The 57,671-nt window shown below is 46.3% G+C and carries 45 protein-coding genes, 1 tRNA gene and 1 riboswitch (2 of these 47 running past the window's edge); of the genes, 37 read left to right on the top strand and 9 right to left on the bottom strand.

Features of this window, described 5'->3' with window-relative positions; all coding sequences use genetic code 11:
- The 25 genes from EKG39_RS07520 to EKG39_RS07640 form a co-directional block, all read left to right on the top strand.
- Nucleotides 1-1,210: the 3' end of a 2-oxoacid:acceptor oxidoreductase family protein gene (locus tag EKG39_RS07520; RefSeq protein WP_126505113.1), read on the top strand. The gene continues 3,716 nt to the left of window position 1, outside the view; the window shows 1,210 of its 4,926 coding nt (coding positions 3,717-4,926); its start codon lies beyond the left edge, outside the window; it ends in the stop codon at nt 1,208-1,210.
- A 14-nt stretch (nt 1,211-1,224) separates the two neighbouring features.
- On the top strand, nt 1,225-2,580 hold the full coding sequence (rsxC, locus tag EKG39_RS07525; protein ID WP_126505114.1) for an electron transport complex subunit RsxC: 1,356 nt from the start codon (nt 1,225-1,227) through the stop codon (nt 2,578-2,580).
- On the top strand, nt 2,577-3,632 hold the full coding sequence (locus EKG39_RS07530) for an RnfABCDGE type electron transport complex subunit D (protein ID WP_185817547.1): 1,056 nt from the start codon (nt 2,577-2,579) through the stop codon (nt 3,630-3,632). Before rsxC ends, EKG39_RS07530 begins: the two co-directional genes overlap by 4 nt.
- A complete protein-coding gene (locus EKG39_RS07535) occupies nt 3,629-4,411 on the top strand; it encodes an RnfABCDGE type electron transport complex subunit G (RefSeq protein ID WP_221767371.1) in 783 nt (260 codons plus the stop codon). Before EKG39_RS07530 ends, EKG39_RS07535 begins: the two co-directional genes overlap by 4 nt.
- Before the next feature lie 16 nt (nt 4,412-4,427).
- Nucleotides 4,428-5,090 (top strand): electron transport complex subunit RsxE, encoded by a 663-nt coding sequence (gene rsxE / locus EKG39_RS07540; protein ID WP_126505115.1) that lies wholly within the window; start codon nt 4,428-4,430, stop codon nt 5,088-5,090.
- Nucleotides 5,080-5,670 (top strand): electron transport complex protein RnfA, encoded by a 591-nt coding sequence (locus EKG39_RS07545; protein WP_126505116.1) that lies wholly within the window; start codon nt 5,080-5,082, stop codon nt 5,668-5,670. The genes rsxE and EKG39_RS07545 overlap by 11 nt, the downstream gene beginning before the upstream one ends.
- Nucleotides 5,663-5,845 carry a chemotaxis protein gene (locus EKG39_RS07550; RefSeq protein WP_126505117.1) on the top strand — a complete coding sequence of 61 codons (183 nt, stop codon included), beginning with the start codon at nt 5,663-5,665 and terminating at the stop codon, nt 5,843-5,845. Before EKG39_RS07545 ends, EKG39_RS07550 begins: the two co-directional genes overlap by 8 nt.
- Before the next feature lie 432 nt (nt 5,846-6,277).
- Nucleotides 6,278-6,448: riboswitch (cobalamin riboswitch) on the top strand.
- 167 nt (nt 6,449-6,615) lie between these two features.
- A complete protein-coding gene (locus tag EKG39_RS07555) occupies nt 6,616-8,466 on the top strand; it encodes a TonB-dependent receptor domain-containing protein (RefSeq protein WP_126505118.1) in 1,851 nt (616 codons plus the stop codon).
- Between the two features lie 57 nt (nt 8,467-8,523).
- Nucleotides 8,524-9,336 carry an ABC transporter ATP-binding protein gene (locus EKG39_RS07560; protein WP_126505119.1) on the top strand — a complete coding sequence of 271 codons (813 nt, stop codon included), beginning with the start codon at nt 8,524-8,526 and terminating at the stop codon, nt 9,334-9,336.
- Complete coding sequence (locus tag EKG39_RS07565; protein ID WP_126505120.1) at nt 9,323-10,333, top strand: FecCD family ABC transporter permease; 1,011 nt, start codon at nt 9,323-9,325, stop codon at nt 10,331-10,333. Before EKG39_RS07560 ends, EKG39_RS07565 begins: the two co-directional genes overlap by 14 nt.
- Nucleotides 10,334-10,864 carry a bifunctional adenosylcobinamide kinase/adenosylcobinamide-phosphate guanylyltransferase gene (cobU, locus tag EKG39_RS07570; protein ID WP_126505121.1) on the top strand — a complete coding sequence of 177 codons (531 nt, stop codon included), beginning with the start codon at nt 10,334-10,336 and terminating at the stop codon, nt 10,862-10,864.
- A gap of 1 nt (nt 10,865) precedes the next feature.
- Nucleotides 10,866-11,738, top strand: a complete 873-nt coding sequence (locus EKG39_RS07575; RefSeq protein ID WP_126505122.1) for a cobalamin-binding protein — start codon at nt 10,866-10,868, stop codon at nt 11,736-11,738.
- Nucleotides 11,735-12,346 carry a bifunctional adenosylcobinamide kinase/adenosylcobinamide-phosphate guanylyltransferase gene (locus tag EKG39_RS07580; RefSeq protein WP_126505123.1) on the top strand — a complete coding sequence of 204 codons (612 nt, stop codon included), beginning with the start codon at nt 11,735-11,737 and terminating at the stop codon, nt 12,344-12,346. The genes EKG39_RS07575 and EKG39_RS07580 overlap by 4 nt, the downstream gene beginning before the upstream one ends.
- Nucleotides 12,343-12,984 carry a histidine phosphatase family protein gene (locus tag EKG39_RS07585; protein ID WP_126505124.1) on the top strand — a complete coding sequence of 214 codons (642 nt, stop codon included), beginning with the start codon at nt 12,343-12,345 and terminating at the stop codon, nt 12,982-12,984. Before EKG39_RS07580 ends, EKG39_RS07585 begins: the two co-directional genes overlap by 4 nt.
- Nucleotides 12,984-14,078: a nicotinate-nucleotide--dimethylbenzimidazole phosphoribosyltransferase family protein gene (locus tag EKG39_RS07590; protein WP_126505125.1), complete on the top strand. Its 1,095-nt coding sequence runs from the start codon at nt 12,984-12,986 to the stop codon at nt 14,076-14,078. The genes EKG39_RS07585 and EKG39_RS07590 overlap by 1 nt, the downstream gene beginning before the upstream one ends.
- A complete protein-coding gene (locus EKG39_RS07595; RefSeq protein WP_126505126.1) occupies nt 14,075-15,544 on the top strand; it encodes a cobyric acid synthase in 1,470 nt (489 codons plus the stop codon). The genes EKG39_RS07590 and EKG39_RS07595 overlap by 4 nt, the downstream gene beginning before the upstream one ends.
- On the top strand, nt 15,544-16,920 hold the full coding sequence (locus EKG39_RS07600; protein WP_126505127.1) for a cobyrinic acid a,c-diamide synthase CobB: 1,377 nt from the start codon (nt 15,544-15,546) through the stop codon (nt 16,918-16,920). Before EKG39_RS07595 ends, EKG39_RS07600 begins: the two co-directional genes overlap by 1 nt.
- The gene (gene cobS, locus EKG39_RS07605) at nt 16,917-17,702 is read left to right on the top strand and encodes an adenosylcobinamide-GDP ribazoletransferase (protein ID WP_126505128.1); all 786 of its coding nucleotides are present in this window, start codon (nt 16,917-16,919) and stop codon (nt 17,700-17,702) included. The genes EKG39_RS07600 and cobS overlap by 4 nt, the downstream gene beginning before the upstream one ends.
- Complete coding sequence (gene cobO, locus EKG39_RS07610; protein ID WP_126505129.1) at nt 17,699-18,283, top strand: cob(I)yrinic acid a,c-diamide adenosyltransferase; 585 nt, start codon at nt 17,699-17,701, stop codon at nt 18,281-18,283. The genes cobS and cobO overlap by 4 nt, the downstream gene beginning before the upstream one ends.
- A gap of 26 nt (nt 18,284-18,309) precedes the next feature.
- Nucleotides 18,310-19,338: a TIM barrel protein gene (locus EKG39_RS07615; RefSeq protein WP_126505130.1), complete on the top strand. Its 1,029-nt coding sequence runs from the start codon at nt 18,310-18,312 to the stop codon at nt 19,336-19,338.
- 280 nt (nt 19,339-19,618) lie between these two features.
- Nucleotides 19,619-20,197 carry a helix-turn-helix transcriptional regulator gene (locus EKG39_RS07620; RefSeq protein WP_126505131.1) on the top strand — a complete coding sequence of 193 codons (579 nt, stop codon included), beginning with the start codon at nt 19,619-19,621 and terminating at the stop codon, nt 20,195-20,197.
- An 86-nt stretch (nt 20,198-20,283) separates the two neighbouring features.
- Nucleotides 20,284-20,982, top strand: a complete 699-nt coding sequence (locus EKG39_RS07625; RefSeq protein WP_126505132.1) for a TetR/AcrR family transcriptional regulator — start codon at nt 20,284-20,286, stop codon at nt 20,980-20,982.
- A gap of 304 nt (nt 20,983-21,286) precedes the next feature.
- Nucleotides 21,287-23,209, top strand: a complete 1,923-nt coding sequence (locus EKG39_RS07630; RefSeq protein ID WP_126505133.1) for an Ig-like domain-containing protein — start codon at nt 21,287-21,289, stop codon at nt 23,207-23,209.
- 572 nt (nt 23,210-23,781) lie between these two features.
- On the top strand, nt 23,782-25,821 hold the full coding sequence (locus EKG39_RS07635) for a hypothetical protein (protein ID WP_126505134.1): 2,040 nt from the start codon (nt 23,782-23,784) through the stop codon (nt 25,819-25,821).
- A gap of 533 nt (nt 25,822-26,354) precedes the next feature.
- Complete coding sequence (locus EKG39_RS07640) at nt 26,355-28,535, top strand: hypothetical protein (protein WP_126505135.1); 2,181 nt, start codon at nt 26,355-26,357, stop codon at nt 28,533-28,535.
- Nucleotides 28,536-29,322: 787 nt separating this feature from the next.
- Here EKG39_RS07640 and EKG39_RS07645 read toward each other — a convergent pair.
- The 3 genes from EKG39_RS07645 to EKG39_RS07655 all read right to left on the bottom strand — a co-directional run bounded on the left by EKG39_RS07645 (nt 29,323) and on the right by EKG39_RS07655 (nt 33,582).
- Nucleotides 29,323-31,284, bottom strand: coding sequence for a cytochrome c3 family protein (locus tag EKG39_RS07645; RefSeq protein WP_126505136.1), 1,962 nt, complete (start codon nt 31,282-31,284; stop codon nt 29,323-29,325).
- Nucleotides 31,285-31,901: 617 nt separating this feature from the next.
- Entirely contained in the window at nt 31,902-32,633 is a 732-nt protein-coding gene (locus EKG39_RS07650; protein ID WP_126505137.1) for a LytR/AlgR family response regulator transcription factor, read from the bottom strand.
- Complete coding sequence (locus EKG39_RS07655; RefSeq protein ID WP_126505138.1) at nt 32,626-33,582, bottom strand: sensor histidine kinase; 957 nt, start codon at nt 33,580-33,582, stop codon at nt 32,626-32,628. The genes EKG39_RS07650 and EKG39_RS07655 overlap by 8 nt, the downstream gene beginning before the upstream one ends.
- Nucleotides 33,583-34,123: 541 nt before the next feature.
- Between EKG39_RS07655 and EKG39_RS07660 the strand changes: the two genes are divergently transcribed.
- Nucleotides 34,124-34,708: a helix-turn-helix transcriptional regulator gene (locus EKG39_RS07660; protein ID WP_126505139.1), complete on the top strand. Its 585-nt coding sequence runs from the start codon at nt 34,124-34,126 to the stop codon at nt 34,706-34,708.
- Between the two features lie 622 nt (nt 34,709-35,330).
- Here the strand turns inward: EKG39_RS07660 and EKG39_RS07665 are convergent.
- The 4 genes from EKG39_RS07665 to EKG39_RS07680 form a co-directional block, all read right to left on the bottom strand.
- Complete coding sequence (locus tag EKG39_RS07665; protein ID WP_126505140.1) at nt 35,331-37,340, bottom strand: MtrB/PioB family decaheme-associated outer membrane protein; 2,010 nt, start codon at nt 37,338-37,340, stop codon at nt 35,331-35,333.
- An 11-nt stretch (nt 37,341-37,351) separates the two neighbouring features.
- Nucleotides 37,352-38,266: a DmsE family decaheme c-type cytochrome gene (locus tag EKG39_RS07670; RefSeq protein ID WP_126505141.1), complete on the bottom strand. Its 915-nt coding sequence runs from the start codon at nt 38,264-38,266 to the stop codon at nt 37,352-37,354.
- 293 nt (nt 38,267-38,559) lie between these two features.
- A complete protein-coding gene (locus EKG39_RS07675) occupies nt 38,560-39,543 on the bottom strand; it encodes an ABC transporter permease (RefSeq protein WP_126505142.1) in 984 nt (327 codons plus the stop codon).
- Entirely contained in the window at nt 39,540-40,424 is an 885-nt protein-coding gene (locus EKG39_RS07680) for an ABC transporter ATP-binding protein (RefSeq protein ID WP_126505143.1), read from the bottom strand. The genes EKG39_RS07675 and EKG39_RS07680 overlap by 4 nt, the downstream gene beginning before the upstream one ends.
- Nucleotides 40,425-40,612: 188 nt before the next feature.
- Between EKG39_RS07680 and EKG39_RS07685 the strand changes: the two genes are divergently transcribed.
- From EKG39_RS07685 to EKG39_RS07725, 9 genes are all read left to right on the top strand, one after another.
- Nucleotides 40,613-41,506: an ABC transporter substrate-binding protein gene (locus tag EKG39_RS07685; RefSeq protein WP_185817549.1), complete on the top strand. Its 894-nt coding sequence runs from the start codon at nt 40,613-40,615 to the stop codon at nt 41,504-41,506.
- 358 nt (nt 41,507-41,864) lie between these two features.
- A complete protein-coding gene (locus EKG39_RS07690) occupies nt 41,865-43,790 on the top strand; it encodes a hypothetical protein (protein ID WP_246028440.1) in 1,926 nt (641 codons plus the stop codon).
- Between the two features lie 156 nt (nt 43,791-43,946).
- Nucleotides 43,947-44,708 carry a helix-turn-helix transcriptional regulator gene (locus EKG39_RS07695; RefSeq protein ID WP_126505146.1) on the top strand — a complete coding sequence of 254 codons (762 nt, stop codon included), beginning with the start codon at nt 43,947-43,949 and terminating at the stop codon, nt 44,706-44,708.
- Nucleotides 44,709-44,928: 220 nt separating this feature from the next.
- Complete coding sequence (locus EKG39_RS07700) at nt 44,929-46,875, top strand: hypothetical protein (protein ID WP_246028441.1); 1,947 nt, start codon at nt 44,929-44,931, stop codon at nt 46,873-46,875.
- Nucleotides 46,876-47,032: 157 nt separating this feature from the next.
- A complete protein-coding gene (locus EKG39_RS07705) occupies nt 47,033-47,794 on the top strand; it encodes a helix-turn-helix transcriptional regulator (protein ID WP_126505147.1) in 762 nt (253 codons plus the stop codon).
- Between the two features lie 220 nt (nt 47,795-48,014).
- Nucleotides 48,015-49,964, top strand: a complete 1,950-nt coding sequence (locus EKG39_RS07710) for a hypothetical protein (protein ID WP_246028442.1) — start codon at nt 48,015-48,017, stop codon at nt 49,962-49,964.
- Nucleotides 49,965-50,120: 156 nt separating this feature from the next.
- On the top strand, nt 50,121-50,882 hold the full coding sequence (locus EKG39_RS07715; RefSeq protein WP_126505149.1) for a helix-turn-helix transcriptional regulator: 762 nt from the start codon (nt 50,121-50,123) through the stop codon (nt 50,880-50,882).
- Between the two features lie 242 nt (nt 50,883-51,124).
- Complete coding sequence (locus tag EKG39_RS07720) at nt 51,125-53,017, top strand: hypothetical protein (protein WP_246028443.1); 1,893 nt, start codon at nt 51,125-51,127, stop codon at nt 53,015-53,017.
- Between the two features lie 205 nt (nt 53,018-53,222).
- Entirely contained in the window at nt 53,223-53,984 is a 762-nt protein-coding gene (locus tag EKG39_RS07725; RefSeq protein WP_126505151.1) for a helix-turn-helix transcriptional regulator, read from the top strand.
- 846 nt (nt 53,985-54,830) lie between these two features.
- On the opposite strand, the gene EKG39_RS07730 is transcribed toward EKG39_RS07725, so the two are convergent.
- Nucleotides 54,831-54,921 (bottom strand) — tRNA-Ser (locus EKG39_RS07730).
- Between the two features lie 86 nt (nt 54,922-55,007).
- Nucleotides 55,008-56,267: a purine nucleoside transporter PunC gene (punC, locus tag EKG39_RS07735; RefSeq protein WP_126505152.1), complete on the bottom strand. Its 1,260-nt coding sequence runs from the start codon at nt 56,265-56,267 to the stop codon at nt 55,008-55,010.
- A 118-nt stretch (nt 56,268-56,385) separates the two neighbouring features.
- On the opposite strand from punC, the gene punR reads away from it, so the two are divergent.
- Together punR and EKG39_RS07745 are read left to right on the top strand one after the other, a co-directional pair.
- Nucleotides 56,386-57,288, top strand: a complete 903-nt coding sequence (punR, locus tag EKG39_RS07740) for a DNA-binding transcriptional activator PunR (protein WP_126505153.1) — start codon at nt 56,386-56,388, stop codon at nt 57,286-57,288.
- Between the two features lie 248 nt (nt 57,289-57,536).
- On the top strand, nt 57,537-57,671 hold the 5' portion of the coding sequence (locus EKG39_RS07745) for a Bax inhibitor-1/YccA family protein (protein WP_126505154.1). It continues 525 nt past the right edge of the window; 135 of the gene's 660 nt are visible here — the first part of the coding sequence; it begins with the start codon at nt 57,537-57,539; its stop codon lies off the right edge, out of view.

Genomic DNA, 57,671 nt, shown 5'->3' on the forward strand with positions numbered 1-57,671 from the left:
TCAAATGATGTCCGGTGTGCCGGTGAAAGTCATGGTGCTTGATACTCAGGTTTACTCCAATACCGGAGGTCAGGCCTGTACCTCGACTTTTGTGGGCCAGGTTGCGGATATGTCACCTTATGGCAAGGCTGCGAAAGGAAAAACAGAGACCCGTAAAGAGATGAGTCTGATTGCCGCCGCTCACCGTACCTCTTACGTTCTGCAAAGTTCAGCCGCTACGGAAACCCACATGATCGAAGGTTTTATTGAAGGCCTTAACAGTCGAAGACCGGCAATATTTAATATCTATACTACTTGTCAGCCGGAGCATGGTGTTGCCGATGATGCCTCTACATCTCAAGCCAAACTTGCGATGGACTCCCGAGCGTATCCTTTGTTCAAATTTGATCCCGATGCAGGAACGACTTTTGAAGAGTGTTGTAGCATTAAAGGCAACCCTGCAGTCAATGACGATTGGCTAACGTATCAAATTGACTATATAGATGATGAGGGTAAAGCGGGTCGGCTGGAAGTACCTCTGACCTTTGCTGATTTTGCCGTGACTGAGGGACGATTTCGCAAGCAATTTCGTCAAGCCCCTCCTGAAACATGGAATGACGACATGGTTCAGTTGCATCTATTTCTGGATTTGGATGAGGATGAACGACAAGGTAAATTTCCTTACATCTGGGGAGTAGATGCCAGGAATCATTTAACCCGTATCCTTGTTGCTCAGCCAATGGTTCTTTCCTGTGAAGAGCGACGTCAGTTCTGGCACCAATTGCGTTCAATTGCCGGTGAAGATGTTAAGTCTAAAGTCGATGCTAAAGCCGTCGCCGATCAAGCTCGAGCCGAAATGGCACAATCTCTGGCAGCCAATTTGTTAGCTATGTCCTGCGGTAATGTTACAGCGCCGGACTCATCGCTAACAGCCGGTGTTACAGCTGTAGTAGCCGAGACATCCACTGCAGCCCCTCTTGATTACGAACCGGTATGGATTGAGACTCCTGAGTGTACCGCTTGCGATGAATGTATCAATCTGGCACCGGGAATATTCCAGTATAACGATGACAAACTGGCAGTTGTGATGAATCGGCAGGGCGGTACATTTGAGGATATAGTCAAATCTGCAGAGAAGTGCACTGCACAAGCGATTCATCCCGGTACGCCATGGAATAGCGCAGAGCGAAATCTTGACAAGCTGATCAAACGATCAGAAAAGTTTCAGTAAAGCCGGAGATTATAATGACTCTATTGGAACGTTTTTCAACCAGGAAGACTTTTGGCCACGGGATCCACCCTATTGCTCATAAGGAAGCGACGGCTGAGCTAGCTATCCGCCGGCTCCCCTTTGCCAAGCAGATGATTGTGCCTTTAGCACAACACTTGGGTGCCCCCGCGAAAGCAATTGTCAGCGTTGGTCAGGAGGTGGTTCGCGGCGAACCCATCGCCGAACCAGGAGGATTTGTCTCGGTCCCCATGCATTCGCCAGTAACCGGCGTCGTAAAGTCTATCGACACCTTAGTCGCTACCGCATCGGGCCCTAAAACGCCGGCAATGATTATTGATACCTACACAGCTTCGGATCAAAAAGTACTGTTCGAGTGTACTGCCGATATCCGGCAATTGTCCCCCGCAGAATTAGTTCGGGCAGTACAGGCCTCTGGCATGGTTGGCCTTGGTGGCGCTGCATTTCCAAGTCATGTCAAGTTATTGCCCCCTGAGGGGGTGTCCATCGATACAGTAATAATCAATGGGTGTGAGTGTGAGCCCTATTTAACCTGTGATCACCGGATCATGCTGGAATATACGGATAAGTTAATTCTGGGAATACAGATGGTGATGGAGGCAGTTACAGCCAAACGAGCGATTATTGGCGTAGAAGATAATAAACCCGATGCGTTCGCGATGATACAAAGCAAACTCCCCAAAGACGGCAGCATAAGTTGTGAGTTAGTAGAAACAAAATATCCCCAGGGTGCAGAGAAGATGCTGATCAATAGTCTGCTAAATAAAGAAGTGCCATCGGGCGGGCTCCCCGCTGAAATAGGTGTCGCAGTCTACAACGTTGGCACCATGGCCCAATTAGGCGACTTACTGCCTCAGAGTCGAGGTTTAATAGAACGGGTAGTTACCGTTTCAGGATATGGCGTCAATAAGCCAGGAAATTATCTTGTCCCTATCGGCACGCCGTTGAGATTTGTGCTGGAACAAGTGGGTTTGAAAGATGATTTTTCGAAGATCATTATGGGTGGCCCTATGATGGGCATGACGACAGCTTCGCTTGATGTAGCCATCACCAAGGGGGTATCCGGAATTGTAGTGCTGGAGGCACCGGAAGCCAAAAGTGAAACGCCTCAGGTGTTCCCATGTATTAAATGCGGAGCCTGTCTCTCGGCCTGTCCACTCTATTTAAACCCTTCTATGTTGGGGCAACTGGCAATGGTTCGTGACTATCAGAAGATGGAAAGTGCTTACCACCTTAACGATTGTTTTGAATGTGGATGCTGCAGTTACGTTTGCCCGTCAAATATTCCATTAACGCAATATTTCAGGATCGCCAAAGCGATAAACCGAAAAATTAAAGTGAAACAATTATGAGCCTGTTAGCTAAGCCTGTAGAGCTACATACTTCTCCACATCTAAAGAAAATGATCACAGTCGATCAGATCATGCGCAATGTCGTGTATGCCCTGCTGCCTGTCTGTGCATGGTCTGTTTATCAATTCGGTATCAGTGCTCTTACATTAACCCTGGTGACTACCCTCACCTGTTTACTAACTGAAACGCTATTTTGCCACCTCTCAAACAAGCGAAATACTGTGACTGATTTCAGTGTCGTCATTACCGGACTGCTTATAGCCCTGACATTGCCACCCGGTTTTCCCCTCTGGATGGGAGCAGTCGCGGGCTTTATGGCAATCGCATTGGGAAAATCATTATTTGGTGGTCTGGGGTATAACGTTATGAATCCTGCGCTTGTCGGTCGAGCTTTTGTGCAGGCGGCATTCCCCGTAGCCATCACCACTTGGACACCGGCTCTTGCTCCGGGTCGTTTTATGGAATTTATTCCATCCAGCCTGGCGATGCCTTTTATGAGCCCCGTGGATATAACTGATTGGGTCAGGGAGCGTGCTATTGACGGATTTACCGGCGCTACGCCGCTGGCGCTTCATAAGTTTGAGCAAGTTCATACCGACAGTATAGATTTGCTACTGGGTTATGTTGCAGGCTCAGCGGGCGAAACATCGGCAGTGCTCATACTTTTATGTGGCCTCTATTTAGCCGTTCGCAAGATGATGGATTGGCGAATTTCTGCCGGCGTTTTCATTGCTGCCGCCCTGACGACCTTACCTTTTTATCTAATGGACCCGGAACATTATCCAAGCCCACAGTTTATGTTGCTTTCAGGCGGGTTAATGCTCGGCGCTGTTTTTATGGCTACGGATATGGTGGGGTCGCCGATGACCGCTAAAGGTGTCTGGCTTTATGGGGCGGTTATTGGTTTTTTAACCGTCATGATTCGTTTGTTTGGCGGTCTGACGGAAGGTGTTATGTATGCGATTTTAGTGGCCAACGCCATGTCACCGATGATCTCATCGGTCACCCAGCCCCGGCACTATGGTCAACGTAAAAAAAGGGAGGGATCATGAATCATTCAGATATGACCCTGGTACAGCCAGTAATGCCACAATCGAAACAGCTACAACCGCAGACACCCAGTTTTGCGATGATCCAAACTTTGGCGGGTATCGCTATGTTATCTGGATTTTTGGTAGTACTGGTTTACCAGGTAACCAAACCCATTATTGCTGAAAATAAGCGTCTTGCGATTGAAAAGGCTATATCCGTTGTTCTGTCTGATGTCAGCGCTAAGAGAGATTATTTTCTGGGAGATGAGGGGCTTGTTTTATTCGATGCGGGTCAACAATCTCCGTCGTTTTCAGGCGAAAAAATCTACGCAGCCTACGATGATAAAGATGAACTTCGAGGAGTAGCACTGGAAGCAGCAGCAACAGGCTATCAAGATGTTATCCGTATTCTCTATGGATATGACCCCTCCTGCCAATGTGTAACGGGCATTAAAGTCCTTAAGATGGCCGAGACTCCAGGATTGGGCGATAAGATAGCTTTTGATGCTGATTTTCTGGAAAACTTTATAGCCCTCGATGCCCAACTGAATGTCAATCTGGGGGGGCTTCAAAATGAGATAGTCACGGTAAAACACGGTGCCAAAACCGAACCGTGGCAAATTGATGCTATCTCGGGAGCAACAATATCATCGAATGCGATTGGTAAAATGATTAATCAGAGCGGTCAAAAGGTGATCCCATTGATCAATAAACATTTGAATGAGCTAAAACATCCTGAAAAAGAGCCTGGAAAAACTTCTGAAACAAATCCTGAAGCAACTCCTGAAACAAAAGAATAATTGAGTGAGTGAAAGTATGACGACACTAACCAATCAAGAAGAAACTATCACCTTAGATACCTTCACTCGAGGGCTTTGGAAAGAGAATCCCGTATTCGTAATGCTGCTCGGGCTTTGCCCGGTATTAGCTGTGACTAATACCACAATGAATGCTATTGCGATGGGGCTGGCGACATTATTTGTCCTCGTTGCCTCAAGCACGCTGGTTTCTCTGCTACGCAAGCTGATCCCGAAACAGGTACGAATCGCTTCATATATTATTATTATCGCAACCTTCGTTACCATGGTGGATTATTTGATCCAGTCCATCAGTCTGGATTTATATAATGCTCTGGGGGCCTTCATCCAGTTGATCGTTGTTAACTGTGTGATTTTGGGCAGAGCTGAAGCCTATGCCTCGAAGCAGAAGGTGAGTACCGCAATTATTAATGCCTTGGGAATGGGCGTAGGTTTTACCATAGCTTTACTCTGTCTTGGAGTGACCCGTGAACTATTAGGTGCAGGAACAATTCTCGGTTTTCAGGTATTTAGTACCAGTTTTGAGCCCTGGATTGTGATGATTTTGCCTCCGGGCGGATTTTTTGTGCTGGGTAGCTGGTTGTTATTATTTGAATATATCAAACAACGCAAACAACAAACTCATTTGAATGTAACGGGAGTAGTTGAACATGGATCCTGATTCCCTAACCTTTATTTTTATCAATGCTGCTCTGAGTAACAACTTTGTGCTGGCTTTATTCTTGGGTCTATGCCCTTTCCTGGGGGTCTCGGCAAAAAAAGAAACGGCCTGCAATATGGGACTAGCGACAATGTTCGTTATGTTGGTTAGTTCAATTTCTGCCTTCAGTATCAACTGGTTGCTCATTGAGTTTAATATCCAATTCTTGCGCCTGATTTGTTATATAGCGGTAATCGCCTCGGCGGTTCAGTTGGTAGAGATGGTGGTCAAGAAATTCAGCCCGACACTCTTCAGAGCTCTGGGCATATTTCTGCCATTGATCACAACTAATTGTGCAATTTTGGGTTTAGCATTATTCCAGACCTTCCGGGAATACAACTTTCTTCAGTGCCTTGCATTCAGCCTTGGAGCCGGTGTTGGTTTCACCCTCGCCCTGCTGCTGATGGCCGGTCTGCGTGAGAAACTTGAATTAGCCAGAGTTCCCACCGTGAGTCAAGGTGCAACCATGAGCTTGATGTTAGCAGGCTTATTATCCCTTGCCTTCATGGGCTTCGCCGGACTGGGAAGTGGTCATGGTTGATTTTCTGATAGCCAGTATCACTATTATGCTGGTCTTATTTGCCTGGGTAGCAGTGCAGCACATGGCACGTCAATTTGCTAAACGTCATCCGGAATTTGGACCTTATATTGAAAAGCGAGGCTGTGGTGGAAACTGCTCTTGCGCTGAAGAGGATAAATGCAAAAATAAGCAGTAAGGATGACTAATCCCGGTTCGTATCCATCTGGTGAGCTGTACCTGGAAAAGTTGCATGTTCCAGGATAAGAAGTGATCCAGACTCTCGGGCTCAGTACAAAAATGCCGCTCTACATCAGAGCGGCATTTTTTATGAAATCGACAAACACAGTTAATATACCCGGTCACAATATATTGTTTATTTTTTGGCCACATTCAGAGAAAGCAAAAATGCTAGGGCTTGCCCATATATATATTTAAACTCATTCTGAAGGTTAACATCGACAAAACAGGAAAATCACGCAAAGCGTAAGGTGTTGATAAATAGACTGAAAGAACCCTATTAAACACTATACGTCAAATCTGAATAAAAAAGACTGTAAGAAGTAACAGTCTTTTTCATTTTAAACTTTGTGTGTGATCTTTGGCATATTCAAGCTATGACATTATCGCTATATTCGCATCGACTAAAGGGCGTGATTTAACTTAATCGGGAACGTGGTGAGACTCCACGGCTGTACCTGCAACTGTAAACAGAGCGAAACATTATGACCACTGGTAAAACCGGGAAGGAATGTTTCTAGATGCTGTGAGCCAGGAAACCGACCCTGAAGAACTATTGACTCAAGCGGGTTTCTTGAGCAAGTAGATGATGCAGGTGTCAGGGTTTACCCATAACCGACTATTACGCACCTCTGTTTTCTATTCGTCATTAAGGACGAGTCGCTATAAACGACTCAACCACGACGCATTTTCCCGCAAATTTCAAACTCAAATAATTAAAGGCTAATCATGAGTTTTAAACTGCGACTTTCTGTATTAACAATCGCTATATGCCAAACATTTACCGCTGCAGCGGCCGTACCTGCCAATCCGGTGATTGAGACATTAACGGTCACCGGTGACCGATTCGACAGCACGCCCGATCAACAACTCACCGTTATCAACACCATCGAAAGAGAAGAGATAACCAGGCTCAGCCCTAAATCTGTGGTTGATCTATTGGAAACCTTGCCCGGCGTTAGTGTTATCCGTAATGGCGGCGCAGGTCAGTCGGCATCGATAAGCATGCGCGGCACTGATTCCAGCCATGTATTGGTGCTGGTCGATGGTGTACGCATTGGCTCGGCCACCTTAGGTGCAGTAAGTTTTAACGCCCTAACCCCGGAAAATATCGAGCGCATCGAGGTGGTAAAAGGCCCCCGAGCCGCAATATGGGGCAGCGATGCCATCGGTGGTGTGATTCAGATTTTCACCCGAAAATTAGAGGGCGGTGAATGGTTTGCCTCTGCAGAATATGGCAGTGATAACTATATGCGCGCCAGTGCTGGTGCGGGTGTAAGCCATGGTGACGGGCATACCAGCATTGCCGTTAACCATGAACAGAGTGATGGTTATGACATTAAAAATGATGCAGAAGATGACGAAGATGGTTACGACCGTCTCGGAATGAGCATTAACGGTCAGCAAAACCTGAATGAGCAATGGCAGCTCACCTGGGCCGGTCAACTGGAGAGTGGTAACTACGAATATGACAATATGGGTTATTACGGGCCCGGTGCTAATGAGGCCGACTATGATAACTATCTGGTGAACATCGCCGCTCAATATCAAACAGAAACGTTAACCAGCAAGTTGGCATTAGGTCAGTCACGGGATAAGAACGAAAACTTCCGCGCCGACACCCCAAGCCTGGGCACCTCTCTATATGAAACGACCCGCGATCAACTCAACTGGAGTAACCGTTACACGGCAACCGATGACCTGACCTTCATTGGCGGCGTCGACTGGTCAAAGGAATCGATCGAGGGAGACTATGCCGTCGACGAGCGCGATCTACTTGGTGTCTATGGGCTGGCCCGTTACCAATTGGGTAAGCTATTGATGGAAGGTGTCATTCGCTACGACGATGTCGAGAATATCGATAGCGAAACTTCCTACAACGCAAGCCTGGCCTATCAATTCAATGAGCAATGGCGTGTGACTGCCAGTTCAGGAACAGGCTTCAAAGCACCGAGTTTCAATGACCTCTACTGGCCAGGTTCCGGTAACCCGGATCTGGTGTCGGAAACATCTGAAAACCTGGACCTTACCATAAGCTATAGCGGCGATTACCTGCGTGGTTACTTGAGTATCTACCAAAACAAGATTGATAACCTGATCCAGTGGGCGCCTACCGGCGAGAAAGATGATTATGGTTACGATATCTGGAAGCCTGCCAATATCAAAGATGCCGAGATCACCGGAATCGAACTCTCCCTCAACTACAGCACCTGGGATATTGAACACCAACTGGGTTACAGCTACGTCGATGCTATTGACGGGGAAAGTGACGAGCAGTTAGTGGGACGCAGTGAACATGAATTTGATTATGCACTCAGCTACGCCTGGTCTCAGTTCGACGTGCTGGTCAACTATCACTATCAAGGCGAGCGTAACGCCGGTGATTATAACTATGACGGCGTTACCGACTTCCTCGATGCCTATCATCAGGTCGATCTGAGTGTCGGTTATAAGCTGACCGAGGCCTGGCAGCTTCGCGTTAAGGCAAATAACCTGCTCGATGAAGAGATCATCTCAGACCGAAACTACTTCAGCCCTGGCCGCCAAGTGTTCTTGAGCGTGAGCTATCAGGCTTTCTAACCATAAATAGAAGTAAATTGCGCCGGCACTGCCGGCGCAACATTGGAACTCTCAGTAATGCCAACAATAGTAGAATCAAACTCTCACATGGAAGTTAATCATTTAAGTTGGGCGACCTCATCTAAAAAGGTGCTCGACGACTTAAGCTTCACCATCGAAAGAGGCGATTTTGTCGGCATCTTGGGTCCCAATGGTGTCGGAAAGTCCTCCTTGTTGCGGTGCATGTATAAGTACATGAGCCCGGATAGCGGCAATGTTTTGCTTAACAACCGCAAAATATCCTCCATTTCACACCGCGAGTTCGCCTCGAAAGTCGCTGTCGTACTGCAACATACGCCAGTCGGGTTCTCCATGACTGCAAGGCAGTTACTGGCGACCGGTTTAATCAACCAGCAAAAATGGTGGCAGCGGATCGACCACTGCGCCGAAAAATTTGAAATTGATCGCGTCTTATCACTTGTGAGCCTGACCGATAAGGCCGAGCAGGTATTTGAGTCTCTTTCCGGCGGTGAACAACAAAGACTGCTGATCGCCAGAGCACTGCTGCAAAAACCTGAGATATTGTTGCTCGATGAGCCAACCAACCATCTCGATGTAGGTTATCAGGTAGACATTTTAAAGCTGATAAAAAGCCTGGATATCACAGTCGTAGCCAGCATCCATGATCTTAACCTTGCCAGTGCGTTTTGCGACAAACTCCTTCTGCTCAGAGAGGGAAAGCTTATCAAGAGCGGCTCGCCTGCACAGGTGTTAACCCCTGCCAGTATCGAAAATATTTACGGTATAAAAACCGAAGTGGACAGACACCCTAAAGGCACTCATCCCAGAGTCACCTACCACTTTGACGGGGTACGCCATGCGGCTGTTTAATCCTACCCTGTTACTGGCACTCTTGATCCCCCTGTCTGTGATATCGCCCTTGATTGCCATTGTGCTCGGAACCGCCGACATCAGCATGACCGAAGTGATTGGCGCCATAGGCCGCAGTATCACTGCCCTGCTCCAGGCTGAATCTACCACGTCACTGGCAGATCGCATCATCATCGAACTCAGAATGCCACGAGCCTTGATGGCTATGGTGTGTGGCGCAGGCCTGGCCGTGTCGGGCTCTGTACTTCAAAGCGTGACCAGAAACCCACTGGCCGATCCCTACCTGTTCGGGATATCAGCCGGAGCCTCACTTGGGGCGATTTTGGCACTTACGGGTGGGTTAACCATCCTTCCCCTCCCCGCCAGCGCATTTTTAGGATCCCTGATTGCCGTCGCGGTAGTGGTTGTGATGGCAAGAGACGGTCAGGTTGAAACCTTAGTGCTGTCGGGTGTCGCTATCTCCTTCCTGCTCTCCTCCATTGCCAACCTTATTTTGTACTTCGGTGATCCCCAGGCCATGCAGGCAGTGCTGTTTTGGTCTCTTGGCAGTTTCAGTCGTGCCACCTGGAGCACACTTATGGTCCCCGCCATCATAGTGATGACGGCGACCCTTATCATTTATCAATTTCAGCGCCCACTGCAGGCGCTGATGGCCGGCGATGAAAGCGCCCACACCCAGGGCGTGGCAGTTCTCCCCCTGCGTTTAGGCATGTTAATTCTCACCGCTCTGATGACCTCATCATTAGTCTCAGCGTGCGGTGGTATTGGATTTGTGGGGCTTATGGTGCCGCATATCGTGCGCATGCTGATCGGTTCGGCCAGTTCAAGCTCACTCATTGCCACGGCTCTGCTGGGTGGCGTACTCATGGTGTGGGTGGATCTGTTAGCCAGACTGTTGCTGCCATCGCAGGAACTGCCTGTCGGGGTGATGACCGCCATGTTAGGTAGTGTGTTTTTCATCGGATTATTGGTTAAGCGTAAACAGGGGCATAGATAGATGAAGCAATTAATCATTGGCGGTGCACGTTCGGGTAAGAGTCGTCTGGCACAGGAATACGCAGCGGCTTGGCAGGCGGGCACACAGGGTGAGGTCATCGTGGTTGCAACCGCTGAGATCACCGACGGGTCCATGGCTAAGCGTATAGCTCACCATAAGAGTCATCGACCTCAGGAATGGAACTTGGTTGAAACATCTTTGGATCTGACCCAAACCCTGATTGATGAGAGCCGCACCGACAACCTTATCTTGGTAGATTGCCTCACATTATGGCTGTCGAACATACAACTGAGCGACCGTAGTTGGAGACAGGAAAAGCAGGCCTTACTGCTGGCATTAAATACACTTCCCGGAGAGGTTATTTTTATCGGCAATGAGGTCGGTCAAGGCGTAGTGCCACTGGGTGAATTATCACGTGAATTTGTCGATGAATCCGGTTGGTTACATCAAAGCTTAGCGAAGCAGGTCGACAAGGTCACGATGGCGATAGCCGGTTTACCTCTGGTGATAAAGTCGGTAGAAGGAATTTAAAATGAAATTCCTGTCAATACTGCTCAGCCTATCCCTGTTAGTTAGCACGAGTCTGAGTGCAAATACAGAAAAGTCACCTCGCTTAGTCGTGTTATCGCCTCATGCCGTCGAGATGTTATTCGAAATTGGCGCCGGCGATACCATCATAGGCACGGTCGAATATGCAGATTACCCCAGTGCAGCAAACCAAATACGTCGTATCGGCCGTTATAATTTTATCGACTATGAAGCGGTCATGCTGCTGCAGCCCGATGCCGTCATCGTCAACGCCAGCACTACCGCTGCGCCTATGCTGGCAAGGCTCAAAGAGCTTGGCTTTACCCTGATAGACACCAGCGTCAGTGAACTCAAGCAAATTCCACAGCGGTTGTTAGAGCTCGGTGAGCTAACGGGTCACACATCTGAAGCTCAAACCAGCGCCGAAAAGTTTAACCGCACACTCAAGGCGCTGAAACAGACCTATCAGGATCAATCCAGGATCGACATTTTCTATCAGGTATGGCCGACACCACTCACGACCACGGCCAGCAGCTGGATGAATGAGATATTTAAGGGTTGCGGTGCGAATAACGTCTTTGCAGACAGTGTCAGTGAATATCCCCAGGTGAGTCTGGAGCAGGTACTCTCCTCCACACCCGAGGTGATCATCAAACCGATATACCACGGCAACAGTAATCAGGAGGCCATTAACTGGGTCGAATGGCCGGAGATCCCTGCCGTTGCCAATGAACAGATCATTACCATTGAAGGCGATCTGGTGCACAGAACCGGACCGCGGGTGTTAAAAGGCATGCTGCAGGTGTGTGAAAAAGTGGCACAGGCTCGGGCTCAGAAACAGTCATTACTAAATCAACTTAAGGCTGCTGTCCAATGATCAGTTTATATATTGGCGGCGCCAGAAGTGGTAAGTCAGGATTGGCCGAGCAGGAGGTGAGCGATATTGCCCTGCCGACAACCTATATCGCTACGGCCACCGCCAGCGTCTCAATGGCCGAGCGTATCGCCCTGCATCGAGAGCAGAGACCCGACGACTGGGTAACTGAAGAGATCCCATTAGAACTGGCCTCAGCCTTAACTCAAATAGACAGAAAACAGAGCGTGATCATCATCGATTGCCTGACACTTTGGCTCACCAATCAGTTGATGGCCAAACATTGTTTAATCGATGAGATTGAGCGTCTGTGTGACACATTCACCTCCATGCAATGTCATCTTGTATTGGTCAGCACAGAAGTCGGACAAGGTCTGATCCCCGATGATGAGATGAGTCAGCAATTTGTGACCGCCAGCGGACTCATGCACCAGAAAATTGCCGCCATTGCAGACAGAGTCAGTTTTTGCCAGAGCAAGTTAGCTATCCGCTTAAAAGAACCCGAACGCACAATATCTGACACCACTGCCTCCGATACCAATGCTTCCGAAACCTCTGCCTCCGAAACGACTGCAATAGAGGGCGCAGTAACGGCTGGAGGCAACACATGATGAACGACACTCAATTTACTCTGCTGCGACACGGGCTACCGGAGCAGTCAGGCTGCCTCCTCGGCCGTACTAACCCTCCGCTGACCGCAAAAGGCTGGCAGCAGATGGCGCATAGCAGCGCTTCGCTAAAATTCGACGTTATCATCAGCTCACCGCTTATAAGGTGTCAGGTATACGCGCAGCATCTGGCACACCTCAGTGATTGCGAGCTGATCATAGATGATGCCTGGCAAGAGCTGGATTTCGGGCACTGGGATGGCAATAGTATCGCTAATTTATGGGATGACCCGCTGCAAGGCTATGGGAAATATTGGCACGCCCCCTTCTTACATACACCGCCAAATGGTGAATCGACCTCAGATCTGCTCAGACGAATAACAATTAGCATAGAGTGCCTCAGCCATGATTATCGCGGCAAGCGACTCTTAATAGTCAGCCACTCCGGCGTCATGCGTATGGCTCTGGCCTGGCTACTCAATAGCAACCAAGATGGTAACCCTCATCTTAGCCGCGTCCAGCTGGAACATGCGGCACTCTTGCACTTCAACACCTATATCGACGATGAAGACACCCTGTGGCCTCAGCTCCAAGGCTTAATCAACCCTTCCGTTTGCCTTAACTCCCAGGTGGATAAATAATGAAAACTATCTGTTTTAATATCATAAACGGTGCGGCGACCCACCTGCCCGGCCTGCATCAATTGTCTGATGCCGGCGTGGGACAAAACTTGATGCACCTGACTCCCACCAGAGATAGCGAGCTTATCACCTGTGGCCAGAGCAAGACGCCGTTACCGGGAGTACAATCAAGCGGTGACGGACTCCTTTCTAATCGGGGCGTTAGCCCGGCGGTTCTGACCCGCGGCCTGCTTAGAATGTTCTACAAGGCAGGCTACCGGATAGAGTTTAATAGCTTTAACTTTAATGTGCCTCAGCCTCAGGTCGAAACGCAAGAATGGCTCAGTGTTAACCAGCACGTTGGCGGCATCGATAGTGACACCGACACATTGGTTAATGACCACCTTCTGCCAACTCTGACCTCACAGGCTGAGCGTAACTGCATCAGCATCCTGGCCGAATGCGGCGTCGGAGGAACAACCTTCTCCACACTCTGGCTGCGACTGTTAACCGGCCTGCGGTTATCGCCTGCAGGAAGTACTCAGGACAAGCAAAAATTAGCCAGCAAGTCCGCAATCCTCACTCAGTTAGAACAAGTTTATCTGCATGATAATGAAGGTTTTGAGCTGGATAAATTGCTTGCAGACACACAATTTCACGATGAAATTCAACAAGCCATCTGTGGTTTGGTTCGCCAGTGGCCAACCCACTTACCGCTGCCCCAATTTGCCGGTGGCATGATGTTCGTGGCGCCGCTGTTAGCAGCAAGACGAGCACAAGAGTTAACTCAGTCCATCACTATCTCAACCACACGTTGGGTACTCAAGGGTGATGGGCTTCATATCTTAAATCACCTCGACGGTGACGACGTCATTAATGCCAATACGACTAATTTTAATGCCTCAGTAATGGATTGCCTCAATGTCTACGAACAGGGCCAGGTCGTTGAAGGCTGTGGCTTAGGCGGTTGCTTAGTACTCGCCGAGGAGCTGGGGTGGAGTGAGCTTGAGATCATCGAGGCTCTGGAACAAGCAGTTCACTGTCATCTTAGCCATTTTTCAGATCAAAACCATTTTTCAGAGCAAAGCCATACATTAGAGGAAAGCGTTGCATGAGCGGATATAAGTTGATGGTGCAAGGCACCACGAGCGATGCAGGCAAGAGCGTCATGGTTGCCGGCCTTTGCCGGGTGCTTGCCCGTAAAGGCATTAGCGTCGCTCCCTTCAAACCCCAAAATATGGCGCTCAACAGCGCTGTGACTCCCGATGGCGGCGAGATTGGTCGTGCACAGGCGGTACAGGCTCAGGCATGTAACCTCCCCTTAAGCGTACACATGAATCCGGTACTGCTAAAGCCCAATACCGATACCGGGGCTCAGGTGATCATCCGCGGCAAGGCCATAGAAGACATGGATGCCGTCAGTTATCACACCTTTAAGCCACAACTGCTAGAGATGGTATTGGAAAGTTTCGAATTTCTGGGGAAAGGCATGCAGGCCAGGCTGGTCGAGGGCGCTGGCAGCCCGGCCGAAGTAAACCTACGCGAGCACGACATAGCCAACATGGGCTTTGCACTCGCGGCTCAGACACCTGTGGTGATCGTGGCAGATATTGACAGAGGTGGCGTGTTCGCGCACCTCTACGGCACCTTCGATCTCCTGTCTGATGAAGAGAAGAAGCTGGTAAAAGGCTTTATCATCAACCGTTTCCGCGGCGATGTTACTCTGCTTGAAAGCGGTCTTAGTTGGCTCACGGCCAAGACCGGCGTGCCTGTACTGGGCGTGGTGCCTTACCTTCATGGCCTGTATCTGGAGGCGGAAGATGCCATCAATCAGCAACAGCTCGATGATGATACCCATTTTAAAATCGTGGTTCCCGGTCTGCCGAGAATAAGTAACCACACAGATTTCGATGCGCTGAGACTCCATCCCGGTGTCGATCTCTGCTTTGTAAAACCCGGCGATGATCTGCCTGCAGCCGATCTCATCATCTTGCCAGGCTCCAAAAGCGTGCGCGGCGACCTCAAGGCGCTGAAGGATCGCGGCTGGGACAAGCAGATCGCTCGCCACCTCAGATTTGGCGGCAAGTTAATTGGGATCTGTGGCGGCTATCAGATGCTCGGCAAGAGTATCGACGATCCCCATGGCGTCGAGGGCGAGCCGGGTCAGAGTGCCGGACTCGGGTATCTTGATGTCACCACCAGGCTAACGACCCAAAAAACCTTAAAGCAGATCAGTGGTGAGCTGCATCTTAACGGCAAGACTCACCCGGTTAAGGGTTATGAGATCCATGCCGGTGTCTGCGAGGTTAAAGAGACACAACCAGTGACTCTGGGACAAGGCGCCGAAAGCCATTTAGATGGCGCGCTCTGTCGTGACAATCAAATCTTAGGTAGTTACCTGCACGGCATCTTCGATGAGCCCAGTGCCTGTAATGCCCTGCTTAATTGGGCGGGCTATGAGCAACAAAAAGCGCAAGACATGTCGGCCCTTAGGGAGGAGAACCTTAATCGCCTCGCCGATAGTCTGGAGCAGTCATTAGATCTTGATTCACTATTTGGTGACATAGAGGGCTGGCGCTAATGAGCGACAATAACGCCCATTGCCCCGCCCTGTTTGTCACCGCGCCAAGCAGCGACAGCGGAAAAACAACCCTGGTCGCCGCCATGGCCAGGTACTGGAGCAATCAGGGCAAGAAGGTCAGAGTATTTAAAACCGGACCGGACTTTATCGACCCCATCTTTCATGAGTTCGCCAGCGGCCATCCCGCCCATCAACTGGATCTTGGCATGATGGGCGAAACCATCTGCAGGCAGCATCTCTATCAAGCTGCCCTGGAAGCCGATCTAATTCTAATCGAAGGCGTGATGGGCATGTTCGATGGTGCTAACAGCAGTGCCAATCTTGCCGCCAAATTTGGGATCCCGCTACTTGCGGTGATCCCGGCGGCCAAGATGGCACAAACCTTCGGCGCGATCGCCTATGGCCTCGCCCACTATCAGGATAACGTTAACCTGTTTGGCGTCATCGCCAACTATGTCGGCAGTCCGGGACATGCCGCTATGCTTGAAGATAGCCTACCCGATGGCATCGAATTTTGTGGCGCTATGCCCAGAGATAGCAGCCTCGCCCTACCGGAAAGACATCTTGGTCTGGTACAAGCACAAGAGCTTGAGGGGATAGAGGATTGGCTGAATAATGCAGCTAAAGCCCTCGGAGACAGCTGTGTCCTACCACTGCCGGAGCCTGTTTGTTTCGAGACGCCAGAGGACAACTCAGGGGCATTTTTGTCATCAGTGCCCACATCAAGCTTGGTAGCTCAACCCTTGCATGGCCAAATCATAGCCGTAGCCAAAGACGCGGCCTTCTCGTTTATCTATCGGGACAACATCACCCTGCTCGAACACTTAGGCGCGCGTATTGAATATTTCTCTCCCATCGCAGACGACTCGCTGCCTGTTGCAGACAGTCTCTATCTGCCTGGTGGTTACCCTGAACTGCATCTCAAGGCATTGAGCGAAAACATCTCCATGTGCAGGTCTATCCAGCAGCACATTCAAAGCGGCAAGCCTACACTGGCAGAATGCGGCGGCATGCTGTATCTGCTTGAGCAATTAACGACCAAGAACGGAGAGACGACCGAGATGCTAGCCGCACTGCCAGGCACTGCAACGATGCAGCAACGACTTCAGGGTTTAGGCATGCTTAGCGCCGATATCTGTGGGCAAACAATGACCGGACACTGCTTTCATTACTCGAAATCGGATATCACACTGCTTCCGCTGGCTATCGCCTCTCAGGCCGGTAAAACCCGTATGCAGGAGCGGGTGTATCTGCACCACAACACCCTCGCCTCCTATGTTCACTGGTATCTGCCCAGTTCACCAGAACTGGTTTCTCGACTCTTTCTGGGGCAATTGAACGTTGCCGACAAGCTTGTTGCTGGAGATTGCATATGATACGTCATCTGGGCGCGATTCTCGCCGCCGCCAGCTTTCTAACCCGATTACCTATGCCGCTTTGGGTAGAAAAAGACAGTGAGGCCATCGCACAGGCCAGTCGCTGGTTTGCCTTGATAGGTTTGTTTATCGGAATCATTGCAGCCTGCTTGCTCTATGCCTTCACGGCATTGATGGGGCAAGAGCTGGCCGTGGTATTAACTCTGGTGGGGACAATATTGCTGACCGGCGCATTTCATGAAGATGGGCTGGCAGATCTCTGTGATGGTTTCGGCGGTGGCTGGGAGAGGAGCCGAAAGCTTGCCATCATGAAAGACAGCCAGATAGGGGCCTATGGCGTCCTAGCGCTGGTTACCTCTTTCAGTATCAAGGTTATCGCCCTAACCCAGCTCTCACTGCCATTGGCCTGCAGCGCCCTGATTATCTGTCATGCCGGCAGTCGCGCCATCGCAGGGCTGGTAGCCGTTTACCTTCCCTATGCCAGGGACTGTGACAGTAACAGTGACAACAATAAGACACCGCAAAAAGATGCCGCACTGCCACTTAAAAACCGATTAATTCTCTGTATCTGTGGCGCCCTGCCACTATTGATGTTGCCCCTAAGTGCCGCGCTTGCATTACTCACTGTCTGGCTGGTGACATTTATCGGCTTAATTAGATTGATGCAGCGCCATATCCAGGGCTATACCGGTGACACCTTGGGCGCCACGCAACAGGTAGTCGAGATCGCAGGCTTAATATTTTTTGTTATCTATCACTTTCAAATGACGGTATCCCTATGAGTTATAACCCTAAAAAACAGAAACAACACAAAGAGAATGTCGAAAAGGCCGTTGAAAACGCACAAGAAGAGCGTGGTCAGGTGCTCATCATTACCGGTAACGGTAAAGGCAAGACGACTGCAGGTTTTGGCAATATCGTCCGCGCTCTCGGTCACAAACAGGATGTCGCCGTGGTTCAGTTCGTAAAGGGTGTTGGTGAGTGCGGCGAGCGTAACCTGCTCGAGTCTCGCGGCGTCCCCTTTCATACCATGGCAACAGGTTTTAGCTGGAACAGCGAAGACAAGGCCAAGGACAAACTTGCCGCTCAGCAGGCCTGGCAACAGGCCAAGATTTGGCTACAAGATCCTGATCTCGATATGGTGCTGCTGGACGAGCTGACTTACATGATCACCTGGGACTTTATCGATCTCGATGAGGTTATCACCACCCTTAAACAGAGACCCAAGGAGATGTCTGTGGTTATCACAGGCAGAGCGGCCCACCGGGAGTTAAAGGAGTATGCCGATACAGTCAGTGAGGTGCGCCCCGAGAAGCACGCATTTCATCAGGGTCTCAAGGCACGCAAAGGGCTCGACTGGTAGTCGGGACTACGCAGCAAGGAGAAGTGATGCAGCAACTCGCTAATATTACCGTTACCCCAAAACCCGGCCACCTGTTCGACAGTTGGAGCAGCGCCGGGCAATGGCTGAGTAACATGAGCCTGTCGGGGTTTGAGATCTATCCCCACGGTGAGCTCAATGCCGAAGATATTCCCGCTAAGCTGGTCGGCGGCTTTCATCTGCAATCCTTCCCCATCTTAACGCCCCTGCTCTATAACGACAGCGCCAGGTTGATGAAAATCTTCGGTGACTGGCAGACCGTTGAGCAGTTTTATGGCGGCACAGATGCCGATCATATTGTGAATACTATGGTGAGTCAGCTTAACCTTGCCGCTAAGCTCAACGCACCCTACGCGGTTTTTCACCCCATGGATTGCGACATGGAGCATCTGTTCAGCCAGAATTTCCCCTGGACACTGGACGACACGTTTACAGCCTGCGCCGAACTACTGAACTTAGCGCTTAAACGAAGTAATTTCAAAGGCTGGCTGCTGCTGGAAAACATGTGGTGGAAGCAAAGCTTCAGACTGGATAGCAGACAGGAGTATGACGACCTTAGAAGCCGGATAAACTATGCCAAATGCGGTATCTGTTTCGACACCGGCCATATGATGGCGACAAATAACAGCATTACTGATGAATCTGGCGCGATCTCATTTTTACAAAACAGATTACATCAGCTTGATTTGAGCTCTGAGATTAAGACCCTGCACCTCAACAGCAATCTCAAAAATCACTCTCTGCAGAAAGACTCAACGGGTGAAAAGTCTCGAAACAAGCAATCACAGGCAAGTTATCAAAACTGTGATGGGTTTTGGGCACAATTCGATGTCGCCCTGCAACATATCTCAGGACTGGATCCTCATAATGGCTTTCAGTGCGAAGACCTTTCTCACCTGATTGAGACTATCAATCCCAATTATCTGGTACATGAAGTCGCGCAAAATGACATAAATGAGTGGCAGCAATCAATCAGGCTTCAGCAAGCATGTTTGTCACCTGTTGCAGACCTGTTTGAATGGAAACAATATGCCTGAATATATAGCTGTATTTAACGCTATACCAATCGTAAACCGCATTTATAGAGACAGGTGAAAGAGTGGAGACATTCTCCACCCCCAACTCCCCCCCCACAACAATTTGAGATCTGAATCACACTCAATACTCTGCCCCGCCCCCAAAGCGTGACGTATATCACGACAAACTTAGTTGATTAGGGTGTGCTTACATTCATGATTCACTTAACATCACATTCCCCCTCAAAACGTTAACATTTGATTTAAGATTTAAATGAAATTGATGAGTCGAGATTATCCTATGAAACCATTAGGTTGGATTTTATATGTAAATAAAAATCTCTTTTTAGAGGACAACGTCACTCTTAGTGAAAGTAACAAATATTGTGAAGGTTACCTTCAACCGATAAATGTTTTCATCTCGGATGATTCGTTAAAAAAAGTGGCATATTCCTTATTGGCAACCCCAAGACATACAAACAGAATCCTTACCGCTACCAAAGTGGACGGACAGAGGGTCATCGCTAAGAAATACATAATACATAGTGACAGTGCTTCAGAAATTATTGGTGAGATAATATTTTTTATCGGCATAGATGGGTGCAGTGATTTTGTGTTAAAAAATTTCTTCATAGATGATGTCCAACCATCCGTTAATGGTATAAACGACAGAAAAATAAAGCAAAAAACCAAAGATGTTGTAAAGATGATAGCACTTGGTCTTGACCGTGACGAGGTCAGTGAGTTGTTCAACTTAACCAAACGAGGTGTCGACTACCATATTGATGTAGCTAAAGAGGTACTTGGGGCCAGCAACAAATCGAGTATGGTCTTTCAGGCAATGCAACAAGGTTGGTTAACCAGTCACCAGCATGCTTAAAGTGGTCATTTAATGATATGGTTAATGACATAATATCAAAGTAACAACGGTTTTATCGCTACATGTTTACCAGTTAAGGAAAAGCCATGCCTAATGCAACCAAAGAGAGCAAAATCGCTAAAATAATTAGTGCTGCGGAAGTATTGATCGACGAGAAAGGCGTGTTTGATTTTTCCTTTAAAGAACTGAGTAAGCTCAGCGGCGTGTCCAATGGAAGTCTATACCGCGAGTTTCAATCGAAAGATGAGTTGCTGTGTACTATTTTCACCAACAAATTAAAAAAACACATACAGGTCATGGATTATCTACATCAGGCAGAGCTGACTGGAAAAGAAAAGATTATATCCCATGTCTATTACACATACTTCTCAATTAAAAATGATGAAGCTAGTGTTGCCGATCGTTTTTTAATCACCAATTACGCCCTGTATAAAAATGCGCGCCCTGAGTTTACCGATGAGATGAAAAAACACATTGAGATACTAACTAACAAGTTTCTCTATCAATATACATCTCTGAAAGAATCAAAAATCATTAATGCCAGTCTTACACAAGCCAAGCGTCAGATGATATATATGCAGATTGTAACCCGAGGGCTTAATGTTATTGCCGGCAACCGTTACACACCTAAACGTAAAATTAAACTCGATATGCTCATCCCTCTACTCACCCCTATATTAGATGATCTGGAGTGGACGCCGGGACCATCCAGTGAATATGACATCAACAAAATACAGGTCACAGTAAATACATTGAGTGACAAAGGGTTTATCAATGTAAGCTAAAAATAATTTTCTCATGCTGCATCTAACAACCGGAAATCCCTCTTTGGTTGATGGTTGATGGTTGATGGTTGATTTCAAGTTACTGGTTAAACACACCGTTAATAACAGCTTCATCCTTCTCTTGTCACTTCAATCAATTTATACAGCCCCTTCACTTCACACTCCCCTCCTTGTCAGTGTCATAAGTCACAGTTTTAATTTCTGTGTAATTCGGCACGGATTAACTATTAAACAGACCACATACAATAAACAAGTAAATTCCAAAAAGTTTACAACAATAAAATAGATATAAATAAGGAAGACGATGATGAAAAAATTAAGTCTGGTGTATGTTGCATTATTGCCGATACTATTCGGTTGTAATAGCAGTGACGATTCGGATGATATCCCTCTAAATTCAGCACCAATAGCCATGCCTGATGTCGCCACAGTGAATCAGGGGGATACAGTCTCTATCGATGTTCTGGCTAATGATGTCGACCCTAATGGTGATGCGTTAACTCTGGTTGCAGCTGAAAGCCTGGAAATTAAAAATAATAAAGTTAGCTATATTTCAGCTGAGGATGACACTCCAGGTGAGAAGGTGTTTACTTATCGGATCACCGATGGCCTATTGGAATCAACATCGACACTGACTGTAACAGTAGTGCAAAACGGTCAACCGCCACAACCACCGGTAGCAGAAGCTGAATATGTAACAGCTCAAACCTGTAAAACATGCCATACCAATATCTATAACGACTGGAAAGATACCAGGCATGCACAGGATTACCGCACGCTATACACTGACGACCCTAATAAAACCATCGAGAAGATCATACCTGAGCTAGACTGGGGAACTGAAGCTGAGCCTATTACCCATACGATTAAATTTAGCCCCAACCAGATAAGCACCTATAAGGGCGATGATGGTAAATATTACGCAACTCTGATCGATAGAGTCGATGCTGCCAACAGCCAAACCTATCGTATCGATGGGATCTCGGCAACGACATCTAAGCAGTTTGTCTCTTACGATTACCCACAAAAATCAGCAGATCCTCAAGATGCGATTGGCTTCATGATGCCATTTGCCTGGTATAATGACGGCAACGCCCAGTGGTTTTCATCTTTCTATACCACCTCGGTATTTTGGAATACCGATGGCAGCCTGAGAAAGATGGATGACATCCACACTAATGGCGTACCCGTTGGCGAAGAGCTGCACAGGATGAGCTGGGAAAATCAGTGCATGCAATGCCATACAACAAATTCAATAATAACAGGGTGGGAGAAAACAGAGAACTATGGCAAGGGCGGTGTCCCTGGTATGTTAGTCAGTTCAGCAAACATGCACAGCGGTGATGTCGAAGACGGTATCTCCTGTGAAAAATGCCATAACGCAGGCTCAAACCATGCTACTTCCATGGATGCCGATCAGATCACTAACCCTGGAAAGATGACACTTGAGCAGAAGAATGACAGCTGTATTCAGTGTCACCAGATGTCTAAGCATCACGATATGCCCCTATACTCTCAGCTCTATAAGTTTGTACTGGATGATGAAGGTAATCCAACCACAGAGGTGGGTCAACAGTTTAAAGTCGGTGATAAGGTGCTTGATTTTACAACATTCGATCCTCAGGGTATGTGGTTAGGAACAGATCGAATCAAGGGGCAGAAAAATTCGGTACTTGAATACAATAGCTCTAAACATGCAGCCATAGGGCTTGCCTGTGTCGATTGTCATGATCCACACAGTATGGAGATTAAGGCCCCTGCCGACGATCCCGAAAAACTCTGCCAAAGCTGCCATGCAGATAAAGACGCGGATCATAAGATGGCTATCCATGACATGGTTGGCGCAACTTGTATGGACTGCCACTCAACTGCAATTGGCTCAACTGCGACCATGTGGGACAATAGTACACATGACTTCAAGGTGATCTCACCGACAGAGTCTTTAGCTAACTATGATGCACTCATACCTTACAGCCGAAATGAAGGCGATAATCCACAGTTACAATATTACTTCAATATGGCAGTAGGTTGGGGGCCAGGCTGTTATGCCAATGGTCCATACGTACCGAATTCATATGTGTGTACTACTGCAGCCGTATTGCCGAACGCCTGCGCCTCATGTCATAAGTCAGAAATGCCTACGATTGGCATATTCAATGACGTAGAGCGAGCTAAGCTGCTTAAAGGCGAAGAGCGCTGGCAACGATTTGAAGACGCAAGCAAGTAATCTTTAATGAGTTAAACAGATAAGAGATGCCACTGATTATAGCTAGTGGCATCTTTTTATTTAGAGCCTTTAATTAAACTGTGATAGCAAACCAAACGTTGCATAGTTTAATTAAGCTTTGTGTAAACAGTAAATAACTTCCTTTAACTTATCTAACTCTCAACCATTAGTTTTATTTCTTACTTCCACCCTGCCCTCTTAAGCTCACCCCCAAATTCCAAAAATAAAAACCAGCAACATGCCATCCAAAAAAGTATCATTTTGAATTGTAAATATCACAGTGGTCTTAATTAACAACCAATGAACACACCTTCTTCATCTGTTGTTTAACAGCAATGATTACTTTATTGGAGAGGTTATCCAGTCGCGCTCTAATGGACATAAAAATCAAACTTATTTTGCGAACCAAGTCACACCTAATACGCATTACCTCTTAGGTCCTGAGACTTACCCCTCACTTTTCCTCGGCTCTATTACTACGTGCGAACGGCATCATTTGAATAGCATCGAAATTGATAAAATTAATTTGCAAAAACACTATTAAAATAATTTATATAAATATTGGAGTTAAGATGAACAAGAAACTTGCTTTGGCAGTGTCTTTCGCTCTGGGGCTTTCAGCATGTGGTAGTGATGATAATACAAGCACACCACCTCCAGTCGAGCCGCCACCAACAATTAATCCTGTTTGGGAATATGTAGAAACAGGATATATGGAGATGGGTCAGGCCACCCTCAGTGGCAATATAAATGTCGCTTTTGACTATATGAATGAACAAGTATGGAAATGGATACGCGGCATCACCAAAGATTCAAGTCAGTTTTGTATGAATTTACCCGAATCAGTTACCCACCCTTGCAATACAGATGTCAATGGTGATGGTTTTGTCAACGCTCTGGATGCCAACCTTGCTGGGGTGTTAAATAAACAGACAGAGATTTTATCCATAGATACAGCCGAAATACATAAAGTATTGGCAACTAATCCAGACGGATTAGGTGCGGGAACAGCCAGACCCGACATTTTCAAAGAGGGAAGCCTCTCAGCGTTTGATCTCCTGCGCTATATGGTCGCCACACGTGATGATATGAAATTTATCGGCGAGGTCATTACCCCAAATCAATCCGCCTACGACACCCATGAATTCACACTAGGCTACGACAGAAACGGTAATGGTAACTTTACAGATGAAGGAGAACAATCACGTAATTGGCACTATCGTTTCACACAAAGTATGGGTGAAGCCGGACTTTACAGGGATCATAGTGGCGAGATCAGCTACACCAGAATGGATAACTTCTTGATAAAAGAGGAGCAGAGGATCCGCTTCCAGGACACATCCACTGCATTTATCTCTCGTCTGCACTATATCTGGCAACAAGAGATTGAAAAACTGGCAGCCAACAACGGTAAAGTGATTGTCGACAATGTTTATTGGAAAGACGACCCTGAAAACTCAATAGCAACAAATATTGAAGTGAAGCCCCATAATTTACGGAGTGATGTATTCCAGGATGGGGTTATCACGCGCATGGATCTCTTTTTAACACTTGCCGATATGGGACATGACTTCCGATTGAACTGGTGGCCAAAGCTTGAAACTGGCGCCATAGTCAACTCGTTTAGTTTATCAAGAGCCCCCGTTCTTGGTAAAACAATAGGGCTAAGATCTTTTACCACAAAGCATTCCGTCATATCGGACGTGGATGGTGATCTTTTCTTCTCAGACAGAATGCCCGGCATTTGTAACTTTGATGCAGAAACCGGTCGTTCCGATGTGATTAATACTCCCGTTGCTATGACTGATTGCGTTCAAGATTTTTGGAGTGCTTTTGGTATTGGTGGTTGGTTTGGAAATATTAACAATGACTTGTGGACTATGCCCTATGGTGCAGATTTCGTAGAGTTAACCAAAACAGACTTGAATAATGCCGGCTATCATAGTGCTGGAGCCAAAATTGACAGCATATCAAAGTACGACATTATCGAGTGGGACTACAATTGGCGTCAGAATGCTCTAGCAGACAAAGGCGTAAAAGATGAATATATCAATACTGATATTGTGACTTTACGTTCATTTAAACCTGCTACCAAACAAGGAGAGAATGGTAAAGCACCGCTACTTGATGAAACTCATTTTGGTTGGAAAGTTGCCGATTGTACCCAGTGTCACAACGATGAGAAAGACCCTAAAGGTCATGGTGGATATTCTTGGCCGGTGAATGCTGCAGATGGCTTTAACGAAACACAGCCTTACTACTGTTCAACCTGTCATGGTAATAATGGAGCACCTGCCGGGCATGGCCGAGAGGCTCGCTGTTTCTGGTGTCATTCAGAAGATATGTTGCCGAAAAATCATGGTGAAGCCAGTGCGCGCAAACTACTAAAACATGAAGACAACTGGATCAATACCATTACCACCCGTCGAAAAGCGGGTATCGACAATAATTACTATGGTTTCTCTAATAACCATAATGAGATCCTAGAAGGCGATCAAAAAGGCTATGGAGATCGTTGGGTATCATCGAACAACGATTATGACTTTAGCAAAAAGTTCCCAGACCCATTTGCTTGTGGTACTTGTCATCAGGACATAGTGAAAGACAACTAATCGCATTATTATCGCAACAGGGCCTTTCAATAAGGCCCTTTTTCTTAAAATAATTAATAAAGAAGCATCATTTTAACTATGTATTCAGCTTAACACCTACAGCCTAAGTAAGAGCTTCCCGGGGACCTACTCCTGTATAACCTGCCACCAGGCTGCAGAGTAGAACATAAATAGCCACTATGCCGATCACTGGATGTGAAGTGCTCGGTTAATAGAGCTATTTAATAAGCGATTCAAAATCCGAGCTGTGTTTCACTGCTCGGATTTTTTATCTGCGTTTCTCGAGCCTTCAATAAAGGTAGCGCCCCTTCTATTGCTTATGCCTTCATCTTTATGGCAATAACCTCGTTCCTACAGCTACGTCCATCATCTTCTATGTACTTTCCATTTGTCTCACCTTATCAGATCACGGTTTCAAACGAGCTGTAATCCTGCACGGTTTATCAAAACAATAAATTAGATACATTGCAGCGGTTGATTTCAAAAATTAGCAACAAACAATTTAAAAATAACCTTAAAACAAAGGAATTAGGATGAATAACAAATTTGCTTTAGCTTCACTTCTGGTGCTGGGGCTTTCAGCATGTGGGAGTGACAGTAGCTCTACAGATGATGGGACGACTACCCCTCCTTCGCCACCAGATTTAAGCCCAGAGATGGCAGAAATCTGGAAACACATAGATTCTCCCTATCATGAATTCAAGGAAACTAAACTAGAAGGCATTGTTTTCGGCCACATAGGTTATCAACAAGATCACATCATGGAGTACATCAACAAAGGTGCGCAACTCGCTCATAAAACCGGAGACATGAGCGCGGACTTAAATGGTGATGGTTGGATTAACCGCTGGGATGCGGCCAAAAAGACAGAAAGCGCGCTAAAGGTGGATTCATCATCGAATGCTGAGTTAAAAGTTGACCCAGGTATTAGCACTCAAACTTTAGCGTCCAGCATACATCAAGTATTGGCGACCAACCCAGACGGGTTAGGAGCTGGTACGGCAAGACCTGATATTTTTGTTGATGGGCACCTATCTGCTTTTGATTACCTGAGATATTTAGTGGCAACCCGCAGCGATCTTCGTTTTGAGGGAGAAGTGACTCGACCTGAAGAATCTGCATTTAATACACACGAGTTCAAAATCTCGTGGGATAAAAATGGTGATGGGTTGTTTAATGAAGATGACAATACTCAATATGAAACCAATTTCAACTCAGATGACTGGCATTATAGCTATGTCCCTTCTTTTGAGCATCTGGTAGGTACTAAGAGCCATAACTATGTTGTGGGTTATACCATGTACAGGCGGATGGACGAACACAGGTTACAAGATGAGATGCAGGCGCGCTTTTATTCGACAGGCCCGGTATTAAAAACCAGAAGAGAGCTAACATGGCAATGGGAGCAAGACTGGCTGGCTAAGAATGACGGCAAGGTGGTACTAAAAACGTTGATGAGGTCCTCTTCTGATCACCCGGCTAGTATTGGCTTGCCCGATTCAAATGATCCTGTCGATCCTGCGGTTTATGGCAGAAACCTTGAAATACGTGCATTTAATCTCAGAAGTGATGTTTATCAACCTGGCGTGATCACAGGCTTAGATTTCTACTTGTCACTAATGATAGACCACGAGCTCGATATGAAACTCGCTTACTGGCCAAGCACAGCTTCTAATGTAAAAGCAGATAGCTTCATTATACAACGGATATTTGATTATAAATCTGCAGGATTCTCAGGAGCATCGACCCGTTACATAGTATCTGAGACGGTTGATTTTAGTGATAATCCAAATTGTATGCTTATGGGGCTCAATGGTATGCCATCAACGTTGGCACCATGGGGGGGAACCGAGGTCCCGTGGTTACATGCCGGTGGCTCTATTGATGAATGTCGTCGCCTGTTTAATTCCAGGCAAGGTAATGGAGGATTAAACGTTAACCATGACATGAGCAATGCGGTAATTAATTTCGGAATGGACAGAATGTTCCTTAATTATTCAACGTTAAACACACCTGATTTGATTACAGATGAGAATTACCTTGGATATATGGGATATAAACACATCTATCGCTCCGATTACGGCGGTTACGATATTAACACTTCGTGTGGCAACGAGCCCTGTACACCGGTAACACTAATAGAGTTCGATATTGCTACAGAAGAAAAACCGATCGGCAACGCGCCAATTTTAAATGAAACGCATTTTGGCTGGAAATTGCCTGATTGTGCTTTATGTCATAATGAAGATAAAAACCCTCAAGGACACGGAGGTCAGTCATGGCCCGTAAATGCAGGGGCAGGTTTCAAGGAGATCCAACCCTATTATTGCGCAACCTGCCACGGTAGCAATGGGGCGCCTCAAAGACATGGCTACGATACATACTGTACACAGTGCCACAACCCTAATAATACCGATCCAGACAAGTATGGCATCAACCCAAAAAATCACGGTGAGGTTAGCCACCTGTTTTTGCTAGAGCCTGAAGATAATCGGGTGAATCAACATACCGGAACAAACTTTGGCACGGACGATCGTGGCGAGGTAGATTACACCCAACACATTCCCCATGTGACCGAAAAGGCACCAACCAATCTTAGCGGAGAGATCGAACTTTATCCTGCATTTTGGGTACCTCACAACAATGGTTATACACTGAGTAAGTCATTCCCTGATCCATACTCTTGTACGACCTGTCACCAAGCTCCAGAATAGAGCAAAAATAGCCACCATGCCGATCACTGAGTGTGAAAGTGGTCGGTTAATCGAGCTAACTAGTTAATGAAGCTATTAAAAATCCGAGCTGTGTTTCACTGCTCGGATTTTTTATGCGCGTTTCTCAACGCTCTGAATATAATCAATTAACTCAAGCCTTAAAGTTGATTGCTTGAATTATTTATCACATTAGCTTTTTATAAAGCTTACCTGTCAACAGCTACGCCTCCCCCAACCAAGCCTATGCGCTTTTCATTCACTCCCATACTCTATTGCTTCGTTACTGGCTGCAATGGCTGTTTATAGCAGTAAAAGATAATCTGCCACCTTACCCAAATAAAGATATGGCTTAACAATGATTCGCTTTTATGCTGACTATTAGGTTGAGGGACTTAATGATGTTGTTTGAGAGCAACTCACTTATAGCTTACATGAGTGTGTACTCAAGATCAGATGGTAGCGGAGAAGAAGACTTTATTAAGCGGATATAAAAAACCGGGAATAGATGCCTCTATTCCCGGTAAAGTGGGGAGCAAGTAAAGCGATAAACTTGCGAGTTTTTATTGCTACCTTCTCAGTTGCCGAAAAGGTAGCGTTTATGATCATAGGTGTAGCAAACGAAGAAACCAGATTAAACCTTGCAGGGACGAAAACTCAATTTCAACGTTTGCTAGTGATCATTGCATCAAAAGCGATACTGTAAAGCTGCCAGTATCAAATCTTATCGCATCGAGGTTTGTCTCCCTTCGTTTATTAAGTGGTTTATCAAGTGGTTAGTGGTTAGTGGTTAGTCATTAGGATGACAAGTTACACATGAGTATGGGTCCGGGAAATCTTCACTGTTGTGCCAGTCGCTGTTGATACCGGTGCGTTCATTTTCCCCATAGTACTTAAGGTTATCTGCTTGATCATGGATAGGTTGCTTGATGCCGCCCCACTCGCCATTTGGACCGCTTAGGCGTTCCTTATCCAGTTCATTTACCGCACCGGCACACGATCCCTCTTCCATACCGGCAAGGTTCAAGCCGGTCAGGCTGGTGCCGTCGCACACAACATCGCCGAACTTCATGAAGCCCGAGGCCGAACCGTGGTGAGCCATTTGATTATCTTCGGTGTGACACCAGAAACAGCGGCTCACTTCACCGTGGCCTTTCATGGCGCCATTGCTGCCGTGACAGGTGGCACATTCATAGGGCTGCTCTACGCCTAACGATCCCTTATGCACATCATCGTGACAATTGCGGCAATCGGCTATCCCCCAGCCAAAATGCTCGTCAGTCAACGGCGCGATGGCGTCATTGATGTCGGCTATCACCCGGTTTTCATAGTTACCACTTTCATCGACGAAATGGCGTTCGGTGATGTCAAACTGCCCAGGCATCCACTTTTGATAACCAGCAAAAATCACTCCCTTTGGATAGTGCATTACCTCCTGATCGGGCATATCGTGATCCATGAATCCGCCAAACTTGTTATACCACTCGTCGATACAGATCTGAGCGGATTCAATGGTATGGCCCTGACCGCCATGCATCCACTGACACTTGCCCTTCAGCTTAGGATCGCCTTCACCTTTGTCAGCAGCAATCAAGTCGCTCGGAACAGGCCACTCTAGATCATCGAGAAAGAAGTCCTGAGTCGCAAACATCTCGCCGGTTGCCGCAGCCCAGCCCCACATTCCCTGAGCTCGCAGGCCATTGACGGAAGTCAACGCGTAGTTATTAACTTCCGAGCTGGTAGACATGGTGCCCCAGTAAGTGAAGCGCACATCGGCGAGTCCCTGGTCCTGAAGTGACAGCCACACATCCATGGATGTGATCACACCGGGCTGAAAGATGTCGGTGCGAAGGTCGTGTGCAGTTACCTCAAGGTTCTGAACTTTTACTATATCATTGCCCTGAGCATCAATTGCCCACACCAAAGGCATGACCATCTTGTCGCCATTTGCACGCTTGCGGTCTGCTTGCAGTTTAAACTGCATATTGCGACGCTCGGTCACCGCGCGGTTGTATGGCTGCATGCGAATACGCATTTTGCTCTTGGCCAGACCAAGATCGGCGCGAACATAAACCGTTTCTAAATTCGGCGTTCCCTGCAGGCGATCGAACTCTCCGTCATGCCAGATGTAGGAGGGATACCAGTCGGTGCTCCTGTTACTCAATTCGGCCTCGGACAATGTGCCATCACCGTCAGTGTCCCAGGCAGTGCTAAGCAGATGGGTACCAAGCTCTTCGTTCCAAATTGCCTTTACATCCAGGTCGTCGCGGACGTGAGAGGCATAGAGCACTATATCCATTACCGAGAAGTGACCGTCGGCATACACATCCGGACGCAACGGGATGGGTGAATCCGGCTGAGCCGCATAGGCCTTAATGTCATCGGCGTTTACCTTGAAGATGTACTTGCTATCATCCGGGGTGATCTTGTTACGGTTGAGCTCATTATCATTATATTTACCCATAGGCGTCGGGGCTTCATCGCCAGTACAGTATTGGCTAACGTCGACACCGTCCCCCTTGTACTCGCGCTCCATACAGGGGTACCATCTGCCCAGGTAGACGGTGATGTCACCATCGAAAACGGCCTTTCGTGGTTGCACAAGATCCAGCGATTCGTGAGGTTTGCTGGCTACAGGCGGCTCAGTGGGTGGCACCTCGATGCCAGAATCACTGTCTGAGCCTCCGCAAGCTGTTAGCGTAGATAATAATATAGCCGGCAGTACCGACTTTATTGCATTATGTTTTTTCATTCGTTTACCTATATTCATCATTAGGTCTCAATATATTGAGCAAAAAACTCAAGCTAGCCATCATCAGAAATTTGTCGATAATGCTCTTAGCCAATATAAAGGTGATAGTTTTATTTATTAGTATGATTTAAAGCCTGATACTTCTGGCTTACCTAGAGTAAATTAAATTGTTATCACCTATAGTTCACCATAGGGTTTGAAACAATTTAAAGAACACTCACGCAATAAATAATAGATGGAGAGACTTAGATATAAACGGTGCAAAGTTACACCTTTCACAATAGACAAATGGAGGTCACACTTTAAGTTTGTTATTATTCAATCTAACGAAGTTTATATTGACTGCTCAGTAGTAACTGATGATAAACATCATGATGTAACGGTACATGCCGGTCCTATAACTTAAGTTATAAACAAACGTGCCGTTGGCGCATGTTAAATAAACTGCTACAAGATTAGGCTCTTCGACAGTTAATTCGGAACCATGACAACTTTAGCAAGTGTTAATAAATATCAATTTCAGTAGGTTTCGCACGACGAACAGAGTTGAACTATTATAGATTGGGTTCAAATGTTCGAACTAAGAAATACCACTTTCTTAGTTTAAAAAACAATGCCTATCTGCACTGGAGAAAATACTCATTGAGTAATCCAACTTTTGCTCGCGCTACGCTGATAGGTTCGTCAACATCAAACAACTTGACCAAGGTATGCCTTGATTGACGCAGCACCTGAGCAATTTGAGTTAAGTTAACGATATAACTACGATGGATCCGCATAAACCGTTCTGAGTCGAGTTGTAATTCAAAATTCGCCATACTCTCTTCAGTTATAATACTATCCAAATTGAATCGGCTTCTCCCATAAGCGGTCAGGTTAACTCGTTGATATCGACCGATGCTTTCAATAAAACTGATATCGTTAGATGCAAGCAGATGATTTCTTTTACCATCATAAACGGCGATCTCAGTGACATCAGGCATAACGATATCGTGTGATAACCGTTCAATTTTTTCTAAACAGCGAATCAGCCTACTCGGACGGACAGGTTTGAGTAAGTAGTCAACAACCTTGGTATCGAAAGCCGTTAATGCATGCTCAGCATAAGCAGTTACAAATACTAAATGATAATTGATATGCTCAGTTGCTTTTGCAACCATAAAACCATCAATAACTGGCATATCGATATCGAGAAACACAATATCTGGTAATAGTTGGCAGATGGCCTCAATGCCTTGCTCTGGGTTGTTATAACAGCCGATGACCTCTACTTCAGAAATATTATCCAGCTCTCTTTTAAGGCCTTGCGTTGCAGAAACCTCATCGTCGATAACAATAACTTTACGCATCCAGCTCACCACTGAAGTCATGATTTATACTGATGGTCGCCAAGACCATAGCATTTGAAAAATCAATAGTAAAAGAAGCGTCACTATATTCCAGCTTCAAGGTATCAATAATATTCTGGTGACCACCATTGGGTATAAACGCTGGAGGTATCGGCTCTGGCCAACTATTATAGATGGTCATTAATAAATGTTTGTCTGAGTAACGCGTAGTGACTTTCAAAGTGATGCTCTTATTCGATTTGCTTACAGCATGTTTGATAACATTCTCAACCAATGGAAGCAGTAACATTGGCGGCACGCTAAGCTCTGAGCTTCGTTCATCGATTTCCAGTTCCATATTCAAGCGGCTTCCAAATCGTGCCTTTTGAATGGCCATGTAATGCTCGATCAGTTTCACCTCATCTTTGACGTGAACTCTTCTTTTACCTGACAATGCTATTGTCCCACGGAGTAGATCGCACAGTTCAAACAATACCTCCTGTGCGAACTCGGGTCGCTGAGGGATTTCATAAGATATTAGGTTTAAAGAGTTAAATAGAAAGTGAGGATTGGTTTGCATTCTAAGCAGTGCGATTTCTGATCGCTTAAGCGAGATCTCAAGCTCTATGGCCTGTTGCTTGAGTCGCAAACTATGGACAACCGCAGTATAAATTGCAACCTGGAAAACGATGTTGAAGCTAGCGAGCATCTTAAGCCTCGGATAAGGGTCTTCCACTTTCATAGGGGAAATTGCCGAAGCCAGCCATATGGCAACAATAACCAGGGCAATATTGCTAACCATTTTATAGGAAAAATGTTTATTAATAGTCGTCGAATACTGGTAATAACAGAGTTTACTCAGCCCCCAGAAAATAAAAAACAGACTAAATGTATACATAGGAACAGAGAGAAACTGTACCTTTAAAGGAACAGAGTAGAACTGGGCCTTTAAATCGGTATTCTCAACCACAGCTAACAGATAAAAGATTGATAAATACCCTACCAATGCATTGAGTAGGGGCCAGGCTATTAGCACGAAAAGATCGTGTCGTGACAGAGGAAAAAGTGACTTCAAAACATCAACCCTATATTTAAGAGTTTATATTATAAACTATGAAGATTGTACGAGTGTACCGTTCATCACCAATTTGTTACCAGTGGTGTGGTAGTTAAGTTAACTAACAAAGATGACCCTCGGTCATTTTGTCGTTGAGCCTATCCAATAAAATTGCAAAGTGGTAAACAAGGGCTAAGGTCACTTGAAGTAAACCTGAGTTGTCACATTTCACTAGTGTCCCCTTCTCCTGAACGCTGAAACCCACTCATACAGGAATAGACACCACTCATACACTCACTCCCCCCAACTCATCTGCTTTATTATATGTTACCCCTACGTTAAGTAGATAAATAAAGCATGATATGCAAATGTTCTTTGTTGTAAGCCGGCTTGGTTTTCAGGCTGAGTATTCTATATCAGTCGACAGTGTCGATGCTCATAGAGAGGTTTCCATATGAAGCCATTAGGTTGGATTGTATATGCTAATCACCTAGCATCTTTGAGTGCTAATATATCCCTCATAGAAAAAAATAACGATTCAGATAGTTGCCATGATGTTATGAAGGTGTTTATATCAGATAAGTCCTTAAAAAAGAGCGCTTTCTCACTGTTAGCAACACCAAGGCACACTAGCAGAATACTTAGTGCTACAAGATTGAACGGACAAAAGGTCATAGCTAAGCGATACACAATACATAGTGACAGCATTGCCGACCCCATCGGTGAACTTATACTTTTCATCGATACCGATCGCATCAATGACGTGGTGCTGAAAAACCTCTTCGTTGATCAGATATGTCCATCTATTGACTGTGCGAAAAGAAGTAAAATCAAACAAAAAACCAAAGATATTGTAAAAATGATCGCGCTTGGGCTTGAGCGCCAGGAGATCAGTGAGTTGTTCAACTTAACCAGACGAGGTATCGACTACCATATTGATGTTGCGAAAGAAGTACTTGGCGCCACCAATAAATCGAGTATGGTTTTCCTCGCAATAAAACAAGGTTGGTTGACAGGAAACCAGCAGAGTAAACACTAAAATTAACCATAATCCATATCATCCAGTATTGTGCCTTGTGCTGTAAACATCGCGTTGAAATCAAATATATCGTCCCCTCATCAACCGTGCCAAATATCTCTCTTCTTAATATGTTCCCGTTTAAGACGCGGGAACTCACTTTGCGTGACGCATTATCATGCCTGCTTCCTTGAAGGCTGGTACCGGGTTTAAATTCCCTTGCCTCCCCCTAAAATAGTCTCATGCATACTGTTCACGATGATACATTTCTTCTAGTTCGCACAAAACCTAAAGGTCGAATCAGGAAATTGAACCAAATAAACAAGTTCATCAATTAGACTGACCGGCTAAGTCCCCCCGATATCGATACAACTAAGCAAAACAATGATTATGCTGCCACTATATTTATAATCGTTTAATCTCCTACTTGATTAAGTACCAAGAATAAAAAAACCGGGAATAGATGCCTCTATTCCCGGTAAAGATGGCTGCAAGTAAAGCTATAAACTTGCGATTTTTTATTGCTACCTTCTCAATTTATGAAAAAGTAGCGTTTATGATCATGGATGCATCAAACGAAGAAACCAGATTAAACCTTGCAGGGACGAAAACACAGTTTCAGCGTTTGATACTGATCATTGCATCAAAAGCGATACTGTAAAGTTGCCAGTATCAAATGGGCATCATAATCATGATTCAATATGCCTAATGTGTTTAGGCCAGTCGGGCCTGTTCCCGGATAGTAGTAAGTAGGCAGTTGAGTATCATCAGAGTCGCGGTATCTTTCGAACTGATATTTAAGTCCCACAATCGCTTGCTCTGTCATCGCATAGGTTGCTTGAACCGTGACGTTATGGCTGGTGGACTCATAGTCACCTAACACATTGTAACCGTTTGAATAGCTGTCGCTGATAGAGATCGCATAGCTATAATCGGCACTTAAGTTTATTCCTTTATCACTCAAGCCTGTGTAGTTGAAGCCGATGCCGGCGAAGCCAAACTGATCTTCTGTATCGGCTTGCCACATGTCGATGTTAGTCGTCTGCGCGCTGGCTTGATCGCTGTCGATCCATTGGTAACCACCGTCGATATTAACGCTTAAGTCTTGCAGTGCCTGCCAGCTTAAACCCAGATCGTACCCATAGTCTTTAGACTCGACTAAGCCAATATCGGTGTTGGTATAATCGTCCAGGCCATAATAGCCTCTGAAACTGAGACTTACCGTATCGAGTGGCGCATGGGTGACAAACAGTTCAGCTTTGCTGCTCTTCTTATCGGCAAGATAATACTTACGCATCAGGGTATTTTCACCACTTTCACTGAGCTCGTCATAGACAAACTCAGAGCCACCACGGTCAGAGTAAAGCCCCTTTAAGCGAATATCCCACATATCCAAGCCAATGACTCTCCACTGTGCCCAGAAAATATTGTCATCGGTCTCTTCACGATCCTGATTTGTGCGCTCAGTATCGATGCGATCATATCCGGCCTCGATACGTTGACCCTTTGCCAGACTGTAACTCGCGCTTACTTTATACGCGGTGCGAGTGGTATCGAGCGGGGTATTTGCCTGAAAGTCACCACTGAGCTCATCATAGGTGTATTGCTCATACATCCTGACATCGGTCTTGTTATCTCTGTCCGAATAATCGACTGACGCCTTGAGCCTCAAACCCGACATCACAGTGCTGGTAACTTTGAAGTTAGCATCTAAGGTGTCGACTTGTGTATCTGCGTTACCCGGTCCCGAGGTCACCCCACTAAGCGTTACATAATCGGCATCTTGCGTCATTTGCCCCTGAGTTACCCGACCACTGAAATGTGTTTTGCTCAGAGAATAACGCCCAGAAAGCGTGACGAACTGAGACTGGTTGTCCGGCGCCTGTGAGCTTACCGGGTAATCCATGCCATTGAGCTGCAATGAATCGATATCATTTTCGAACCAGCTGCCTTTATAACTGAGCTCTGTTAGCCAGTTCTGACCACTAAGGCTTATACCCGCCGCCATGTTCTGGGTTTTCGTGTCGATAGGCGCGGCAATATTGATAGCCTTGATGCTGCCGTTGGTCATGCTTGAGGTTTGTTTACCTGTTTTATCTTCGTTTGAGAAACGAATATAGCTGGCTACATTATCAAGTTTGAGCTTTGCCTCGATGGCAGATTTTTTACGCTCTTTGACCAATTGCTGAGTCACCATCTCATCCTGTGCGATAAGAGTGTTACCATCGGCAACCCAGACACTCTCGGCGTTGTCAGCGTTATAACGGCGCTTCTCATCGAAGCTGGCTTCTACATTCCATACTCCAAGCCTGCCGGTTTTAATTGCTCCATAACCCTGTTCGCTGCCTAACTGGTCCGCTACCACTTCGGTGCGATAACCTTTGTTGTTATAGACAAGGTCGGCATTAACGCCTGCTGCGAACCCATCGGTATATTTGAGGTTATTGGCTGCATGATCGTCATCGCTGCTCATGGAGCCAAGCTCGATACCGGCCTGCCCGAGAACCGTATTTTTACTGGTACACTTTTTACAGGCCCATTTTGCATTGGTATTTGTCTGAGTATTGGCCGATGTGACGCCAAAATCGAATGCGAAAGCACCACTGCTACAGGTTGCCAGCGCTAATGTGATAAGACTTAATTTAAATTTCATTTTACGCTCCCTTAAAACTGAAATGCTTTACCAGATGGATGATTCGAGCCGTGGATCTGACCATGACAGTTGAGACAACCTTGCCCGCCGGTTTGAATACTCGAGTTATCACCAGGCGCAGTGCCTGCGTGTCCGTCATTGGCATGACACTGTTTACAAAGCATTGGCACTCTAGATTTAAGTAGTGCTTCATTTACGCTGCCGTGTGCATCATGACAGTTGGCGCAATTTTCCATCACAGGTGCATGCTCCCAAAGGAATGGGCCGCGTTTTTCAGCATGGCATTCGAAACAGGTTTGGTTAACATCAATTTCATTCAGTGCCGAATCACTCATAGAGCCATGTGGGTTATGACAATCGCTACAGGTCATATCGCCCCACTTAAGTGGGTGGCTCGAACGCTTGTTCATATCGGCTTTTGCACTGATATGACACTCGCTACATACCTCTACCTGTTGGTCTTTAACCAGCACAGGATCTTTACTGACATGCAGTTGATGACAGCTTACACAGCTCACATCTTGTTCTGCATGCAAGGACGTGTGCCAAGCCACGCGGGTGGTATCGTTATGACACGCGGTACAGACCGAGTTTTGCATCTCTGCCGTTAGAGGCGACGCTTCACCGAAGGTCACCATAGGCTCGTTCTTACCCTTATGCTTCCCCTGAGGACCATGACATGCTTCACACTGCAGGCCAGCCATAGGGCTTTTACTGTTCGCTTGACCGTGCACACTATCGAAGATAGCCATCACCTTGTCTGAGCGCTTATGGCACATGATGCAAGTATCAGCGCCCTTCTTTGAATACTTACCCTCTTCAAACTTTTTCATTAATGTATCCAGGGGATCGGCGGAGACCCCCGTAGATACCCCTGATAAAAGAACGAGCACAACACTCATCACATTAAATATTTTCATCGTCATCTGCCGTAATGTTTTTTAATTATTAAAATCTAACTATCTGAAAAATAATATTTCAGTAGCAAGGCTAGAGGATGAAAGAGCTAATTTCTCTGTGGTTTATTACACACTTCACTTTAGTGTTAACTGTGCCGTTAAAATTATTCACATCATCTAAGTATGAACAATCCTGGCGCCATATTTAACTCCTTAAACAGTGTGTTCAAGGTATAAAGCTATATAAACCAAAGAATAAAACTCTTCTCCCCTCTATATTCAGTAGTCAGAGCGCGGTGCTATGCCCTGAACCACAAGAATTAATCCCAGCGAAAACTGCGGCTCGCTACTCCCAAACAGATCAGGATAATCGCAACGAGGAACAGCAGGTGATCGCCGATATCTAACAGGCCAGCGCCGTCTATGATCACTGCCCGGTTAGCGTCATTCATATGTGTTAACGGTAAGCAATCGGCCAGAAATCTGACCCAAGGTTTGCTTCCCTCCAGCGAAAACCAGATCCCCGACAAAAACATCATCGGCCAGGAGAGAATATTGAGCAGGCCGTTACACAACTCGTCGGATCGAGTACGACTGGCCACCAGCAAGCCGATACTGATCATGGCAGCACTGCCCAGCAGGGTATTGAGTACCAACAGCGCCACATTGCCTTGAGAGCGGATATCGAACAGGATGGCGATTACCGCAAACACTAATATGGCGGAGACGACTGTGGCCCCCAGCCTTGAGATAAGTTGTGATGCCAGAAACTGCCATGCCGCCAGTGGTGTCACCTGCAGACGTTTTAGTACGCCGGTTCTTCGGTATCTGACCACGACATACCCCACCCCATAAAGGGCAGAAAACATCATATTCATGCCGATAATGCCGGGCAGGATCCACTCGACATGACGCACGGCTTTACCAGCGATAGCCCTTTGATGTAACTGAGGTAACTTGCCAAGAATGAGTTGCTCCAGGATGTAACCTTGCGCGCTCTCAGGATTGACCCAGTAAGTGTCATTGCTTATCAAGCCATCGACTAAATGCCTGGATACCTTATGTTTTGCCTGTTCCATATCGCTGTAGTAGATAATTTCGACATGCTTTAATGCTGTTATTTTTTCTATCTGTTCTACCTCACCATAAACACCAAGCTGATAGAGCGTCGGATTATCATCATCAAACACCAACACCAGCGCGATCACTATGATGATGGGAAACAGAAGTGACCAACCCAGCGCCGACTTGTCACGTAGAAACTCAAGATTACGGGCGGTGATCAGTGCAAACAGTGCATTCATAGTCGTAGCTCACTACCGGTTAACTTTAAGAACAGATCTTCGAGGTGCGGCTTACGTACTGACATGCCGCTTGATGAGCCCGCCGACGCATTCAGCATGGGTAGCAGATCATTGAAGGAGTGACACTCCACACGCGTTTGCCCTGCGCACCGGCTTATTTTTACCGGTAAGCCGTCAAAGTCACGCTCCGAGTACTCGCCATTGAGCTCGACTATCTGAGGCAGGAAATTGTCACTGAGTAAGGTGTCCGGCGAGCCTTCGGCGATAAACTCTCCTCTGTCCATGATCGCTATCTGATCGCACAACTGCTCCGCTTCCTCCATGTAGTGGGTAGTTAAGATGATGGTTTTACCTTGCTGTTTAACCTCTCTGATCAACTGCCAGAAATGCAGCCTGGCCTGTGGGTCGAGTCCCGTGGTGGGCTCATCTAAGAAGAGTAATGCGGGGTCGTTAATCAAACTCAATGCCAGCAATAACCGCTGTCTTTGTCCACCGGAGAGGGTGTAATGAAATTGGTCTGCGATATCTGAAAGCTGACACTGTTTTATCAGATGAGGTAGAGGTGTATGGCTCTGATAGAAGCTTGAGAAGAGTTTAAGGCAATCGTATACGGTCAGGTGGTCGGGCAAGGTTGTCGATTGGAATTGAATGCCGATCTCTTGCTTAAAGTTTTTATCGATTGGCAAGCCCCGATAGCGCACTTCACCACGGGTAGGTTTGAGTACCCCCTCAAGGATCTCCAGGGTTGTCGATTTACCGGCACCATTGGGTCCGAGCAAGCCAAAGCACTGACCCGCTTTAACATCTAAGTTAATGTTATTGACCGCAGTAAAATCACCGTAACGGTGAGTCAGGCCATGCACACTCAATATAACTGACAATACAACCTCAAGATCCGTAAATAGATCTGTATTGTCTGCAGAGTAATGGCAAAAAACACTGGGGTTTTTAACAGACTTTTATATGGTCAATCATATTTGTGTGCTTGTACACAAACCGGTTTCAACTCGCTTGTCTTTAGCGCCAATCTCCCCATCATGCACATATATCAGTAAATATGAGATTTCACATGCGCGCGATAAAGATAATATTTTGGTTATTACTGCTACTGGGGCCCCACACAGCCTTCAGTCAGGAAGGAGAACAACTCAGAATCGTCTCCCTTGCTCCTAACTGGAGTCATACTGTCGCAGAGATCGGTGCCATCGATGACTTAGTCGGCGTGACGCGCTATGCAAGGTTTCCAGCTGAGGTGCCCTTGAGAGTTAAGCAGAACCGTATCGATGTTGTCGGTGGCTTCACCGATATCTCAATCGATAAGATCACCCGCCTCGAGCCGGACCTGGTGCTCACCGCCACAGGCTTACAACTGAGGTTAAAAGCTAAGTTACAGGAGTTAGGAATAACCGTTATCCATATGGAGGAGTCCAGCTTAGAGGAGGTGTACGCTAAGATCTCATTACTGGGCAAGACCATAGATCATCAACAACAAGCCGACGAGCTGGTAGCGTCGATACAGAGCGAGTTGAAGGAGATAGCGGCCGAATTCACAAAGCAAGACTCACCCGAGGTCTACTACGAAATAAACTACCTCTATAAATGTGTGCCGGGTAAACACTCCTATATGACCGAGCTGATTGAACTGGTGGGCGCTAAACCTATCTTTTCCGAACGTGATGGCATCGCCCCTATGGTCACCTGGCCGGAAGTGGTTAAACAAAACCCGGATGTGATTTTACTGCCTATGTGGCCCGATGCCACCGGACCTGTATTCGAGGGGCCGCAAGCGGGAAGCGGCACCACCACCATAGCAGAGGTTAAATCCCGGGAAGATGCTGATAAGGTTAACGCCGTTAATAACAACGCCGTCAGGTTTATCGACTCTGCCGTCACCAAGCAAGCGGGCCCAAATATCCCACAGGCAGCCAGATTGCTGGCCGAAGCAATATACGCCGGACACTAGTACCCGAAAACTAATACCGGAAGATTAGTTGCCGGAAATTAGTAACCGATAGCCTTATCAATGCCGAGTGCTTCACCCAAGCACTCGGTTACCACTACACCCCGCACTTCTAACGCTCTTATAGCGCCTCACATTGTCTCCGCTAATCTCTTTATCTATTCAATATATCTGAGTACCAGTGTGTTGCACGAATTCAAACATGTAACACTCAAGTCAAGTATTCAACAAAAACCATACACAGATCACACCTGGCCGTTCAACCAAAAAAACCTATCAGATCCTTTAAGGTTTGCATGAAAAGCTTACGCTAAACTCATTTCGCCCAATTTTGGGTAAACAATAATTAAAACGAGAGATGATGATGAGAAAATTATTGCTAAGTACCTTGGTGCTCGGCCTGCTCACAGGTTGTGGTAGTGACGATACTCAAGAACAACCCGTGGATCCAATAACGTCACCCAAAAAGTCTAAGTACCTGACAGTGGATATTAAACCCGACGCAAAGTTTGAGGGCCAGTTTGAAGTGTACCTGGGACGCTATGCCGACCAGCTCAAAGATTGGTTGCAGAGCGATCAGGCCCGGGATTTGAACAAAGATGATCATATCGACGAGCGTGATGCTCATCTGGATGGCGTCTTTAATCCACCTGAAACACCACTTATTATCGATGCAGACGAAATGCACCAGCTGCTTAGTAGTAACCCAGATGGTTTAGGTGCGGGCAGTGCCCGTGGCGACATTTTTGTCGATGGCCACTACGGGATATTTGATGCATTGCGTTACCTGGCCTTTACCCGTTCGGATCTCAAGCTGGAAAACATAAAAGAACCGATTGAAACCGGGCGTGACACCTTCGAATTCAGCGTATCTTGGGACAGTAATGGTGACGGTACGTTCGATGAGCAGGATAACGACATCTATGCCAACTTTCAGAGTCCAGATTGGCATAGTCGTATCAAATTCGATGGTGGTGAGCTGACCACACTTAACGGCACCCTGGATGGTCTCGGTCCCCAAGGTGAAGCCCACTACGAGCGGCTGGACCAGATGTTGATCCAGCCCGGCATGACCATTCGCTTCCAACCCTTCTCTCCGGAGATGACCCAACGTCGCCGATGGGTACAAGACAGGGAGATGGCACGACTTCAGGAGAGTGGTGGAAAAGTTGTATTGCCACAACTGATAGTAATGAAATCCATGAACACACAACCATTAGTGCTCCAAAACCTTGAGATAACCGCCCACGACATGCGCCCGGATATCTTTCAACCAGGAGTCATCACTAAGATGGATATCTTCCTATCTGCAGCCGACTCTGGACTGGATGTCGCCTTTAACTACTGGCCATCACTATCAACCGGCGCTACTGTGGAGCATTTCGGTTTGTTCAGGGTTGACGGACTCGCTTCCGAGGTGGCCCGTGGTTGGACTACGGGATGGGGAGAGATGGTGGCTGACAATGATTTTAACCCACTCTCAAAGTGCGATTTCTCCTCACCAGCAGGTGGTAGCCAAGATTTGGTGGTGGATCCTGAACACTGCCGACTGGACTGGCAGTCCTCTTTTGGTGGCACCAAAATGCATATCATGTCTGACGTTTGGGTGATAAACCAGCCGGAAGAGTACGCGCTCGCTCTCTATGGTGATCACTACCAGCTATTTGGTATGGAGGAGTACAGTGGCAAGGCCACCACCGAGCGGGACTTCAGTCCCCAGGAGGATGGCTCGGATATCATGACCCTTCAAGTATTTGACCTACCCGATGACTCAGGTTCAGCATCAGACAAGGCAATCTTAAAGCCCGAACACTTCGGATGGGGTATTGCCGATTGCACCGAGTGTCACAATGCCGAAAAGGCCCCCCTTGGACACGGCGGCTACAGTTGGCCAATAAATAGCAGCGATGGCTTTAGTGAAACCCAGCCCTACTACTGTGCCACTTGTCACGGCAACAACGGCGCACCTCAGGGTCATGGAGAAACCGCCCGCTGTTTCTGGTGCCACGCTGGCGACAGTAATACCCCTAAGCACCATGGCGAAGCATCGACCCGCAAGCTATACCAAGGTGATGAGATCAAGAGTAACGACAAGATCTATAACTCTTCACAGGGTGGTGTCCCAGACCCTAACGATCCCAATGATCTCTCTGTCTTGCCTCGTGACAAGGATGGAAACTACAGCGAATATCAGGAAATTTGGAGCTCGGTAAACTCAGACTGGGATATGAGTCGGGTATTTCCTGACCCGTACTCCTGCATGACTTGCCATCCAAATTCTAATTAAGCTTGGTTCAATCCGGCTAAACAAAGATATAAAGGCTTGCTAGTAAATTGCTGCAAGCCTTTTACGCGTCGTTTGTGTCAGAAGAAACTAAGTGACTCTTCCTATGATTGCCAGATACATAGCCGCAAAAACATATAAGAATAACCCATACTATTTATGAGTAATACAAAGACTAAACACTGTAACATTGATTCTATCTATGTCAGTCAAGCCAATGAAGTTCTGAGTAAATATGGCATAACGAATTTTTTCTATGGCATAACAACCAAAGAGAAAGGGGCTTCACTGTATCAATTTAAGAGGTTGCGGAGCCGAATACCTGGAGAGATGTGTAAAGCTAATAAATTGATTTTCTCAAGGGATAGTATACGGCTTTTACTTCAATATTATATTGAACACTTCGCCAGCAGAGATGGAGCCTATTCAGATAGAGTTCATCTGGGCCCAAACGTACCTTACTCACCAGATTACTCTGGTGGAAAAGGTGAACAGTTTAAGCGACTCATGGATAAGCATGGCGCTGTCAGTCGCGCTATCTGGTTACTGCCAGTCAAATACAACTCTGATTGGCGCAGTGCCTTTGTGCTGTTTTCCGATCAGTCTCGAAAAACTTTACTATCCACATTTACAGATAACAGGCAAGAGATTGAACGGCAGCTACAGCTCTACGCCACTTTGTTTAATGATCAATGTATCAGTCAATTGAATCCCATCAGCAACTTTAACTGCCTTTCAGCTAAGACTATGCAGGTACTGCAATTAACGGCTCAGGGCTATTCAAGTGATGAGATTGGCGAGAAGTTGACTATATCTGAAAGCGGGGTCAACTATCATCAGAACCGGTTAAAAGAACTTTTTAATGCCAAAAATCGGGCTCAACTGGTCAGTTCCGCTCACACTCTGGGAGTACTGGAATAACCTGAGTAACCATCAAAGGTACTGTTGAGACAACCTAACTCTGCATTCCATGTATGTTTACTTAATTATATCCACTTCACAACTCTCTTTGACGCGACAAAACACTACGACATGTAGTAGCGTTTTGTCGGATCGCTTCGGCTAATCTCATGTCAGCAAATTCAAATGCAATTTGTAAAAACAAAAAGATAAATTCACGATGACACTAAGAGAGATGACGATGAGAAAATTATTGCTAAGTACCTTGCTACTGAGCCTGCTGACAGGGTGTGGTAGCGACGACACTAACGACCAACCAGATGAGCCTGTGACGCCAGATCCTGAAAAGTCGAAGTACCTCACTCTGGACATCAAGCCTGAAGCCAAATTTGAAGGTACATTCAATGTTTACCTTGGTCGCTATGCCGATCCGGTTAAAGCATGGCTTCAAAGTGATGAAGCCTACCATCAGGGGGACCATACCCACGACAAAATGGAAACGGGTCAGTACTATGCTGTTGATGAACGTGACGCGCAACTGGCTGGGATAGTCAACGAACCAGAGACAGCAATTATCGTCGACGCAGCCAAGATGCACCAACTGTTGATGACAAATCCGGATGGCTTAGGTGCCGGCAGTGCTCGCGGTGATATTTTTGTAACGGGCCACTATTCTGTATTCGATGCATTGCGCTATCTTGCTTTAACCCGCAACGATATCAAACTCGATAATATCATCAATTATGACGAAAGCGGCCGCGATACCTATGAGTTTACCCTGTCTTGGGATTGTAACGGCGACGGAGAGTTCAATGACACTGACAATATAAGTACTGATCCTGGTGACACCTACGGGTGTGCTGTCAATTATAGTAATCATAAGAGTCAGGATTGGCATTTCCGCTCTCAATTTGAAAACGGTGAGTTTGCAAAGGCCCGGGGGAGCCTAAATGGAGTCGGCCCGCAAGGAGAAGGCAATTACGAAAGAATGGACCAATTTTGGATCAAATCGGGTATGAACATACGCTTTCAATCATTCTCTCCTGAGATGACGGCAAGACGTCACTGGGTACAAGATAGAGAGATGGCAAGACTTACACAAAACAGTGGCAAGGTTATCGTACCTACTTTTACAGCGGTAAAGTCATACAGTGAAGCACCTATTGTTATCAAAGATCTCGAAGTCACCGCGCATAATATGAGATCAGATATTTTTCAACAAGGTGTCATCACTAAGATGGATGTGTTTCTCTCTGCAGCCGATACCGGACTGGACATCGCCTTCAACTACTGGCCAACTCTCTCTACCGGAGCGCAAGTTGGCAGCTTTGCTCTGTTCAGAGTAGATGGAATAGCTTCCGATGTAGGCCGTGGTTGGGCCACCCTTTATGGAGAGATGGCTACTCAAGGAGATTTTTCCAGAGACTCTCAGTGCGCATTTTCTACCCCGACAGGCGGTGGGCAGGAGTTGGTCGTTGATCCTGAGCATTGTCGCAGAGATTGGCAATCCAGATTCGGTGGTAATATTCTTCATCTTATGTCTGATGTCTGGGTAATGAACCAGCCTGTTGAATTTGTGACCACAGCCATAAAAGATCATTACAAAACATGGGGAATGCCTGAGTACCCAGGAAAAGATCGTGTCGAGCGTGACTTCAGTAATAATGAAGATGGCTCCGACATCATGACATTACAAGTTTTTCCTCTTCCCGATGAAACTGAGAGTGCAGTCCTTAAACCTAGCCATTTTGGTTGGGACATCGCCGATTGCACAGAGTGCCACAACGAGCAAAAAGATCCTGATGGGCATGGTGGGTATAGCTGGCCAATCAATAGTAGTGACGGGTTCGACGAAACCCAACCTTACTATTGTGCAACCTGTCACGGTAACAATGGCGCACCCAAAGCTCATGGAGAGACGGCCCGCTGTTTCTGGTGCCATGACTCAGAACAGAACCGTCCTGAACATCATGGTGATAGTTCGACCCAGCGTATCTATGAAGGGGATGAGATAAGAAGTAACACGCATATCTACAATCACCCTAATGAGATAGCCGCACTACCAAGAGACAAGATGGGTAACTTTAAGGAATATGATAAGCTATGGAGTTCAGTCAACTCTGACTGGGATATGAGTAAAGTGTTCCCGGATCCATACTCCTGTATGACATGCCACCAAAACCCTTAAGCCTATTCATGAGTAAATTCAGGGGCAATTTGGAGCCCCTGTTCAATTTTGACGCTAGTGTATTATCTCTATATTCTGTATTGATAAGTGCTTTTAATAACAGCTAAAGGCACTACATACAGCTTTTAATGGACTACCGATAAGAACAATTTTTTCTATGAGTAACAACAAACCTAAGCACTGCGATATTGCCCCTAAATATATTAGCTTTGTTCGAGAGTATCTGGCCGACTACGGGGTCACAGAGTTTTTCTATGGCATCACAATTAAGATGAAGCCAACCACGTCAGAAATGTTTAAGAAATTACGGCAGCGACTTCCCAACGAAATGCTTAAAGCTAGATTTATGCTCTGCTCGAGCAAGGCTATCATGGAATACCGCCACCATTATCTTTCGCATTTTGCAGCTTACGACGATGGTTACTTCGAAAAGCAGAATTTAGGATTAAACCTGTTGAAAAATGCTGATATAACGACGCCCAAAGGGCAGCAGCTACAACGGTTAAGGGAGGAGTATGGCTTTCAAAGCTGGGGAGCCTGGCGATTACCGGTAAAATACAACCCAAACTGGGAAGCCGTCTACGTTTTCTTCTCCGACCTCGACCAGGCGACACTCAGGCAAAATTTACAGGCTCACCAAGAGCAGATAGATCATCAACTACTGCTCTATTCAAGCTTGTTTAACGATCAGTGTATCGCCCAGCTCAACCCTATCAGCAATTTCAACTGCCTTTCCCCCAAGGCTATACAGGTGCTTGAGCTCACCGCACAAGGTTATTCCAGCGAAGAGATAGGCGAAAAACTGGTGATGACAAAAAGTGGCGTGCACTATCACCAAAACCGTCTCAAAGAGCTGTTTAATGCCAAAAACCAGGCTCAACTGGTCAGTTCCGCTCACACTCTGGGAGTACTGGAATAACCTGAGTACACTTCATAAAATCAGTTGAAACGACCAAAGTCTTCATTCCATTCTTTACAGTTAATCACATACAGATCACAACTCTGTTTGCCGCCACAAAACACTACGGCTAGTCGTAGCGTTTTGGCGGATCGCATCGGCTAATCTCGTGTTAGCAAATTCAGATGCAATTTGTAAAAAACATAACAGTAATTAATGACTGACACTAAGAGAGATGAAGATGAGAAGAGAGCTATATAGCGCGCTTTTGCTAAGCTTATTAGCAGGCTGTGGTAGTGATGACACAGCAAGCTCCCCCGTAACACCCGACACGCCTGAACCGGAAAAATCCAAATACCTGACGCTGTATATCAAACCTGATACCAAATTTACCGGTGAGTTTTATATCAACTTAGGTCGCTACGATGACCCTGTGACTCATTGGATCCATGACAATAGCGATCTGAATAATAAAGACAAACCCAAGGCCGATGGCCCTGATGTCGACTATAACAAAGATGGTTGGATTGACGAACGTGATGCACATCTGGCCGGCATCTATAACCCGAAAGAGCCTATTATAAAAGTCGATGCGATCAAGATGCATCAACTCTTAATGACCAATCCCGATGGGCTAGGTGCGGGTACTGCGCGTCCCGATATATTTGTTCCCGGACAGTACGGCGTATTCGATGCTCTACGCTACCTTGCCGTTACACGTAATGATCTTAAAATCGAAAACATTGTCACTCCGGAAAACAGCGGCCGTGATACCTTCGAATTTGAAATATCTTGGGACAGCAATGGCGATGGTCTGTTCGATGAAATGGATAACGATATCTATGCTAACTACCAAGGGAAAGATTGGCATTTCAGATCCAGGTACGATGGCGGAGAGTTCAAGAAAATCGACAGTACCATCAGTGGTATTGGCCCCCAGGGGGAGCTTACCTACTCCAGAATGGATCAAATGTGGATCCAACCTGGCATGACCATTCGTTTCCAACCCTTTTCTCCCGAAATGACCCAGAGACGACACTGGGTTCAGAATAGAGAGATGGCTCGAATAGCAGAGGCCGGCGGCAAGGTTATCGTGCCGACTATAGCTATCGACTACAAAAAGAAGGATGTACCGCCAACTATTATTAAAAATCTGGAGGTGACCGCTCACAACATGAGACCGGATATCTTCCAGCCGGGTGTGATCACTAAGATGGATGTCTACTTGTCCGCCGCCGATGCGGGACAGGATATAGCCTTTAACTACTGGCCGACACTTTCCACCGGGGCCAAGATTGAACACTTTGCTCTATTCCGGATTAACGGTGTCTCATCAGATGTTGGTCGTGGCTGGACAACCGGCTATGGCGAAATGGCTATGTTGAAAGACTTCACGCGAAACTCACAATGTGACTTTTCATCACCGGCTGGTGGCGGTCTGGACATAGAGGTGGATCCCGAGCATTGCCGTATCGATTGGCGAACCAACTTCGGTGGTTGGGCTGTACATATCATGTCTGATGTGTGGGTAATGAACCAGCCGGTTGAATATGTCTATGCGGAGATAAAGTCTCATTACAAGGTTTGGGGCATGCCGGAGTTTTCCGGTAAAGATGTTATGGATCGTGATTTTAGCCAGGACGAAGATGGCTCCGATATCATGACGCTTCAGGTTTTTGAGCTACCCGATGGCTCAGGTTCAGCATCAGACAAAGCAATCTTAAAGCCCGATCACTTCGGCTGGGGGATTGCCGATTGCACCGAGTGTCACAATGCCGAAAAGGCCCCCCTAGGACACGGCGGATACAGCTGGCCGATAAATAGCAGCGATGGCTTCGATGAAACGCAACCTTATTACTGTGCCACCTGTCATGGCAATAACGGGGCTCCATCGGGCCATGGCGAAACGGCGCGCTGCTTCTGGTGCCATGACACTAAGGAAAACCGTCCATTACACCATGGTGATGCTTCGACTCAACGGCGTTATCAGGACAGCAAAGGAGAAATTAAGAGTAACACCCACATCTACAATACGAATGCCCCTAAAGATCTAAACTCTTTACCAAGAGATAGCATGGGTAACTATGAGGAGTACACAGACCTGATGAGTTCAAGAAATTCTGACTGGGATATGAGCCGTGTATTCCCTGACCCCTACTCCTGCATGACTTGCCATCCAAACCCAAATTAAGCCGGTAAAGCAAGTTAAATAGCATATAAGGGCTTGTGCTGCAAAGTCGACAAGCCCTCTTTGACAATGGTTAACGCCAAAGGTAGTCTCGCTATCAAGGAGCCCATACGGACTCAGAAATAGCGTTAAAATAACTTCTATTAATCAGTATTTTTTATGAAAAGTATCATCACAAAGCCTTGCGACATCGACCCCGAACATATTCGCCTTGCCAGTGAATTTTTAGCCGAACAAGGAGTCACTGAATTCTTCTATGGCATTACAACCAAAACATTAATGCCTGCAACCAATGAATTTAAAAAACTGCGCCGACGCATGCCCAAAGAGATGCTGAAGGCAAGGTATGGCATCTATTCCAGTGACAATATACGAATATTTCGTCACCGATACCTGCAGCACTTTGCCTCCTCCGATGAGGCCTACTTCGATAAAAATCTTCCCGGACCAAATATTTGGCGCGATCCCGACTATAGCGGCGCAAAAGGCGAGCAGTTTAAGCGCTTAATGGATGAATATGGAATCGTCAGCCGCGCGCTCTGGCTGTTACCCGTCAAGTACAACCCTGATTGGTACGCTGTTTTTGTGCTATTTTCCCCACTGGACAAAAGTACACTCAGCCGGAATATCATCACTAACCGTGAGCAAATTAACTACCAACTACAACTCTACTCCAGTCTGTTCAATGAACAATGCATTGCTCAACTCAACCCTATAAGCAATTTTAACTGCCTCTCTCCCAAGGCTTTACAGGTGCTGGAACTTACCGCTCAAGGTTTTTCCTGCGAGGAGATAGGCGAAAAGTTGGTAATGACAGAAAGTGGAGTTCACTATCACCAGAACCGTCTTAAAGAGCTGTTTAATGCCAAGAACCGGGCTCAACTGGTCAGTTTTGCTCACTCATTAGGTGTGCTGGATTAAGCTTAGGATTTAAATACAGCTTCTGGAATGTCACTCAATAAACCAAGCGAGGCACCGTCTACCCTTTTTGTTATTCGTCACGCTTTGTGCCATTTTTAAAATAGACATCACAGCCTCCCCACCAAATCCAAAACCCTGCAAATCGGAATAGGGTTTCAGTTATCAAGTTTCGTTACGCTTAACTCGGCCAATTTATAACTCAATTAAAAATCCGGATCCGATTAACAACACGAGAGATGATAATGAAACAGATACTTAGCAGTGCGCTACTACTCGGCCTGTTAACCGGCTGTGGTAGCGACGACACCACTGAATCCCCGGTTATACCGACACCTGAAAAGTCTAAATACCTGACACTGGACATAAAACCCGAAGCGAAATTTGAAGGGACCTTTAACGTTTATCTGGGTCGATTCCCCGACCCGCTTAAAGATTGGCTACAGAGTGAAGACGCACGAGATCTCACAGGCGATGGGCATATCGATGAGCGAGATGCGCATAAAGATGGTGTCTACAACCCTAAAGCTACACCAATTGTTATCGATGCCGTTAAGATGCATCAACTGCTGAGCACCAACCCGGATGGCCTGGGAGCCGGTAGTGCGCGTAGTGATATATTTGTAGATGGTCATTACTCTGTGTTTGATGCGCTCCGATACCTTGCCGCTTCCCGTAATGATCTGAAACTCGAATCCATCATCACGCCACAAAGCAGTGGCCGGGATACCTATGAGTTCACCCTATCCTGGGATAGTAACCGAGATGGAATATTCGACGAGCAGGATAATGCTCTCAATGATAACCTGGTCAATTACGATAACTATATGGGCAGGGACTGGCATTTCCGGTTCACCTTCGATGGTGGTGACCTGACTACGCTTAATGGCACACTCGATGGCTTGGGGCCTCAGGGGGAAGTGACCTACGGCCGCATGGATCAGTTTTGGATCCAACCGGGAATGAACATACGCTTCCAGCCATTTTCACCTGAGATGACAGAGCGCAGACATTGGGTTCAGGACAGAGAGATGACCCGCCTGGCTGAAAATAGTGGCAAGGTCATACTCCCACTGCTGCGTTTAGTGCCCTCTATGACGCAGGCACCGACGGATCTGATAAACCTTGAAGTTACGCCTCATAATATGAGACCGGATATTTTCCAAAATGGCGTGATAACCAAGATGGATATATTTTTGTCGGCGGCGGACGCAGGAACTGATATTGCGTTTAACTATTGGCCCTCTCTGTCTACGGGCGCCGAGGTCGGTCATTTTGCCCTGTTCAGAGCACTGGAAGTCGCATCGGAAGTCGGTAGAGGTTGGACAACTGCCTATGGTGATATGGCGGTTCAGGGCGACTTTAATGCTCACTCAAAATGTGACTTTTCATCACCTGCAGGTGGCGGACAAGATATCCAGGTCGATCCGGAGCACTGTCGCCTTGACTGGAACTCCAATTTTGGTGGTAATGCACTGCATATCATGCCGGATGTGGGGGTAATGAACCAACCGGTAGGCTTTGCCATGGCTGCGATTAAGTCACACTATGAATTATTTGGCATGACTGAGTATTCGGGTAAAGAGGTTACCCAGCGTGATTTCAGTCCACAGGAGGATGGCAGCGATGTGATGACGCTTCAGGTATTCCCGCTGCCGGAAGAGAATCAGGGACCAATACTGGAAGAAACTCATTTTGGTTGGGGTATCGCCGATTGCACCGAGTGTCATAACGAGAGTAAAGATCCTAGTGGACATGGCGGATATAGCTGGCCAATAAACAGTCGTGACGGTTTCGATGTGACTCAGCCTTACTATTGCGCCACCTGTCATGGCAACAATGGCGCACCATCGGCCCATGGAGAAACCGCTCGCTGTTTCTGGTGTCACGCCGGAGATTCCAAACCGGCTCACCATGGCGAGGCGTCGACGCAAAAGCTCTATCAAGGCGATGAAATCAAGAGTAATGATCACATCTACAACGATCCTAACGAACTTAATGCCCTACCCAGAGACAAGGACGGCAACTACCAAGCCTATGAGAAAGTATGGAGTTCGGTTAACTCTGACTGGGACATGAGCCGGGTGTTCCCTGACCCATACTCATGTATGACATGTCATAAAAATTCGGCAGACTGATTAGTCTAGTTAATTCAATTAACTGATTCGACTGGTTAATTAGAAAAATTTAAAGTCTCATCCATGACAAGAGCCTGTATACTCTGATGTATCAGGCTCTTATATTTTATATAATAAAAACATCACAGAGATTACTGTTACCTCCTCCAGAGCAACCAAGCATCATTGGACTTAACAGGACAACTAAGACAACTGAACCATTTTTATGAATACGATCGATACAAAACCTTGTCAGATTTCACCACAACAGTTGCGGTTAATCAGCGATTATATGGCTCAATATGGGATCACTGAATTCTTTTACGGCATCACCACAAAAAGCAGAATGCCTCAGGGTATTGATTTTAAAAAGTTAAGCCGTCGTGTGCCTAATGAGATGCAAAAGGCCCAATACAGTGTCTTCTCGAGCGAGAAGATCAGAAGGTTCAGACACGATTACCTTCAATCCTTTGCCCGTATCGATGCCGGCTATCAGGAAAAAAATGTCATGGGGCTGAATATATGGCGCGATCCCGATTACAGTGGAGGAAAAGGAGCCCAATTCAGGAAGTTGATGGAGCAATATGGGCTTAACAGTCGTGGGGTTTGGTATTTCCCGGTCAAGTACCATAGTGATTGGACCGCCGTGTTTGTCTTCTTCTCCAGTCTTGAGCGAAATGAACTGACACAAATACTTAACGACAATATGGAGGAGATAAATGCCCAGCTGCAACTTTTCTCAAGTTCACTCAACGAGCAATTTATCACTCAGATAAACCCAATCACAAACTTTAACTGCCTGTCTGACAAAAGCCTGCAAGTGCTGGCACTAACTGCCGAAGGATATGCCTGTGATGAGATCAGTCAAAAACTGAAGCTTTCTGAAAGCGGCGTGAATTACCACCTCACCCGACTGAAAGAGCTATTCCATGCAAAAAATCGTGCTCAGCTGGTTAATCTGGCCCACACTTTGGGTGTGCTGGATTAGACTGTCCCTTCAAATAATCCAGTTATTAAAGAAGTTAGCCAGTGCAAGAACAAACACTACAGAAGGTGCAGTAACACACTCAGTAAACGCGCCTACAGCAAAAAAGCTATATGTTTAATTATATCGGGATCCTCCTAACTGTTGAAAAATGCGTAACCTCAACAAAAGATCACCTATGGCTCATATCTGTTTAACTCGTTTGCGATTAATCAACTTACTAAATTAAAAAAGCCCCCTGCATTTTTGCTGGTGCTTCATCTGACTCTTTATATCAGTTCGGGGCGGAGATATAGCGATCTTTAAACAATAGGAACCCTGGTGTTCAATTAAAGAATCTCAGATATGAATAAGGGCTACTCTTTCGATTAACCCTTCATCTGACTCTTTATAACAGATCGGGGCGGAGAGATAGCGGCCTTTAAACAATAGGAACCCTAGGGTTCAACTCCTTTTAATACGAAAAAAGGCTCATCATTTCTGATGAGCCTTTCGTCTTTAATATGCTGTAGAGATAGTGATCTTTAAACATTAGGAACCCTGGGTTCAATTAAAGAATCTCAGATACGAAAAAGGGCCACTCTTCCGAGTGGCCCTTAATCTGAATATGGCGGAGAGATAGGGATTTGACCCCTACATATATGAGCTACAAACCTATTACTATTGAGACCTAACAATTTTTGGCAAATCTAGTTGACCACCAGACAGCAAAAAGCCCGATATCTTGCGATATCGGGCTTTCCTTAATATGGCGGAGAGATAGCGATCTTTAAACATTAGGAACCCTAGGGTTCAACTTTCAACTATACGAAAAAGGGCCACTCTTTCGAGTAGCCCTTAATCTGAATATGGCGGAGAGATAGGGATTTGAACCCTAGATGGGCTACAAACCCATGCCGGTTTTCAAGACCGGTGCATTCGACCACTCTGCCATCTCTCCGAACGCCGCGAATAATATAGCGACTAGATAACGATGTAAAGTCCTTATCTGCGTTTTTTATTCAAATTAGAGTATTCGGATAAATATCAATCAAGATCCAACTCATCTTGCTTCAAAGCGACGCGAGCCGGATCCGGCATAACGAATTCTTCACGTACTTTGTCCCAAGTATTGCTGTTTCTTAGCTTATAGCCGGCAATCACACCAAATGAGCAGATTAAGATCCCGAACCCAATAGCGACTTCACCATAGCCAGCCCAGATAGCAACCAGACTAGAGGCACCGAAAGCGATACTTATTTGTAGGAAGTTCTGCAAACCGGCAGCTTTCGCTGCATGCTTGGTAAACTCCTGCAATGCACTATTGACCACTATCGGATAGATAGCACCATTTGCGCCAGCAAGGATTGAGAATGAGATTAGCAGTGGAAGAATGCTGTCAACTTTGATTATCAACGAGCATGCGACAATCGCCACTACACAGAAACCAAAACAGGTCAGTAAGACACTGAGTGACTTTTCTGTGCCCACTTTACGAATTAAGATCTTACTCGCATAGCCACCGACAATAAACATTATCGTCTGTGGAATGAAACTCAAGCCTATCTCTTTTGCCTGATATCCATGTTGTTCCATGACAATCGGCCACACGGTTAAGTAAGCAAAGAATGCACCGGAACAGGCACCAAAGATGATAACATTGCCCAGATACTTAGGGTTCTTCAATAGGCCCCAATAAGTGAGCTTTTTCGTTCCCTCCTCTGCAGTTGTCATCACTTTTTCTTTAGGTACAAACATAACTGTTAGCAACATAAGAAAAACAGCAAGACATGTTAAAATTAAAAAGATAGTCGGCCATCCACTACTTTCCAGAACGAAAGCTCCCAAGAGTGGCGCTAAAGCGGGTGAAAGTGCAACAAGCGGCATAATGTTAGAAAAAACACCTTGGGCTTTAGCTGCGTCATATTTTTCGATAACAATGGCTTGCCAAATTACGCCTGCACTACAGGCTCCGAGTGCCTGAAAGAATCTGGCAATGTTGAAAGAGAGCACGGTCTCACTCGAAGCGAGTGAGAAGCTTGCCACTGCAAAAATCATAAGACCTAATAGCAGTGAGTTACGTTTTCCTATACGCTGTACCAAGGGTCCATATAGGAGTTGTCCGATGGCCAAGCCGGCTAAGAAACAGGTTAACGAGCCTGCAACTTGAGCCGGGGTTGCTTGCATCGAATCTTCAATCGCTTTAAATGCCGGAAGGTACATATCGGTAGCGATAAAGCCCAACATGCTGAGCAATGCCAGGTAGGCTAAAAAGAAGAAGTACTTGGTGTTATTTTCTGGATTCATATAAAAAATCAATCTTATGATTACTGAGGATCCGGAGTCTAAATACTTGCTTAAATGATGTGAAACGTTTATTTTTGACATCAGCTATCAATAATTTTCACAGCAAGGAACTGCTGGTATGCTTTCTGAACAATCACTCCAATTAATCGATATGGTCGCTCGTGTCGGGAGTTTCACCGCTGCAGCCAACAAGTTGCACAAAGTTCCATCGGCCGTCAGCTATGCGGTAAAACAGGTTGAGGAGGAGCTTGGCGCCATATTATTTGAACGCCATCATCGTAGTGTAAGCCTCACTCCTGCAGGCGAATATTTTGTAAAACAGGCGCGCTCAATCCTCACCAACATGGAGTCCATGAAGGATGATACCAAGCGCGTATCTAACGGCTGGCAACCCACACTTTCTATTGCGCTAGATAACATGGTTAGAGCCGATAAGATCAGTGTATTAATTGCCGATTTCTATCGCCACTTCACTAATGTTGAATTGATAATTCGAATCGAAGTGTTCAACGGCGTATGGGAGTCAATTGCCAATGGACGCAGTGATATCGCTATCGGTGCGACAACGGCGATTCCTGTCGGTGGTGACTACCACTTTAAAGATATGGGTGACATCAAATGGGCATTTTTAGTCGGTAAGAGACACCCTCTTGCAGAGGTTGACAGACCGCTGACCGATGATGAATTACGACAATATCCTTCTATCTGTCTGGAAGATACCTCCAGAGAGATCCCGAAACGAATGACCTGGTTGCTTGAAAATCAACGCCGATTAGTCGTGCCTGATTGGATCCGTGCAATCAACTGTTTCAGAGAAGGTTTGGGTGTCGGATATATGCCCATGCACTTTGCTGAGCCTTTCATTAAGGCTGGTGTCTTAATTGAGAAAGAGTTAGTCACAGTTAAGGCACCCAGCCCATGCTGTTTAGCATGGAATGGCGCCAATATGTCTCCCGCGATGTCATGGGTACTTGAATACCTTGGCGATAGCGATAAACTCCATAAAGACTGGTTTAATTAACTCCAAATAGCGCCAGATTTAAGCTTCAATTAAGGTTCGCGGAAATAGAGGGCTATTGTCGTTGAAAAACGATTTTGTCACTTTAACCCTGTTTCCAGCTGATGTATGATTCAATGACTTAAGATTTACTTGAGCACTAACCCTATAGCTAAACTTAGTGCCGAATGAAAAGGTAATGGAACTCTTTTCATTCAGGCTAATCTAAACAAGATGGTTAGTGAACGTCCAAAAGGTTTTCGGAGAGCAATATGACACAACAAACACTCTATTCTACTGGAGCTTCCACACTGGAAGTGAATAAGCTCCTGAAAAACACCTATATGTTACTGTCGATGACATTGGCTTTCTCTGCAGTTTGTGCAGGTCTTGCCATGGCATTACAG

This window comes from Shewanella atlantica, from assembly GCF_003966265.1.
In the GTDB taxonomy this organism is placed as follows: Bacteria; Pseudomonadota; Gammaproteobacteria; order Enterobacterales; family Shewanellaceae; genus Shewanella; species Shewanella atlantica.

Coding starts and splice junctions, on each gene's coding strand:
- EKG39_RS07720 (WP_246028443.1), top strand. CDS start 51,125: ATGAAACAGATACTTAGCAGTGCGCTACTACTCGGCCTGTTAACCGGC.
- EKG39_RS07635 (WP_126505134.1), top strand. CDS start 23,782: ATGAACAAGAAACTTGCTTTGGCAGTGTCTTTCGCTCTGGGGCTTTCA.
- EKG39_RS07620 (WP_126505131.1), top strand. CDS start 19,619: ATGAAACCATTAGGTTGGATTTTATATGTAAATAAAAATCTCTTTTTA.
- EKG39_RS07650 (WP_126505137.1), bottom strand. CDS start 32,633: ATGCGTAAAGTTATTGTTATCGACGATGAGGTTTCTGCAACGCAAGGC.
- EKG39_RS07590 (WP_126505125.1), top strand. CDS start 12,984: ATGAAAACTATCTGTTTTAATATCATAAACGGTGCGGCGACCCACCTG.
- EKG39_RS07565 (WP_126505120.1), top strand. CDS start 9,323: ATGCGGCTGTTTAATCCTACCCTGTTACTGGCACTCTTGATCCCCCTG.
- EKG39_RS07645 (WP_126505136.1), bottom strand. CDS start 31,284: ATGAAAAAACATAATGCAATAAAGTCGGTACTGCCGGCTATATTATTA.
- punC (WP_126505152.1), bottom strand. CDS start 56,267: ATGAATCCAGAAAATAACACCAAGTACTTCTTCTTTTTAGCCTACCTG.
- EKG39_RS07575 (WP_126505122.1), top strand. CDS start 10,866: ATGAAATTCCTGTCAATACTGCTCAGCCTATCCCTGTTAGTTAGCACG.
- EKG39_RS07625 (WP_126505132.1), top strand. CDS start 20,284: ATGCCTAATGCAACCAAAGAGAGCAAAATCGCTAAAATAATTAGTGCT.
- EKG39_RS07695 (WP_126505146.1), top strand. CDS start 43,947: ATGAGTAATACAAAGACTAAACACTGTAACATTGATTCTATCTATGTC.
- punR (WP_126505153.1), top strand. CDS start 56,386: ATGCTTTCTGAACAATCACTCCAATTAATCGATATGGTCGCTCGTGTC.
- EKG39_RS07660 (WP_126505139.1), top strand. CDS start 34,124: ATGAAGCCATTAGGTTGGATTGTATATGCTAATCACCTAGCATCTTTG.
- EKG39_RS07535 (WP_221767371.1), top strand. CDS start 3,629: ATGAATCATTCAGATATGACCCTGGTACAGCCAGTAATGCCACAATCG.
- EKG39_RS07685 (WP_185817549.1), top strand. CDS start 40,613: ATGCGCGCGATAAAGATAATATTTTGGTTATTACTGCTACTGGGGCCC.
- rsxC (WP_126505114.1), top strand. CDS start 1,225: ATGACTCTATTGGAACGTTTTTCAACCAGGAAGACTTTTGGCCACGGG.
- EKG39_RS07550 (WP_126505117.1), top strand. CDS start 5,663: ATGGTTGATTTTCTGATAGCCAGTATCACTATTATGCTGGTCTTATTT.
- EKG39_RS07665 (WP_126505140.1), bottom strand. CDS start 37,340: ATGAAATTTAAATTAAGTCTTATCACATTAGCGCTGGCAACCTGTAGC.
- cobU (WP_126505121.1), top strand. CDS start 10,334: ATGAAGCAATTAATCATTGGCGGTGCACGTTCGGGTAAGAGTCGTCTG.
- EKG39_RS07585 (WP_126505124.1), top strand. CDS start 12,343: ATGATGAACGACACTCAATTTACTCTGCTGCGACACGGGCTACCGGAG.
- EKG39_RS07640 (WP_126505135.1), top strand. CDS start 26,355: ATGAATAACAAATTTGCTTTAGCTTCACTTCTGGTGCTGGGGCTTTCA.
- EKG39_RS07555 (WP_126505118.1), top strand. CDS start 6,616: ATGAGTTTTAAACTGCGACTTTCTGTATTAACAATCGCTATATGCCAA.
- EKG39_RS07675 (WP_126505142.1), bottom strand. CDS start 39,543: ATGAATGCACTGTTTGCACTGATCACCGCCCGTAATCTTGAGTTTCTA.
- EKG39_RS07600 (WP_126505127.1), top strand. CDS start 15,544: ATGAGCGACAATAACGCCCATTGCCCCGCCCTGTTTGTCACCGCGCCA.
- EKG39_RS07560 (WP_126505119.1), top strand. CDS start 8,524: ATGCCAACAATAGTAGAATCAAACTCTCACATGGAAGTTAATCATTTA.
- EKG39_RS07700 (WP_246028441.1), top strand. CDS start 44,929: ATGAGAAAATTATTGCTAAGTACCTTGCTACTGAGCCTGCTGACAGGG.
- EKG39_RS07705 (WP_126505147.1), top strand. CDS start 47,033: ATGAGTAACAACAAACCTAAGCACTGCGATATTGCCCCTAAATATATT.
- EKG39_RS07530 (WP_185817547.1), top strand. CDS start 2,577: ATGAGCCTGTTAGCTAAGCCTGTAGAGCTACATACTTCTCCACATCTA.
- rsxE (WP_126505115.1), top strand. CDS start 4,428: ATGACGACACTAACCAATCAAGAAGAAACTATCACCTTAGATACCTTC.
- cobS (WP_126505128.1), top strand. CDS start 16,917: ATGATACGTCATCTGGGCGCGATTCTCGCCGCCGCCAGCTTTCTAACC.
- EKG39_RS07725 (WP_126505151.1), top strand. CDS start 53,223: ATGAATACGATCGATACAAAACCTTGTCAGATTTCACCACAACAGTTG.
- EKG39_RS07580 (WP_126505123.1), top strand. CDS start 11,735: ATGATCAGTTTATATATTGGCGGCGCCAGAAGTGGTAAGTCAGGATTG.
- EKG39_RS07595 (WP_126505126.1), top strand. CDS start 14,075: ATGAGCGGATATAAGTTGATGGTGCAAGGCACCACGAGCGATGCAGGC.
- EKG39_RS07690 (WP_246028440.1), top strand. CDS start 41,865: ATGATGAGAAAATTATTGCTAAGTACCTTGGTGCTCGGCCTGCTCACA.
- EKG39_RS07615 (WP_126505130.1), top strand. CDS start 18,310: ATGCAGCAACTCGCTAATATTACCGTTACCCCAAAACCCGGCCACCTG.
- EKG39_RS07545 (WP_126505116.1), top strand. CDS start 5,080: ATGGATCCTGATTCCCTAACCTTTATTTTTATCAATGCTGCTCTGAGT.
- EKG39_RS07630 (WP_126505133.1), top strand. CDS start 21,287: ATGATGAAAAAATTAAGTCTGGTGTATGTTGCATTATTGCCGATACTA.
- EKG39_RS07710 (WP_246028442.1), top strand. CDS start 48,015: ATGAGAAGAGAGCTATATAGCGCGCTTTTGCTAAGCTTATTAGCAGGC.
- EKG39_RS07670 (WP_126505141.1), bottom strand. CDS start 38,266: ATGACGATGAAAATATTTAATGTGATGAGTGTTGTGCTCGTTCTTTTA.
- cobO (WP_126505129.1), top strand. CDS start 17,699: ATGAGTTATAACCCTAAAAAACAGAAACAACACAAAGAGAATGTCGAA.
- EKG39_RS07715 (WP_126505149.1), top strand. CDS start 50,121: ATGAAAAGTATCATCACAAAGCCTTGCGACATCGACCCCGAACATATT.